The organism is Shewanella marinintestina, assembly GCF_023283845.1.
Taxonomy (GTDB): Bacteria; Pseudomonadota; Gammaproteobacteria; order Enterobacterales; family Shewanellaceae; genus Shewanella; species Shewanella marinintestina.
Window position 1 is genome coordinate 1 of the sequence record NZ_JAKILC010000005.1, and the last position, 57,671, is coordinate 57,671.

The 57,671-nt window shown below is 41.7% G+C and carries 47 protein-coding genes and 2 tRNA genes (1 of these 49 running past the window's edge); 26 read left to right on the forward strand and 23 right to left on the reverse strand.

Annotation, left to right across the window (positions count from 1 at the left end):
• Positions 1 to 25 precede the first annotated feature (25 nt).
• A tRNA-Asp gene (locus L2747_RS06740) sits at positions 26 to 102 on the forward strand.
• Between the two features lie 314 nt (positions 103 to 416).
• Here the strand turns inward: L2747_RS06740 and L2747_RS06745 are convergent.
• From L2747_RS06745 to xapA, 3 genes are all read right to left on the reverse strand, one after another.
• Complete coding sequence (locus L2747_RS06745; RefSeq protein WP_248998317.1) at positions 417 to 1,388, reverse strand: patatin-like phospholipase family protein; 972 nt, start codon at positions 1,386 to 1,388, stop codon at positions 417 to 419.
• 216 nt (positions 1,389 to 1,604) lie between these two features.
• Positions 1,605 to 2,867, reverse strand: coding sequence for a NupC/NupG family nucleoside CNT transporter (locus L2747_RS06750; protein ID WP_248998318.1), 1,263 nt, complete (start codon positions 2,865 to 2,867; stop codon positions 1,605 to 1,607).
• Positions 2,868 to 2,879: 12 nt separating this feature from the next.
• The gene (xapA, locus tag L2747_RS06755) at positions 2,880 to 3,710 is read right to left on the reverse strand and encodes a xanthosine phosphorylase (RefSeq protein WP_248998319.1); all 831 of its coding nucleotides are present in this window, start codon (positions 3,708 to 3,710) and stop codon (positions 2,880 to 2,882) included.
• Positions 3,711 to 3,997: 287 nt separating this feature from the next.
• On the opposite strand from xapA, the gene L2747_RS06760 reads away from it, so the two are divergent.
• Positions 3,998 to 4,894, forward strand: a complete 897-nt coding sequence (locus L2747_RS06760; RefSeq protein WP_248998320.1) for a LysR family transcriptional regulator — start codon at positions 3,998 to 4,000, stop codon at positions 4,892 to 4,894.
• Between the two features lie 88 nt (positions 4,895 to 4,982).
• On the opposite strand, the gene L2747_RS06765 is transcribed toward L2747_RS06760, so the two are convergent.
• Positions 4,983 to 5,651 carry a YccT family protein gene (locus L2747_RS06765; protein WP_248998321.1) on the reverse strand — a complete coding sequence of 223 codons (669 nt, stop codon included), beginning with the start codon at positions 5,649 to 5,651 and terminating at the stop codon, positions 4,983 to 4,985.
• Between the two features lie 166 nt (positions 5,652 to 5,817).
• Between L2747_RS06765 and L2747_RS06770 the strand changes: the two genes are divergently transcribed.
• Positions 5,818 to 6,183 (forward strand): hypothetical protein, encoded by a 366-nt coding sequence (locus L2747_RS06770; RefSeq protein ID WP_248998322.1) that lies wholly within the window; start codon positions 5,818 to 5,820, stop codon positions 6,181 to 6,183.
• A 109-nt stretch (positions 6,184 to 6,292) separates the two neighbouring features.
• Positions 6,293 to 7,240, forward strand: coding sequence for a magnesium/cobalt transporter CorA (gene corA / locus L2747_RS06775; RefSeq protein WP_248998323.1), 948 nt, complete (start codon positions 6,293 to 6,295; stop codon positions 7,238 to 7,240).
• Between the two features lie 116 nt (positions 7,241 to 7,356).
• On the opposite strand, the gene L2747_RS06780 is transcribed toward corA, so the two are convergent.
• Both L2747_RS06780 and L2747_RS06785 read right to left on the reverse strand, forming a co-directional pair.
• On the reverse strand, positions 7,357 to 7,677 hold the full coding sequence (locus L2747_RS06780) for a DUF3135 domain-containing protein (protein WP_248998324.1): 321 nt from the start codon (positions 7,675 to 7,677) through the stop codon (positions 7,357 to 7,359).
• 137 nt (positions 7,678 to 7,814) lie between these two features.
• A complete protein-coding gene (locus L2747_RS06785; protein WP_248998325.1) occupies positions 7,815 to 9,071 on the reverse strand; it encodes a cyclic di-GMP phosphodiesterase in 1,257 nt (418 codons plus the stop codon).
• 107 nt (positions 9,072 to 9,178) lie between these two features.
• Between L2747_RS06785 and L2747_RS06790 the strand changes: the two genes are divergently transcribed.
• A complete protein-coding gene (locus L2747_RS06790; protein ID WP_248998326.1) occupies positions 9,179 to 9,874 on the forward strand; it encodes a 2OG-Fe(II) oxygenase in 696 nt (231 codons plus the stop codon).
• A 77-nt stretch (positions 9,875 to 9,951) separates the two neighbouring features.
• On the opposite strand, the gene L2747_RS06795 is transcribed toward L2747_RS06790, so the two are convergent.
• Both L2747_RS06795 and L2747_RS06800 read right to left on the reverse strand, forming a co-directional pair.
• Positions 9,952 to 11,304: an ATP-binding protein gene (locus L2747_RS06795; RefSeq protein WP_248998327.1), complete on the reverse strand. Its 1,353-nt coding sequence runs from the start codon at positions 11,302 to 11,304 to the stop codon at positions 9,952 to 9,954.
• Positions 11,295 to 11,969: a response regulator gene (locus L2747_RS06800; protein WP_248998328.1), complete on the reverse strand. Its 675-nt coding sequence runs from the start codon at positions 11,967 to 11,969 to the stop codon at positions 11,295 to 11,297. Before L2747_RS06800 ends, L2747_RS06795 begins: the two co-directional genes overlap by 10 nt.
• 283 nt (positions 11,970 to 12,252) lie before the next feature.
• Here L2747_RS06800 and L2747_RS06805 point away from each other — a divergent pair, with 283 nt between their 5' ends.
• The 3 genes from L2747_RS06805 to L2747_RS06815 are packed head-to-tail and all read left to right on the forward strand — an operon-like array spanning position 12,253 to position 15,380.
• Positions 12,253 to 13,107: a putative selenate ABC transporter substrate-binding protein gene (locus tag L2747_RS06805; protein WP_248998329.1), complete on the forward strand. Its 855-nt coding sequence runs from the start codon at positions 12,253 to 12,255 to the stop codon at positions 13,105 to 13,107.
• A 3-nt stretch (positions 13,108 to 13,110) separates the two neighbouring features.
• Positions 13,111 to 13,827, forward strand: a complete 717-nt coding sequence (locus tag L2747_RS06810) for an ATP-binding cassette domain-containing protein (protein ID WP_248998330.1) — start codon at positions 13,111 to 13,113, stop codon at positions 13,825 to 13,827.
• Positions 13,828 to 13,829: 2 nt separating this feature from the next.
• A complete protein-coding gene (locus L2747_RS06815; protein ID WP_248998331.1) occupies positions 13,830 to 15,380 on the forward strand; it encodes a PhnE/PtxC family ABC transporter permease in 1,551 nt (516 codons plus the stop codon).
• A gap of 53 nt (positions 15,381 to 15,433) precedes the next feature.
• On the opposite strand, the gene L2747_RS06820 is transcribed toward L2747_RS06815, so the two are convergent.
• The 3 genes from L2747_RS06820 to L2747_RS06830 all read right to left on the reverse strand — a co-directional run bounded on the left by L2747_RS06820 (position 15,434) and on the right by L2747_RS06830 (position 17,481).
• A complete protein-coding gene (locus L2747_RS06820; protein ID WP_248998332.1) occupies positions 15,434 to 15,778 on the reverse strand; it encodes a hypothetical protein in 345 nt (114 codons plus the stop codon).
• Between the two features lie 98 nt (positions 15,779 to 15,876).
• The gene (locus tag L2747_RS06825; RefSeq protein ID WP_248998333.1) at positions 15,877 to 16,683 is read right to left on the reverse strand and encodes a regulatory protein RecX; all 807 of its coding nucleotides are present in this window, start codon (positions 16,681 to 16,683) and stop codon (positions 15,877 to 15,879) included.
• A 153-nt stretch (positions 16,684 to 16,836) separates the two neighbouring features.
• A complete protein-coding gene (locus L2747_RS06830; RefSeq protein ID WP_248998334.1) occupies positions 16,837 to 17,481 on the reverse strand; it encodes a LysE family translocator in 645 nt (214 codons plus the stop codon).
• Between the two features lie 334 nt (positions 17,482 to 17,815).
• Between L2747_RS06830 and nadE the strand changes: the two genes are divergently transcribed.
• Positions 17,816 to 18,646 (forward strand): NAD(+) synthase, encoded by an 831-nt coding sequence (nadE, locus tag L2747_RS06835; protein WP_248998335.1) that lies wholly within the window; start codon positions 17,816 to 17,818, stop codon positions 18,644 to 18,646.
• Positions 18,647 to 18,705: 59 nt separating this feature from the next.
• On the opposite strand, the gene L2747_RS06840 is transcribed toward nadE, so the two are convergent.
• Complete coding sequence (locus L2747_RS06840) at positions 18,706 to 19,185, reverse strand: DUF6942 family protein (protein ID WP_248998336.1); 480 nt, start codon at positions 19,183 to 19,185, stop codon at positions 18,706 to 18,708.
• 86 nt (positions 19,186 to 19,271) lie between these two features.
• Between L2747_RS06840 and L2747_RS06845 the strand changes: the two genes are divergently transcribed.
• The gene (locus L2747_RS06845) at positions 19,272 to 20,714 is read left to right on the forward strand and encodes an alpha/beta hydrolase (protein ID WP_248998337.1); all 1,443 of its coding nucleotides are present in this window, start codon (positions 19,272 to 19,274) and stop codon (positions 20,712 to 20,714) included.
• On the opposite strand, the gene L2747_RS06850 is transcribed toward L2747_RS06845, so the two are convergent.
• On the reverse strand, positions 20,698 to 22,887 hold the full coding sequence (locus L2747_RS06850) for a diguanylate cyclase (RefSeq protein ID WP_248998338.1): 2,190 nt from the start codon (positions 22,885 to 22,887) through the stop codon (positions 20,698 to 20,700). The genes L2747_RS06845 and L2747_RS06850 overlap by 17 nt on opposite strands.
• 464 nt (positions 22,888 to 23,351) lie before the next feature.
• On the opposite strand from L2747_RS06850, the gene L2747_RS06855 reads away from it, so the two are divergent.
• Complete coding sequence (locus tag L2747_RS06855; protein ID WP_248998339.1) at positions 23,352 to 23,576, forward strand: cytochrome c3 family protein; 225 nt, start codon at positions 23,352 to 23,354, stop codon at positions 23,574 to 23,576.
• Between the two features lie 127 nt (positions 23,577 to 23,703).
• On the opposite strand, the gene L2747_RS06860 is transcribed toward L2747_RS06855, so the two are convergent.
• The 3 genes from L2747_RS06860 to L2747_RS06870 all read right to left on the reverse strand — a co-directional run bounded on the left by L2747_RS06860 (position 23,704) and on the right by L2747_RS06870 (position 25,988).
• Positions 23,704 to 23,780: transfer RNA gene (locus L2747_RS06860), tRNA-Pro, on the reverse strand.
• A 123-nt stretch (positions 23,781 to 23,903) separates the two neighbouring features.
• On the reverse strand, positions 23,904 to 25,688 hold the full coding sequence (locus L2747_RS06865) for a DUF3413 domain-containing protein (protein WP_248998340.1): 1,785 nt from the start codon (positions 25,686 to 25,688) through the stop codon (positions 23,904 to 23,906).
• Positions 25,689 to 25,769: 81 nt separating this feature from the next.
• Positions 25,770 to 25,988, reverse strand: a complete 219-nt coding sequence (locus L2747_RS06870) for a YejL family protein (RefSeq protein WP_248998341.1) — start codon at positions 25,986 to 25,988, stop codon at positions 25,770 to 25,772.
• A gap of 568 nt (positions 25,989 to 26,556) precedes the next feature.
• Between L2747_RS06870 and yejK the strand changes: the two genes are divergently transcribed.
• The 3 genes from yejK to L2747_RS06885 all read left to right on the forward strand — a co-directional run bounded on the left by yejK (position 26,557) and on the right by L2747_RS06885 (position 29,747).
• Complete coding sequence (gene yejK / locus L2747_RS06875; protein ID WP_248998342.1) at positions 26,557 to 27,585, forward strand: nucleoid-associated protein YejK; 1,029 nt, start codon at positions 26,557 to 26,559, stop codon at positions 27,583 to 27,585.
• Positions 27,586 to 27,999: 414 nt separating this feature from the next.
• Positions 28,000 to 28,878: a 6-carboxytetrahydropterin synthase gene (locus tag L2747_RS06880; RefSeq protein WP_248998343.1), complete on the forward strand. Its 879-nt coding sequence runs from the start codon at positions 28,000 to 28,002 to the stop codon at positions 28,876 to 28,878.
• A 26-nt stretch (positions 28,879 to 28,904) separates the two neighbouring features.
• Positions 28,905 to 29,747: a M23 family metallopeptidase gene (locus tag L2747_RS06885; RefSeq protein ID WP_371985814.1), complete on the forward strand. Its 843-nt coding sequence runs from the start codon at positions 28,905 to 28,907 to the stop codon at positions 29,745 to 29,747.
• 117 nt (positions 29,748 to 29,864) lie between these two features.
• On the opposite strand, the gene L2747_RS06890 is transcribed toward L2747_RS06885, so the two are convergent.
• A complete protein-coding gene (locus L2747_RS06890; RefSeq protein WP_248998344.1) occupies positions 29,865 to 30,371 on the reverse strand; it encodes a DUF2062 domain-containing protein in 507 nt (168 codons plus the stop codon).
• Positions 30,372 to 30,448: 77 nt separating this feature from the next.
• Here L2747_RS06890 and L2747_RS06895 point away from each other — a divergent pair, with 77 nt between their 5' ends.
• The 4 genes from L2747_RS06895 to L2747_RS06910 are packed head-to-tail and all read left to right on the forward strand — an operon-like array spanning position 30,449 to position 35,828.
• Positions 30,449 to 32,800, forward strand: a complete 2,352-nt coding sequence (locus tag L2747_RS06895) for a DNA internalization-related competence protein ComEC/Rec2 (protein WP_248998345.1) — start codon at positions 30,449 to 30,451, stop codon at positions 32,798 to 32,800.
• Positions 32,801 to 32,832: 32 nt separating this feature from the next.
• On the forward strand, positions 32,833 to 34,650 hold the full coding sequence (gene msbA / locus L2747_RS06900; RefSeq protein WP_248998346.1) for a lipid A export permease/ATP-binding protein MsbA: 1,818 nt from the start codon (positions 32,833 to 32,835) through the stop codon (positions 34,648 to 34,650).
• Positions 34,651 to 35,643 (forward strand): tetraacyldisaccharide 4'-kinase, encoded by a 993-nt coding sequence (gene lpxK, locus L2747_RS06905; RefSeq protein ID WP_248998347.1) that lies wholly within the window; start codon positions 34,651 to 34,653, stop codon positions 35,641 to 35,643.
• A gap of 11 nt (positions 35,644 to 35,654) precedes the next feature.
• On the forward strand, positions 35,655 to 35,828 hold the full coding sequence (locus L2747_RS06910; protein WP_084221416.1) for a Trm112 family protein: 174 nt from the start codon (positions 35,655 to 35,657) through the stop codon (positions 35,826 to 35,828).
• Positions 35,829 to 35,887: 59 nt separating this feature from the next.
• Here the strand turns inward: L2747_RS06910 and L2747_RS06915 are convergent, their stop codons facing one another.
• The 6 genes from L2747_RS06915 to L2747_RS06940 all read right to left on the reverse strand — a co-directional run bounded on the left by L2747_RS06915 (position 35,888) and on the right by L2747_RS06940 (position 47,784).
• Positions 35,888 to 37,285, reverse strand: coding sequence for a hypothetical protein (locus L2747_RS06915; protein WP_248998348.1), 1,398 nt, complete (start codon positions 37,283 to 37,285; stop codon positions 35,888 to 35,890).
• Between the two features lie 201 nt (positions 37,286 to 37,486).
• On the reverse strand, positions 37,487 to 38,068 hold the full coding sequence (locus tag L2747_RS06920; RefSeq protein ID WP_248998349.1) for a hypothetical protein: 582 nt from the start codon (positions 38,066 to 38,068) through the stop codon (positions 37,487 to 37,489).
• 251 nt (positions 38,069 to 38,319) lie between these two features.
• Positions 38,320 to 41,412 (reverse strand): efflux RND transporter permease subunit, encoded by a 3,093-nt coding sequence (locus L2747_RS06925; RefSeq protein WP_248998350.1) that lies wholly within the window; start codon positions 41,410 to 41,412, stop codon positions 38,320 to 38,322.
• Positions 41,409 to 44,714 carry an efflux RND transporter permease subunit gene (locus tag L2747_RS06930; protein ID WP_248998351.1) on the reverse strand — a complete coding sequence of 1,102 codons (3,306 nt, stop codon included), beginning with the start codon at positions 44,712 to 44,714 and terminating at the stop codon, positions 41,409 to 41,411. The genes L2747_RS06925 and L2747_RS06930 overlap by 4 nt, the downstream gene beginning before the upstream one ends.
• 22 nt (positions 44,715 to 44,736) lie before the next feature.
• Positions 44,737 to 45,804, reverse strand: coding sequence for an efflux RND transporter periplasmic adaptor subunit (locus L2747_RS06935; RefSeq protein ID WP_248998352.1), 1,068 nt, complete (start codon positions 45,802 to 45,804; stop codon positions 44,737 to 44,739).
• A gap of 690 nt (positions 45,805 to 46,494) precedes the next feature.
• Positions 46,495 to 47,784 carry a citrate synthase gene (locus tag L2747_RS06940; RefSeq protein WP_248998353.1) on the reverse strand — a complete coding sequence of 430 codons (1,290 nt, stop codon included), beginning with the start codon at positions 47,782 to 47,784 and terminating at the stop codon, positions 46,495 to 46,497.
• Between the two features lie 411 nt (positions 47,785 to 48,195).
• On the opposite strand from L2747_RS06940, the gene sdhC reads away from it, so the two are divergent.
• The 8 genes from sdhC to sucD all read left to right on the forward strand — a co-directional run.
• On the forward strand, positions 48,196 to 48,591 hold the full coding sequence (gene sdhC, locus L2747_RS06945; RefSeq protein WP_220781988.1) for a succinate dehydrogenase cytochrome b556 subunit: 396 nt from the start codon (positions 48,196 to 48,198) through the stop codon (positions 48,589 to 48,591).
• Entirely contained in the window at positions 48,585 to 48,932 is a 348-nt protein-coding gene (sdhD, locus tag L2747_RS06950; RefSeq protein ID WP_248998354.1) for a succinate dehydrogenase, hydrophobic membrane anchor protein, read from the forward strand. The genes sdhC and sdhD overlap by 7 nt, the downstream gene beginning before the upstream one ends.
• Entirely contained in the window at positions 48,933 to 50,699 is a 1,767-nt protein-coding gene (gene sdhA, locus L2747_RS06955; protein ID WP_248998355.1) for a succinate dehydrogenase flavoprotein subunit, read from the forward strand. It abuts the gene before it with no gap.
• Positions 50,700 to 50,711: 12 nt separating this feature from the next.
• Complete coding sequence (locus tag L2747_RS06960; RefSeq protein ID WP_220781975.1) at positions 50,712 to 51,419, forward strand: succinate dehydrogenase iron-sulfur subunit; 708 nt, start codon at positions 50,712 to 50,714, stop codon at positions 51,417 to 51,419.
• 208 nt (positions 51,420 to 51,627) lie between these two features.
• A complete protein-coding gene (gene sucA / locus L2747_RS06965; protein WP_248998356.1) occupies positions 51,628 to 54,447 on the forward strand; it encodes a 2-oxoglutarate dehydrogenase E1 component in 2,820 nt (939 codons plus the stop codon).
• A gap of 32 nt (positions 54,448 to 54,479) precedes the next feature.
• A complete protein-coding gene (odhB, locus tag L2747_RS06970; protein ID WP_248998357.1) occupies positions 54,480 to 55,673 on the forward strand; it encodes a 2-oxoglutarate dehydrogenase complex dihydrolipoyllysine-residue succinyltransferase in 1,194 nt (397 codons plus the stop codon).
• A gap of 78 nt (positions 55,674 to 55,751) precedes the next feature.
• Complete coding sequence (gene sucC / locus L2747_RS06975; protein ID WP_248998358.1) at positions 55,752 to 56,918, forward strand: ADP-forming succinate--CoA ligase subunit beta; 1,167 nt, start codon at positions 55,752 to 55,754, stop codon at positions 56,916 to 56,918.
• Positions 56,918 to 57,671 carry the 5' portion of a succinate--CoA ligase subunit alpha gene (sucD, locus tag L2747_RS06980; protein ID WP_220781978.1) on the forward strand. The gene runs 119 nt beyond the window's last position, so 754 of the gene's 873 nt are visible here — the first part of the coding sequence; it begins with the start codon at positions 56,918 to 56,920; its stop codon lies beyond the right edge, outside the window. The genes sucC and sucD overlap by 1 nt, the downstream gene beginning before the upstream one ends.

Genomic DNA, 57,671 nt, shown 5'->3' on the forward strand with positions numbered 1-57,671 from the left:
CATAATGCGTAAGCACTTTGCTAAAGGAGCGGTAGTTCAGTTGGTTAGAATACCGGCCTGTCACGCCGGGGGTCGCGGGTTCGAGTCCCGTCCGCTCCGCCAACATAAAGATAAAAGCCTCTGCAGCAATGCAGAGGCTTTTTTCGTTTTGTAATATTTATTAATCTAGTCGTGACGTCGAGGACTTTTACAAAAAATAGTCCGCCCCAGCTACGCTTCGCGTTCGTAAGCTCACAGCTATCGCTGTAATCACCTACAAACATTGGATAATCCCTGCTAGCAACAGTAGGTCTGATTTGTATCTGTTGTTTAAAGAGTTTAATACTAAGCCTCTGTATTCCTTAGTTGTATGGATACAAAGTCTTGCTTTGTGTATTCTTCTAGACAAAATAGTTCGAAGTTTATGAGCTAATCGTTTAACAATATCGTAAAACCTGCCTTGGCTGCTGTGGCGGTATAGTACTGGGTTTGAGTAACGTTGCAGAATGCTGTGTTATAAAGTCATTACCGGCTTGCTTTCCTTGCAGGTAATCGAATTGTAAAGCGAGCTTTTTGCTGCCTATCAATTTACTTTTTAAGTTCTGCTGTGGGAATATTTGAATAATTTCAACGTCATCTGGCGGTGAGTCAATAAATCGTAATGCGTCTCTATAGGCGTACTCGTGATGAATAAAAAAATCGAGCGCTTTAGGGCATTGCTTAGTGGAGCACACCCATGACTTTAACCGGTTAACCCATGGAGTATGTGCTGCATATTGTTTTGGTAGAGTACGTAGAACAACAATTTTTCGTGCACCTCGCTTATAGGCCTCTTCAACTGGAAGTGGTGCTGATAACCCTCCATCAACTTGAAAGTCGTCATTAATTTTTACACCCTCCCGATAAAGGAGCGGTAAGGCGCTAGAGGCCTTTAATAAGGTTAGCCAGTTTTCCTTGTTTGGGTTAAAAAAACTTGCTTGATAGTTAGAGCTATTAGTGGTCGAAATGAGTAATTGCCGATGTTCTAGTTGTGCTAGCCCTTGTTGTAGATCCAGTTGATGCGTTGCTGAATTGTCCGCAGACTCGATACCCACTTGGTCGAAGTACCAGTCTAAATCGACAGTACTTTGCCCCTTCAGCGGGCGGCTTAAACTAAAGAATTTAGCTGAGCGAGTAAACTCTGTGATAGAGCGATGCGCAAACCCCTTTTGTTGAGTGATGTAACTCGATAGGTTTTGTGCACCAGCCGAGGTGCCTATCAGGAGATTAAATGGATTAAATTGCTGTTCTAACCAGGCATCCAAAATTCCTGCAGTAAAAATCCCACGTTGACCTCCGCCCTCTGCAACTAAGGCTGTTTGTGCAATTGGCGTATTGGGTATTAACTCTTTTGTGAGATTTGACGGCATAACAAACTTGCTGAAATGGAAAGTAGATGACTTTAATCTATGCCTTATATTGCAATTTGTATAATTGATAAAATCAATTGTAGAGATTGATAATATCTATGAGTGAAAGCTAAATCATCAAACGGTAGTCAATAAGTCGATATTAAAAAGGGAGCCTAGGGCTCCCTTTTACGTCTTGATATTTCCTGTTACGGAATTAACATCACATTTAACGATTTATGCCGCTAACGAGAAGAATATGCCCGCAATAGCTGCGCTCATTAGGTTTGAGCAGGTTGCAGCTACTACCGTGCGTAGGCCATATTTTGCAATGAAATCAGTTCTTGATGGGCAAAGCGTACCAAGACCGCCGATTAAAATACCCATTGAGGCTAGGTTCGCAAAACCACATAGTGCAAAGCTGATAATCACTTTACTCTTCTCTTGTAGTACTTGCAGACCCGCAGCAGTAACTTGGGCATTTTCTTTTAGGTATGGGGCTAAATCGCTATAAGCAACAAACTCGTTAACGATTAGTTTTTTACCAATCATAGAACCAGCAATCGCCATATCCGCAGCCGGAACACCCAGTAAGAATGCAAGAGGTGCAAAGATCCAACCTAGGATCCCTTCTAGTGATAACTGCATGCCGACAACATCACCAAGGCTACCGAGTAAATTGTTGGCAAGTGTAACGAGACCAATCATAGCAATCAGCATGGCACCAATAGCCGCAGCAAGTTTAAGACCACTTGCGGCGCCTTCACCTGCAGCTGCAAGTACGTTTACTGGAGGCTTTTCATCAAATTGGATTTTGCTATCCATGCTGTATGTAGGTGTTGTGGTTTCAGGCAAGATAAGTTTTGCAAACAGAACGCCACCCGGAGCTGCCATAAATGATGCGGCTAGCAAGTACTCCATATCAACGCCCATCATCGCGTAACCAGCTAGTACAGTACCTGAAACAGATGCCATACCACCACACATAACCGCGAAGAATTCAGAGTCACTCATTTTTGCCATATAAGGCTTAATAACGAGTGGCGCTTCACTTTGACCAACAAAGATGTTTGATACTGCTGACATTGATTCTGGCTGCGAAGTACCAAGTACTTTGGCCATACCGCCACCGATGATGCGAATGATAAACTGCATAATGCCTAGATAATATAAAACAGCAATAAGTGCAGAGAAGAACACAACAAGTGGTAATACGTTTAATGCAAAGACAAAACCTATGCCTTCTACGGAGAAGTTCACAAGGTTACCAAACAGAAAGCGAATACCAGCTTTACCACTATCTAATACGACGTGTACACCGTGTGACATTGACTCAAGTGCTTGTCGGCCTAATGGCACATACAAGACAAATGCGCCGATTAATACTTGTAAACCTAGTGCCGCACCAACAGTGCGTAATTTAATCGAGCGGCGGCTTACAGAACACGCAACACCAATGCCTAAAAGCACTAGCATGCCAACGAATCCCATGAACATCATAACTGTCGTCCTTTATTTTTTAACGCTGCTAACAAACGCATTAATCAGTTTTAGGAAATCACTTTCAGCGAGTTTGGCGCATTTTAATGTTTGCTCGTGTGACAGTTTCACATCACCTAAGCCCTCAGCCATATTGGTGATTGCACAGATAGCTAGTACTGGTAGACCGCAATGTGCTGCAGAGATCACTTCAGGTACAACAGACATACCCACTACATCGCCGCCGATGATTTGCATCATGCGGATCTCTGCCGCCGTTTCGAAACATGGGCCAGGGTAAGAAACAAAAACACCTTGGTTAACGTTGATCTTTTCAGCTTTGGCGATAGTGACAGCTTGTTCACGCAAATCTTTATCATAAGCGTTAGCCAGACTAAAGAAGCGAGGCCCGTACTTGTCGTCATTTGGGCCTGTCATTGGCGTACTAGGCATTGTATTGATGTGGTCAGAGAATATGACTAAAGAGCCAACGTCGATGCGTTCAGGGCGAAGTGAACCAGCAGCGTTTGTGACAAGTAGCATTTCACAACCAAGCGTTTTGAAAGTACGAACTGGTGTCGTCATTACTTTCATTGTTTCATGTTCGTAGAAGTGACCACGGCCTTTCATACAGGCAACTGGTACACCATTTAGGTAACCCAATACAAGTTCACCGCTGTGACCTTCAACAGTGCTGACAGGGAAGCCATCTAGTTCTTCATAACTAATGCTAACTTTATCTTCTAATTTGTCAGCAAGTACTCCTAGGCCAGAGCCTAAGATCATGGCGATTTGTGGTTTGAAGCCTGGCTTGCATTTTTCGATGGTAGCTACAGCGTTTGGGACTGGATCGTACAGAGACATTTTTATATTCCTAAATGGATTTGTTATTAGCCTCACGATATTCGCTAGCGATTTTGATTAAAATCGCTAAAAATGGCTCTAATGTGCTGTTTTTCGGCACATAGATGTTTAATGTATAAAGCTGTCGTAAATCCGATAATTAAAGCATCGAAAAAATATATTTTTGATTAAAGACGGCACAATACCTGAATAAAACTTATAAATAACCGGATTTAAAATTTGTGAACAATAACTCAAGTACTGCTCCTCTAAACATAAAAAGCCTTTATTGGGCTGAAAGGATCAGTATGAAAATGCTGAGGTATTTTTATGTGGCTAGCCACAGCCAAAATCTCACTCAGGCAGCAGAGCGCTTGCATATTTCAAAGTCACCACTCAGTGCACAGATGCGGGATTTAGAGGCTGTATTAGGAGTAAAGCTATTTAACCGCGAGCAAAGGAGTATTCAGTTAACTGCAACAGGAAAATTATTGCGTGATGAATGCCAAGCAATTTTTGATGTGATGGAACGCTCAATCAATCAAGTGACCCAATATGCACGTGAGACTCAAGGACACCTGCGTTTAGGAATTGTAAGTTCAGCATTTTGGGCTGGTTTTGGTTATGCTTGCCAACAGCTAAAAGCTGATTATCCAAGTATTCGCTTTGAGTTTATTGAGCTATCGCCTCAAAAACAAAAGGTTGCGTTATTTAATAATGAGATTGATATTGGTTTTGTTCGCTATGCAGATACCCTAGACATTAACCCATTAGAGTCGTGTAACTTGTATTGTGAGTCGATGTGGGTAGCGCTATCAGATAAACATGATTTGAGTAAAAAAAAGCAATTGAGTTTACCTGAGCTCAGTCATGAAAAATTTGTCATGATGAGCCAAAAAAACTCCGCATCATCGCAGTTAGTGGTTAATCACTGCGTAAAAGCGGGATTTATTCCACATATAGTGCAAGAAGTGGTAGAGCCAATGACCTTGATGAATGTCATTGAAAGTCAGGCTGGCGTAGCGATTGTGCCACAAAGTTTTGGTCGCCAGAATTGGCAACATATTCGGTTGGTTGAACTTAAGGAGCCAATTCACGCCCACATCTGTGCCATCTATAATCCGCAAAAAATGACAGCTGAAAAGCAGTCTCTTATTCAGTCGTTACATGTCTATATGAATAGTGAGCTATCGAAACAAACATGAAGTTAATTTCTTTTAATGGCAAAGCGTAAACCGCGACAGTATTAACACTGCGGTTTACGCTTTTCTGACTAGCTCAGCGTTTAAAGTACTACTTGCTTTCGATACGCTTTTTAAATGCCTCCCGGGTTTCTTCATCGGCTTGTTGATACCAAAAATCGAGCATTTGACCAACATTGATTTGTTCCGATTTTTCTACTGGCGGCATGTTTGGCTTAGGAGGAGCTTGAGTTATAGACGCTACAATAGGTGCAGTTACGATTTGAGTTGCTGCGAACCCCTCAGGTTGTAACTGCAACGACGCACTTTGTTCTGTTAGGTTGTAAGCTGTTATTTCCTCAGCGTAATCACGACCCAACTGTAGTCCTTCTTTTATTAACTTACCTTGTTCAAAGTGGATGCTTTGATCATTGGCATCAACTAACATCACTTTTGGTGATTGGTTAAACTTGTCTGCTGCACTGCTAGAACGAATACGTGGCAATGTTAGTGCCAGTTCGGCATTTTTTTCATTAAACTTAATAATAATCACATCGGACTGAAATTGTGTTTGCGAGCCTTGATTCTGATAGCGTCCAGTATAACGAAATGCAATTTGATTAACGCCATTTTGTAATTTCAGCGTATCTTGAGTACTCACTTCATTGCCGTTGACGACAAGAAGTTCTGAGTTCGATGGCATAGATAGCTCGACATCGGCGAATGCCGGCATAGTTAATAACAACGCTGAACTGCACAGTGCAAGACAATAACGATTCATTTTGGATCCTAATATGTACTAATGTCTTCTTTATAGCAGAATGATGTGAAATTTGCATAGCAAGATGATTTTATTGCGAACTCGTATGACAATGCTTGGATATGGGTAGCAGTTTATCTGTTTATATGTAGGTATAATTGATGTAAACATCGCAGAGGGAAAGCAAGTGCTCACGAAAATTTTAATTACCTTACTGATAATCGCCGGTGCGATGGTTTATATCCGGAAACCTAGAGAAAAAGGTGTGCGGGCAAGTACGAAAGAATTAGGTAAGAACATTAAACTGCGTATTGGTGCCTATATACTGGTCAGTTTGTCGCTTACTGCGACTGCTGGCTATTGGTATTGGGATTGGAGTGATGGCAATAAAGTTGTCAGTGTAACGATTGTGTCACCTATGAGTGACGAGTCAGTGGTTTATCAAGTCAAAAAGAAAGATATCACTAGCAATGAACTAACAACTGTTAACGGAATTCGTATCAGATTAAGCAATCAAGAGCGAATAATCGTCGCTAAAAGTGTAACAGAGTAATAATTGTACGTTTTCTTAGGGTTAGATCTATGCACCATGGCTTTATAGGTTAGAATAGCGCACGTTTTATATCTAGAATAATTGCTACATGCGTTTTTAAGGAGGAGCTATGATTACAGCCTATGCCTATGAGGATCGTAAACTTACGATTTTTGAATTAAGCATCAAGGACAATATCCCTCCCGGCATTATTTGGTTAGACCTTTATAAGCCTGATGAACAAGAAAGAGAGTGGTTAAGTCACTTTTCTGTTGAAGACGTGCCGGATGAAGAAGATATCAATGAGATTGAAGCTTCGGCTCGCTTTTATCAAAACCATGATGGCTTGCATATTAACTCCTTATTTCCGCAGCGAGCTGGTCAAGATGTAAAAGGAGTTAACGTTTCTTTTAATTTGCGGAAAAACTTTCTGTTGACGATTCGTGATGAGGACGTAGGCCTTATTCGTTTACTACGTAACTACCTTCGACTCGGTAAGATAGAAGCTGTTACGCCGGTGGCTTTGCTGTTAGAACTATTTAATCTTAAAGTCGATTATCTGTCAGATCTGATTGAGGACGTTTACACTGTTCTTGAGAATATCAGTGAAGAAGTCTTTAAAAACGAAGAGTTAGATAATGTATTTAAACTTATCACTCGTCAGGAAGACTCAAATGGAAAAATTCGCTTAAGTCTGCTCGATACTCAGCGCTCACTTAGATTTATGCAGAAATATTATCGTAGTCAGCTATCTGATGAAGAATTTAAAGATCTACGAGAAATGTTGTCTGACATTGAATCGTTAATGCCTCATAGTCAGTTTATTTTTGATAAGTTGAATTTTTTGCTCGACGCTGCAATGGGTTTTAGTGGTTTACAGCAAAACAAGATCATCAAAATTTTCTCCGTTGCGGCAGTCGTCTTCTTGCCACCAACGGTAATTGCAAGCTCTTACGGAATGAACTTTGCAAATATGCCTGAACTTGACTGGCGTTTTGGTTACCCAATGGCAATTGCTATGATGTTTGGAAGTGCAGCCGGTACCTACTTGTTCTTCAAACGCAAAGGTTGGTTATAAGTGGGTAGCTAGCTTTGGATCATAAAAGCTAGCCTTGACCTAATAATATAAAAGCTCGCTTTAGCGGGCTTTTATATTTTAACCCCTTTAAATATGTGCTTGCTTGTCGTTTAAGGCTATATTTTATTTTGTTGTTTTGAAAAAGCCACAATATCGGCTTTTTGCTCCAAAAAATGCTGTGGTTGGCTATAGATTTTATTTAACACACCTAGTTTTTGAAACATCATACAACTGACAAGTTGGCAGCGTTGGTACGGGCTTTTACAAAGGGCTAGGCGTTTATCTAAATCATTCAATAGCGAATTGAGGTTAGCTTGATTTGACTTATTACTTGTCGCAATGGCTTCTTGACTTAATTTTTTCTGTAAAGCATCTAACTTCTTTGGCGCATTTTGTGCCAACCACAGTAATTTATCAAAACTTGGTAGTTCAGTCATAAGCATTCCCTCCGACGTCAAAACCTACTATTAAAGTTAGTCAGTCGGGGGGATTTCAGCAAGAAACCAGTTTTATAGCTTAATGTCAGGCTTTAGTGTCTACAGTGATTGTAAAGCTTGCTGTCAGGTGTAAAAGTTTACTTTTCGGCGCCAAAAAAGTAACTAACTTTATCTCTAGGATCTAGATATTTAAGGACTTTCAATGGCAGTGCAGCTATAGGCAAGCACCTTACAATGGTTAAGCCTTCATTCGCTAAGTCGACTATAGGTGCTTGCTCTTTTGGGACTGTAGGATCGTATACCAGTACTCTAGGCAGCAACAGTTTGCTTAAGTTAACAGACATGACCATGGCAAATTGGCCTGAGCTAAGTTCAACAATACTGCCTGGTGGATATATGCCAAGCATTTTCACTAAGCGATTTATCACTTGTTGGTTAAGTTGGTTTTGATAGTTTTTATACAAGAAGCCGAGCGCTGCATAAGGGGTTTTAGCTTTTTTACTGCGATCAGAATGGCACAAATTATCGTAGGTATTAATAGCGCAGATTAGCTGACTTAATTTGTCTATTTGAGGCTCTTTTAATCCATTAGGCACACCGCTACCATCTAAAAACTCATGGTGATTTAATATAATTGGTAGTGCTTGTTCTGGAAAGTTTTCTGCTGCGCCAATGAGCTCGGCTCCCATTGCTGGATGTTGATTAAAATAGTTTTGCTCTGCTTGAGTTAACGGCGCTGTTTTACGAAGTAACTGGGTAGGTACTTTCAATTTTCCTATGTCGTGAAACAAGGCTCCAATTCCGACTATCTCTATCTCTTTCCTGCTCCACTCTAGCTCTTTTGCAATTAACATTGATAAAACTGCAACGTTTAGCGAGTGATAGTAAATACTCTCATCGCTTTTTGCATCTGCCATTAAGTGCAGCACTAATTTATCATCTGTAAGCAACTGATTACACATATCATGGATAAGCTCTTGGGCTTCATTGACTGCTGCAAGAGGCCGACTGCGTAACTTGTTCATTAGGTTACGCATCATTGCAACATTACGAATGAAGTGTTTTTCAGTTTTTTGTAAGTGACGCCTTAATGATTGCTGCGCATCAATACTTTTCGCTTTCTGACGGCTTAATTCAGATGATAATTGCTCAAGGTTGTTATCAATAATGTCTGATTGGCACTGAGATTCCGAGGAGGTTAGTGGCAGAGTGTCACTGCGCTCTGGACACACAAATACAAAGTCGAGACCGAGATTTTTTATTAGCTCTATCTGCGCTTGTTGCTTAATTTTGAAACTATTGAAAATGAAAGGATGGTCTTTCCATGCAATAGGTAATCTAACAAAATTACCAATTTGCAGTTGGGCTACAGCGACTTTACAACTTTTTGTCATGGGAATTATATTAAAACTTTCTCTATTTGCTATTTTACTCCAAGTTATATAATTTACAATTACTTAACGATAATATTTACACATGTTGCGAAACTGAGAACCGTCAAATGGACTTCATAGAAATATACCCAAATGCTCTTCCTGATGCTTTTTGTGATGAATTAATTTCCCGCTTTGAAAATCACAATGGCGTGAGTGCTGGTCGAACTGGTGGTGGGGTAGATGAGACTAAGAAGGTCAGTTTAGACTTAATGCTAGATTCTCATGAAGATTTAGGTGCGCTTAAAAATCAATTACTCGGTTATACACTTAAGCAAGCGACAGCGTACTTTGACAAGTATGCCATGGCATTAATGGGGGCCGTTGCTGTTAATGTTGCGGGTGAACAAGGCGAATCCTTGACTTTGACTCCCGACAATTACCAGCAATTTGGCAAGGGACGCGCCGAAGCGATAGTTAAATATCTATATCGTAGTGGCAATATCAATATCCAAAAGTATTTGCAAGGTAAAGGAGGCTATCCTCATTGGCATTCAGAGCAGTTTCCACAACAAGGCCATAACGAAGCATTACACCGAGTTGTGCTGTATATGTATTATCTTAATGACGTGGAAGAGGGGGGCGAAACAGAGTTTTATTACCAGAATAAAAAGATAAAACCGAAAAAAGGTACTATGGTGATAGCCCCTGCAAGTTTTACCCACTCTCATCGAGGTAACATTCCAAGGAGTCATGATAAATATATCGCGACATCTTGGATTATGTTCAATCGTGCTGAACAGCTATATCAGCCTGCGAAATAGCCAATGAACGGGGATACTTGTTAAGGGCTAAGTGGTGTATTTTGAGATGCACATTAGCCCTATTTGTATTGACATAGCTAGATAGGAATAGAGATCCTAAAACAGGCTCCTTCAAGATCTGAAGTTTCAATACTGAGTCGTCCACCATAGCTTATAACTATCTCATTACAGACCGCAAGACCTATTCCTTGCCCCGCCTTTTGTGTATCTGCTCGTACGCCACGTTGAATAATATTTTGACGAATGCTTTCTTCAACACCCGGTCCGTCATCTTCAACAAGCAATTCGAACTCACCAGCATCATTATAATAAGACGAAACTCTTACTGTGGTTATACATAGTTTAAATGCATTTTCCATTAAGTTACCGCAGAGTTCCATTAAGTCTCCCTTGTCTCCAGGGAAAACATGCTCGGTAGGGATCACTGCTTCGAATTTCACTTGTTTGTCGCGGTAAACCTTAAATAGCATTTGTGCAAGTTGATCAACTAAAGGCGCAATCTGTGTTTGCTCTTGCTTTAGGCCTTTTCGACCAAGCATGGCACGTTTAAGTTGGTACTTTACTAATTGATCCATTTGGCTCACCTGCTCCATAATCTTTTCGCTGCAGGCTTCTTTATCTAAGGTACGATCATCGGTAATTGCGTGCACTGCCGCTAAGCGAGTCTTTAGACTGTGGGCAAGGTCGTTCATGGCATTTTGATAACGTTGTTGCTGAGCACTCGATTGTACTAGTAGTTGGTTGAGTGCTTGAGTTACGCCTTCCAACTCTACCGGATAGCCGTCAGACAAGGATTTTGACTTGCCACTATTAACTGATTGTAATTCGTTTCTAAGGCGAACTAATGGTCTCATTCCCCAATAAGCTGCACTGATCAGCAACACCAAAGCTAGCGCTAATACAAAGGCCAGACGAATATAGGTGAGTCGGCTAAATTTGCTATATTCTTGCTCGAGTTTTTCAGCGTCTTTGAGAACGAGTAGGTTGTATTTGTTATTCGCAATATCAAGCGATAATAGGTAAACAAAGTAGCCCTTACTGTCGGCTAAGGATAGATAATAGGGCGGTGAGCTATTGCGAATTTCATTAAAACGCTCACAGGTATCGAATAGACCACGATCAACGGCTAAAGATGAAGTCCATACTTGGTTAAATGTACTGTCACAACTCGCAATAATGTAACGTTGTGTTGCATTGTTATCTTCTAACCATTCATCGCTATTGTCGGGAATGAGGTCGTGTTCGCGTAATTCAGCTGCGACCTTCGGAATTTCTGCAATCAGCTGAGCTGTTTCTTCATTGTAACTATTTTGTGCATGAAGAATATTGACCATCCAAGCAAGGCCAAAACCAACCAATGCAATGATTGATAACGAAGTGAGAAACATCCGCGTGAGCAGACGTTTCTTGGGTTTAAAACTTAACTGCATGGTAGGTTGAATTTGTATCCTTGGCCGCGGATAGTGGCAATTGGGTTTTCAAGGCCGTCTTTAGTGAGTTTTTTGCGTAAACGGCTGACCATCACCTCAATGGTATTAGGATCGCCTTCCTTATCACCGTATATCACATCAAGAAGGCGCTGCTTAGCTACGACTTCATGGCAATGACGCATGAGGTACTCTAATATCAAGTATTCAAACGCGGTGACTTCCATAGGTTGATTATTCAGAGTAACTTGCTTAGCAGCTAGATCTATCTCAAGTGGACCGCTGGTGATTTGCGGTTTTACAAAACCAGCACTTCGGCGCACTAAGGCGTCAAGACGAGCGACTAGCTCTTCTTTTTGGAAAGGTTTAACTAGATAGTCATCGGCACCGGCATTTAGTCCTTCTACCTTATCTTGCCAATTTACCCGGGCTGTAAGGATCAGTACCGGCGCTTTAAGACCGTGATCTCGGAGACTTTGGATTAAGCTAATTCCGTCTTGATCAGGTAAGCCTAGATCAACAATCGCAACATCAATCGGGTAATTGGTTGCTTGGTAAAATCCTTCTTTAGCTGTTAATGCCACTTGAACCTGATTGCCTAATTCACTCAATTGCACTTTGAGGTGATGAGATAGAATGGGATCATCTTCAACAACTAATATTCGCATAATCAAAATATCCTTGAATTTAATACAGATTAGTTTACGCAGAATTACTGTAACTGCCAACTATGTGTTTTAACAATAAAGAGTTTACGCCTTATAAACTTAACAATGGCTGAACTTTGCCGAGTAAGCTGTTTTACTGTTGTTTTTATGAACTAGAGCGTGATATTGACCTATAAACTCAAACTAATTACCGCTTAGGCGTTATTTTATGTGGTTATCACTGGGTTTATTGCTGCTTTTTCGTTAAGGTTACGTAAAATTTTGCGAGTTAAAGGATTAGAATATGTCGCTTATTAAGCGATTGACGGTATTGGCTATGTTATTTGTCATCCCAAGTGCTATGGCCGAGACGTTTACATTTACTGCTATTCCCGATGAAGATGAACGCCAACTGAGAACTCGATTCGACAAAGTCGCGGTTTATTTGCAACAGCAATTGGGCGTAGATGTTAAATACGTTCCGGTAAAATCTTATTCTGCTGCCGTTACTGCTTTTCGTAACAATCAAGTGCAATTAGCTTGGTTTGGTGGGTTATCAGGGGTTCAAGCTAGACGCCTTGTAAGTGACTCTCGTGCCATCGCCCAAGGTTATGAAGATCAATTCTTTAAAAGCTATTTTATCGCACACGCTTCGGCTGAAATTGTTGCTAGTGACAGTTTTCCTAATCTGAATGGTTACACCTTCACGTTTGGGTCAAAAAACTCTACTTCAGGACGTTTAATGCCGCAGTTCTTTATTGAGCGTAATCTAGGCAAAAATAGTAAGAATGTGTTTAAGCGTATAGGCTACTCTGGTGACCACAGCCGCACTATTGCGCAAGTTCAGGCGGGTGTCTATCAAGTTGGTGCAGTAAATTATAAAGTGTGGGAAAGTGCTGTCGCTAACGGTAAAGTGGATCTTAATAAAGTGAATGTCATTTGGGAAAGTCCTGCTTACCCTGATTACCAGTGGACGATTCGAGGCGATGTAGATACTCGCTTTGGTGCTGACTTTGCCGAAAAGGTTGAATCTGCATTGATAGGTATGACCGATCCTAGTTTATTAAAAAGCTTCCCGAGACAGTCATTTGTTCCTGCAGATAATCAAGATTATGAGCCCATTGAAGATGTCGCCAAAGCGATTGGTTTGATTGATTAACCCATGTTAATGCTAAACAACCTTGTTGTTAGCTTTGATGATAATGTGGTTTTAAACATCGATAGCTTAAGTATTAGTGCAGGGGAGAAGGTGGCTATTATTGGCCCATCTGGTAGTGGTAAATCAACGTTAGTACATCATATCTATGAGTTACTGCGACCAACCGCAGCGCTTTGTTCACAGAGGCAGGGTTTAGTCGAAAATTTAAGTGTGTTCCATAATATTTTTATGGGCGCACTTGACCGACATTCTTGGCTGTATAACCTCATCAATTTGGCTTTACCATTCAACAAGCCGCAACTGCAAATTCGTACAATTATGGATACGCTCGAATTAGATTGTCCGATAACACAAAATGTAGTCAATTTATCTGGTGGGCAAAGGCAGCGTGTTGCACTCGGCCGTGCGCTATTTCAGCAGCAGTCACTATTTATTGGTGATGAGCCATTTTCTGCCGTCGACCCCATTATGGGACAACGATTACTTAGGCACGTATTCGCTGCACATGAAAGCGTTATTATGGTTTTGCATGATACCAGTATGGCGCTGGCGAATTTTGATCGCGTTATTGGTTTGCAAGGGGGTAAGAAATTACTCGACTGCAGTAGCAAAAATCTCAACGCAACGATGTTAAAAGACTTTTACCAGCTACAAGAACAGCATCCAATGGTAACGAAAGTTGAAGCATATTCGAAGTTTAACTTGGTTAAACAGCCGTAGTTTTGCAAACTTTAGCAACGCTAATAACAACAAAAATCAACTTTATTGGCTACTGGAAAAAAGTCACTTTGATCCTATGGTTGTTGGCTGGGATCTGTTTTTACTTTGCAGATACCGAAATTATCGCTTTGGATCCATGGCACGAGTTATTACTTATCATTACAGGGTTTGTAACGCCAGACTTCTTCGCGACAGAATACCTATTTGAGGCACTATGGCAAACCATCAGCTTTGCTTTGCTCGGTATTTGTCTTGCTTTATTTATTGGAGCGCCGTTATCCATTCTCTACCACAAGCCGTTAGTTGCGACCGTATGTTCATTTCTACGCTCAATCCATGAGATTTTTTGGGCGCTGCTTTTTCTGCAGATCTTTGGACTTTCGCCTATTACCGGTATTTTGGCTATAGCCTTGCCTTATGGGGCAACTTTTGCACGGGTGTTTAGTGATATTTTACGCCAAGCACCGACAACCACTTTGCAAACTTTTCCTAGCAATACTGACCGAATAAGTCGATATTTATATGGTCGAGTTGCTCACGTATTGGTACCGGTTAAGGCTTATGTACGTTATCGATTCGAGTGTGCATTAAGAAGTAGTGCCGTTCTTGGTTTTGTGGGAATGCCGACGCTAGGTTTCTATTTAGAATCCGCTTTTCGTCAGGGGTATTACCAACAAGGCGCCGCGTTGTTGATATTGTTTATTGGGTTAATTGGCACGATCCCGTTTTGGGGGCGATTAAAGCTTCTACCGTTATATGTAGTTGGCGCTATTTGGGCCCTACCTAGCATCCCTGTGGTCGACAGTCGTTTAATTTGGCGGTTTTTGACTCAAGATATTTTGCCGCCAATGTTTCAAAGTAATCAATTGCAAGATGCATTGCTAACAGATAACTACGGCGCTGTGGCGGAACTATTCAGAGATTTCTTAAATTGGCTGGTGGAACTACTGTGTGAGCAAGCCCTGCCTGGCGTTGTTGGCATGTTATTGTTAGCGGTTACAGCATTGGGAATGAGCCATATTTTGGCAATTATTGGTAGTAGCTTCAGTGATAAACGTTTTAGCGGTAAGTGGATTGCTAAATTTAATCGTTTGGCTTTATTAATTTTTCGCTCTGTACCAGAGTATATTTTTGCTTTTGTTTTTATGCTGCTATTAGGGCCATCTATGTTGCCTGCCATGCTAGCACTTGCAATACATAATGGTGCACTTATTGCGTTTTTAACCCTACGCCATGCCGATGATGTGCCCGTGTCTAGCCATTTCAATGGCAGGCTGGATGGATATGCCTATGAGATTTTACCAGTGATCTATCCCAATACAATGGCGTTACTGTTTTATCGTTTTGAAGTCATACTTCGTGAAACGGCCATTTTAGGAATGCTTGGTATTGCAACTTTAGGGTTTTATATCGACAGTAACTTCTCAGAGATCCGTTTTAATGGGGCGTTGGTATTAATGTTAGTTACTGCGTTGGTGAATATTGCTGTAGATATTGTTAGTCGACGCGTTCTGTATGCCGACAATAACGCGCAATCTGCCTGTAGTCATTAATGCTATTAAGGTAATGATAAACAGAATTATTACGCTAGTTATTGTTAGAAATATTAACTAAAAATTTTACGTTGGCTACGTAGAGCAATGATGCCATTACCGCACCATGCAGCAAGCAGAGTGAATGCAATTACACCAGCCATGATTGCGCTTAAACGATACCAAGGCGCTTCAGCTAAGATCCGCATTTGTATGTATTCAAAGCTGCTTATTCCCCATACTAATAACGCAGAAGCAATTAGACCCAATTGCAGTAGTCTCGTGGCCCAATTGGTTTTAATGAATAACAACAATGGACTTAAGGCAAAGGCTATGCAGGCTTCTGTTTGACCAAAACGTAAAAAGTGTGCACCGATAAGAAGATACGCTAAACAAATGAGAATGATACGCCACCACATTAGACTTCACCTTTGAAATGATGTTTGAAAAGACAAGTGGTTAAAGCTTACGTGAAATCATAAGCGGTATTCTATAGGTGGCTTCACACTAATGACATTTAGTCATCAGACTGGATGGCTTCTTTTATCTCATCGCTATTAAAGCCTTTACGGGATAAGTAAGCATAGGCTTTTGACTTTTGCTTATAGTCTGATAAATCAAAACGTTTTTTGGCTAATTCTGCTTTACAGCTTTGGTAAAAATCAACTTCACCATTTAAGCTGAGTTGATATAAAGTTTGTTCAAAGTTAGATATATCTATCAGTCGTAGCCTTAACTCTTGCAATATAAGAGACTCACCTTTGCCTTTGTTATACAGTTTAATTATTTCTTTGGCTAAATCGGCTTTATCGGCTTTGATGGCGAGCTTGCTGCGCAAGGTATCTCGAGCTGGGTGCTGTTGCAATGCACGCTCAGTTTCTTCTCGAGTAAAGCCCTTATTTGTCATCTGTGAATAGATTTTCTCTTTATTGGTTGTGTGAAAGCTTTCATATTTAGTTAGCAGTCGCTGCTTTGCCATTGCAAAACTATCGATTTGCAGCTCGTCGATAACTTGCTCCAAAGCATTATCTATTTCTACAATTGCTACGCCACGTAATTGTAACTTTCGCTTGATAGCATTGGCACCGACCTCATGACTAAATGCGAGTTCACAATATCGCACGGCGAAATCAAAATCATTTTTTAAAAAGCCATTTTCAATAAGACGCTCAACTACCGTATTAATCCAAGCTTGGTTATCTGTTTTTCGCTCCAACTTGCTACGAATTTCGTTAATCGTGAAGTCTTGTTGGCCAAGGTGCCAATAGGCGCTATTAAACACATTATCTATAGTTTTGGCTTGGCGAAGAGGAGGGCGTTGCATAGTGATAAGATCTTTAATCAACAATTGTCTGTAGCAGTTTAGCAGAAGGCACGCTCGTTGAGTATGCCGCTGGCAATACTCAACGAGGTGTTGTTTGCACTGTCGCTATGTCTTAAGGCGACAAATCTGTGTAACTTGTTTAATGGAGAGTATTTAATGAGAATTAACTAATCCAATAATGATCATTAATGCCACTGAGACAAACACAACACCAGTAAGTAGATTGATTATCGGGCTGGCCTTTTTCATTTTAAGTTGGATTTTAGGTTTAGAAAGTACGATTGCGATAAAACTAAACCAGAAGAATGACAGGCTAAATAAAAGCAAAGCGGCCATTGTTTTGGTTATTAAGGTTACCTGAGGGGTAATTAAAGTGGAGAAAAGTGTAATGAAAAAGACTAAGGCTTTAGGATTTAATATATTGGTATATAACCCCTGCATAAAACCTTTGTTTACGGTTACACCTACTTTCTTATAATTTGTTTCAATCGTTACAGTGTCACGCCAATGCAAAGTCGCAGCCTTTATCGCACCGATCCCCATCCAGCCAAGGTAGCTAGCGCCAATTAATTGGACTACTGTAAACAATAGATCTGAGCTCTTAATAATTAAGCTCACTCCAGTTAAACTCAAAAGAGTATGCCCAAGAATAGCAACCGCGATCCCCAAGGCTGATGCAACCGCAGCTGCTCGAGATTCTTGGGTAGAGAGCCTCACGACTAAAGCAAAGTCAGGGGCAGGGCTTGCAAGTGCAATTAAGTGAATGACTGCAAGTGAGGAAAGTAATTGATAATCCATTAAAAACCTAAAAGTTATAATACCATCACAATCAAAAATTAATCTATTCAGATCGCTTCTGATGTTGTGTTAATGAGCTTAATCTAGAACAACGATGCTTTTCATTTATTGCCTCAAAACGGCTCAACTCTCGCTGAGGAAGCAAATCTCTATACTGATTGGTATTCTGCGGTCCCACAAGTAATAGAAACGGCGCTAGTGTTTATTTTTGAAGCTGCATTGTCATTAATAATTATAAATTAACACGATTGTTATCAATCAGCTCGTGAATAATCGTTAGAATTCACCCATAATAGAATCCGATTTTATGCCTTTGGCCATTGGAGAGTGAAACGTGAAAGGACAGATCTTAAGAGAAATGAAAGTACTTAAGGCGATTGACCCGACTTTTGAAATACAAAGACGAGTTGCATTTATTAAGTCAAAACTTAAGCAATCTAGCACAAGCTCTTTAGTGCTTGGAATAAGTGGCGGAGTGGATTCCTCATTGGCTGGTCGTTTATGTCAGTTAGCGGTAGATGAGCTCAATGCTGATTCCGAGTCAACTCAATACCAATTTATTGCTGTTCGCCTGCCTTACGATGTCCAAAAAGATGAAGATGAAGCGCAGATGGCATGTCAGTTTATCCAACCGTCAAAACTTGTTACCGTAAATGTTAAACAAGGAGTAAATGGCGTTCATAGCGAAACGCTTGCGGCAGTTGAATCGGCGGGGATTGAATTACCTGATGTGAATAAAGTCGATTTTGTTAAAGGTAATGTCAAAGCACGAATGCGTATGATTGCTCAATATGAGATTGCTGGCTTAGTCAACGGTTTAGTCGTCGGTACAGATCATAGTGCTGAAAATATTACTGGCTTTTATACTAAGTGGGGCGATGGTGCCTGTGATCTAGCTCCTTTGTTTGGTCTAAATAAGCGTCAAGTTCGCCTGTTAGCAGGCTTTTTAGGCGCGCCTGAACGTTTAGTGATTAAAGCGCCGACCGCCGATTTAGAGGAAGGCAAGCCGCAGCTTGAAGATGAAGTGGCACTGGGTTTAACCTATGATCAGATTGATGACTTTCTTGAAGGCAAAGAGGTCAGTAACTTTGTGAATGATAAACTAGTTGGGATCTACCGTGTGACACAACATAAACGTTCACCAATTCCAACGATTTATGACTAGTATTCTTACCTTATTAAAAAAGGCGCTTTAGCGCCTTTTTTAATGTCGTATTGCATTGCTCAAGCCAGACTTGGTAAACCTAGTACTTGCCTTAAGTTATCAATGTGCAGATTTGGAAACTGGCGATAGTCTAAGTAAGGGCATAAAAAAATGGAGCTTTTGCTATGTTGGCTAAGGTAACCCTCAGCCCCCTTTAAAGGTGCGAAGTTAGCATTGTTGATTTGTAATAATTCGCTACTTTGTTGGCCGCAAATGAAATGCTGTTTTGCACCAGTAACGAGCTGTGTGGCGCCTATAATAATGCATTCGTTCCGTTTGAGTAATTGATGCTCGCGGTAATGTTTCCATTGAGTATCGCTAACAGATATTTTTGCCATAATGGTGAGGATTTTACGCCAGTGATTACCATTCATTTCAATTAGGTGATTGATAGCCTTATCGGTATGAATACTCCAACTATCATTTAAGAGTGGTGGCGATGGCAAGTAAAAACACCTGCTCGCGGTTGATTGGCCGATAATGTTATTATTTTTATTCAATGTAAGCCCTTATGTTTACTACGCTGATGAAAGGCGTGTAAATTAACCTTTAATAGATTGCGTATTTAGGATGAATAGCGACTTTTATGAAAGCCATTATAATCGGTTCAACTAAACACCTTGCCTTCGCTGTTTTTTATTCTTCTGTAGGAACTAGTATTGCATTGATTGCTATGGCGGTTTGGTTTCTTAATTCACGCCCCGATCTATCTCTTTGGCATACGACGGATCTTCAGTCGGAATATACGGTAAAAACTGAGGTAAACAACTTTTCTGATTACCTTGCTCTTGAGGAGCAATTGTTTGTAGAGCTTGATAAAAAAGTATATCAAAATCAATCAGAACCTCAATATTTCGATATTCTGAATCGGTATGTAAGAGGGAGTTACTCTGATCCTGGATTATGGTCTCAAGATTGGAATCGAAGCTTTGAGTGGTCAAAAGTTGATGCTGAATATGGCGTATTGTTATTGCATGGAATGTCAGACTCTCCTTATGCCATGTCTCACTTTGCTAAACATTATAAAGGCAAGGCACATGTGTTGGGCTTAAGGTTGCCGGGACATGGAACCTTACCGTCGGCATTAACCAAGGTAACTTGGCAAGATATGGCGGCTGCGGTAGCGCTTGCTACAGAGCAAATGAAGCAAACATTAGGCGATAAGCCGCTATATGTTGTGGGTTTTTCAACAGGGGCTGCGCTCGCCTTGAATCATGAATTAGAGCGAATCGCGAGTAATAAGCAAGCACATTACGCTGCAATGGTACTTTTTTCGCCCGCTATTGGTTTACCTCCAGTTGCTGCTGGAGCAAGGTGGCAAGCAAGACTGGGCAATATTTTAGGTTTAGATAAACTTGGTTGGAATAGTATTCAGTCTGAATACGACCCGTTTAAATATGGCTCATTTGCGGTTAATGCGGGGGATGTGGTTTACCGTTTGTCAGAGCATAACCTTGAGTTAATAAATCAACTCGGTAAAGAGCGTCTGGCTGGCCTCGCGCCAATCCTGACATTTCAATCATTAACAGATGATACAGTTGATACAAGCGCGGTGGTTAACAGTTTATACCAAAAGTTACCTAATGTTGGTCATGAGCTGGTGATGTTTGATATTAATCGTACTAAGGTGAATCTAAGCTTAATTCTAAACGATCCTTTATTACCATACGAAGCAGTGCTTGCTCAGGATGCTTATGATTTCACATTTACTTTGGTTGAAAATGAAAGTGCAGATACTCGTAAGATCCATGCCCGCAGATTAAATGACGATAGCAAACAGGAATTAGGACTAATTTGGCCAAAACAAGTATATTCTTTATCTCATGTAGCGCTACCTTTTCCTAAAAGCGATCCGTTATATGGCCCCGTAGGCGATCAAAAGAAACAGCATATTCAGATTGGTATAGCAGCATCTAGAGGTGAAAGAGGGGTGTTAACAGTGCCCGCGAGTGAAATGATGAGGCAGAAGTGGAATCCGTTCCACAGTTATATGCTCAAGAAAATGGACCAAATTATTGTGGCTCAGTAGCTTGGACATTAGTATCTTTCAATGTCGTAAATATCAACTTATTACGGCCAGAGTGTTTTGCTTGGTATAGATTGATATCAGCCTGTTTTACCCAATCTTCTAGTGAAGCACTATAAGTACCATTGCCTAATACCGCTCCAATGCTGGTGGTCACATTAAATTGATGATTATCCTCTTGATCATCAATTACCAGCTGCGACAACCTTTCTCTAAAGTGCTCTAAATGTTCCTCAATTTTTAATGCGTTACAAAGCGGCATTATTAATAAAAACTCTTCACCGCCATATCTAACGATAATATCAGAGTTGCGTTTAAAGTCTTGTTGGAGCTGTTTGGCGACGAGCTTGAGGGTTAAATCTCCACTATGATGGCCGTAAGTGTCATTAATAAATTTAAACTTATCTAGATCAAGCAGCGCAATGGCGATAACTTCATCACTGCGCTGGCAAAGCTCCTGTACAGCGGTAAACTTGTCCTCAGCGTATCGACGATTATAAAGGCCGGTTAATGGATCTTTTTCTGCTAAGGCTTTTAACTGGCTATTGGCGTGTTCGAGTTCAATCGTTCTGATAGCCACTTTTTCTTCAAGCTCAAGCTGATAACCAATTAGCTGACTTTTACTTTGCTTTAACCGATGAAATAATGAATAAATTTCCTTAGGAGACTCCTCATCGACAGCATACTCGATATAGGCATCATCTGAATTTGTACTAAATTTACTAGCAATGTTTTCAAGTGGCCGAGTAAGCCGTGCACTAACGATTCTAGAGAGATACAAAGCGATGAGTAATGACACAATAAGCATCGCGAATGTGGTTAAATACATGTTTTCAACCAATTCAACTAATGGCCTAAACGGATTGAGGATCAGCAATTGCCAGCCATTATCAAGTGATACGCTTGCATATACATATTCCGGCGCCATATTGTTATTCTGGCTGATATTGATTAGCGGAAACGGACTAATGTAATTAGGGTTATGTGGCGAAAAGGTAAAATCAGATAACGGCGCTAAATTTAGTTGTTCAGATGCATAAAGTACTCGTTGATTTTGATCGAGTAGCAGCATGAACTGGTTTTGATTATTGTTGTCAATTTCATCAATGATCTTAAATTGATTCAAATCTAAAGACCCTTCAATAATACCAATAGGTTGGTGCGGGCTTTCTGGACGATAAAGTGGTGCGCTGATAGCTACAATAGGGTCATTACCAAAACCTTTACCAAGAAATAATGGTGAGGTATAGGTTCGCTGATTAATAAACGCTTCGATAAAGTAATCGCGTTCGGCAATATTGAGTGGCTTTTGCGATGTTTGAGCTTTTCGCAGTAACGAAGCTGGGCTTGCAGCTACGATGTTTGCCTCGCTATCAGCCATAAGCATAGTGATGAAACCTGGATAATTACTGTGTAATTGCGATAGTAAGATCTGTTCATCTTTATCTGAATGCACGTTTAAACTCAGCCACTGGGCTGCATTGTTTATTGCGCTTGAATGTACAGCTAAATACGCCTTTGTAGAAGAAGCGAGGTTATTAGCAGTGTTTTTAATGGCGTCGTACATTAAGCTTTGCTGGCGTTCAATAAACTGGTTGTTGAACATTAATGCTGCCATCAATAAAGCTGTCGTTATGACTAAGGTAAATGTATACGTCAACTGAGTGTTAAATGTTCGGCGTTGCTTGTCTTTGACTTTACTTTGAAAGTGCCAAAATGACGGTGTCAGTATGATCAGCAAAGAGCCAATGCTGGCATAAATTAAACCATTAATCCCCTGTTTTAGAGCAATAAAGGTTGCATGGGTCGTTGGAAGTTCGGTAAATAGCGATATATACAAATAAAATCCAGGCATACCCAGTATTAGCCAAAAAGCAAAATTGGCGTATAAAGCGTAAATGTCACGTCGTCTAGCAAATCCAAGAAAGATAGCTTCAATGCCAAATAGAAAATAAACATGCAAGCTATCCCACGCAACCATTAGCCCACTAACAGCGATTATTGCTGTATAAAGCGCATACCATGGTCCAAGTATGATGGCTGAAATAACGTATGCGACGTTACCTAAAATCAACTGAACGTTGGCAAATAGGTGAATAGGGTAGAGGTTAATGAAAAAACCGACTACACCTAAAACGGTGGCAAACAATAATCTATTTTGTTCAATTTTTAGCAAAATAATTCGCCTTCACGCGGAACTGTAAAAGTCAGTGCCATTATTAATTAAATAGGAAAAATACAACTAAAAAGTCATTACAATTTATTAACTTTAGTTGACGATAGCAACTGTTAACTCTTCTTAAGTTAATTTGTAGACTAAAAAGGCATCAAATTTATATTTCAAGAATTAGTAAATTTGACTGCGGTTCAATTTGAGATTTTTTTGAAAAATAAAATGCCAAATTTGGCCATATGTCAGACCTCGCTCACATCCTTTAAAAGTCATCGTAAAGCCATTCAGCTTTTGTTCAACAACAGACCCAGATTTAAGTTTCAATTAAGATTAAGTCATATCATGGGAGGCATGGGCTACAGAATGATTAAGTGATTAATTTTCAGTGAGCTTTCACAATAAAAGCCTTAATAGCTCTGTGATATAACAACTATTAAGTGCAATAACTCCGATATTAAGGAATGCGTATGAAATATTTAACTTTAGTTGCTGCACTAGCGTTTTCTGCATCTGCAATGGCTGTAAACTGTACCGATTGTCACGAGACAATTAATGTTGAAGAGCACACCGAAATGGAAGCGACCATCGCGACATGTAATGATTGTCACGATATGGGCAGCGCTCACGAGTTAGACAAAGAGATCCATACTCCTGACTTAACAATTAAAGAGTGTGCTGACTGTCACGAGTAATTAAGTTTGCAGGGATGAAGCGTCAATATAATGATGTCTTCATCCCAAAGCGCTTAGGCTAAATTGATAGTCACAATCGTATAGTTACAAAAAAGCCAGCTGAGTCAGCTGGCTTTTTTATTATATTTGGTCGGGATAACAGGATTTGAACCTGTGATCTCTTGTCCCCCAGACAAGCGCCTTACCGGACTAGGCCATATCCCGAGATACTCATCAGAAACAGTTGTTAACAAGGGGAATTCTGAAGAGCAAGCACTGTACCAAGTCATTATAACTAGCGCAAGCTCTTCGTGGGGTCATAGTATTCAATTGCTTAGTTTGTAATCTTTAGTGCACATAGAGTCTACGACCTTCACGCATAACCTCTATGAGTTCAGGGGCGCTTAACTTTTTCTTCAAGCGCTTGCGGTAGTCAATATCATAGATCCGATACTTTCCATGACGATCAATAACAGTGATTTCTGACTCTTGGTATATCGCAAAAATACGATGGTCACCCACATACACCCAACTTTTATCATCCGGCTGCATTAAGCTTTCATCTGAGCTGTAATCTGATGCTGGGTTCGAGCATCCTAAAGCTTGAGTCAATATAGCGGGTACTAGGCCATTATGCGTTGTTCGATAGTTTATTTGTTTAGCCGATGTTTCGTTTGGCCAATGAATGATCATTGGTACGTGTATGCTATCGGGTGACAAGTTTACGCTAGCTTCATTGGAGTTACTGGTAAACACTTTGCCATTAATACCGGTAATAATAACCAGAGTCTCAGTGGGTAGGTCGCTGACTACTTGTTCTATCTGTTTATCAATAAAGTTTAGTGATTGGCGGTACTGGTTAAACAGAACCTTTTGTGCAGGCTTTAGTTGAGTTGCTGCCTTAACGGTTTTTATACCTAAAAAACCAATAGGAGTGTCGTAGCTTTCTGGAGACTTTAAATTGATTAGACTAAACCAAGGTTTAGTTAATGTTTGTTGCCATTGTTTCCAGTTTTTGATGGTTTGTAGATCTGAATTGGCAAAACTATCCGTATGTTGGGCATCTATGCGTTCAAAGTCGTTAAAGATAGCTTGAGGTACTGCTAAGGTATCTTGGGTGCTAAATAAGCCCAATTGGTAGCCTTGGTTTGCTAGCTCTTGGGTTAATACAGGGCTTTGAAAGTGTAAGTCTACGGCATCTGAATAGCTGCCCTGTAGTCCATAAAGTAGGCTAAACATGCCACTGTTAAATTGATTACCGCCGCTAAGGTGTTGGGTAAAGTTCATATTGCTTTTAGCATAAGACGCTAAAAATGGCATTGTAGATGGATCAATTAAATCTGCACGTAGGCTATCCACCGCAATAACCAAAATGTTTGGATTGCTGTCTGCCATACATTGCATTGGTGTTAATGGGTACTTTAAGCTTGCTTTTGGCGGCGTTTGGTCTTTATGGCTTTGTGCGCCTTCTATGCCGTAACTTTCCATTAAGCTTTTAGCTGTAGCTGGATAAGATAGCGGGTAGGCATCGTCAAAATGGGTGATCTCTGTGACTTCTGCTGCATCGCCCCAAATATGGATTAAATGGCTTGCGACAAAACAGATCCCAACAATGGCAACGACTTTATTGCCAATATTGCGCTTACGGATCTTCTCAACCCGTTTCCATAAAAAGTTAGCAAGGGTTAGCTCTATCGCTAAAATCGCCATAGGTGTGATGATATAGGATGTACCTCGAAGCAGAGCGTTCAAATCAGCCCAAGCAAGGTCGAATACGAATGGACTTAAATGCAGACCATAATCATCATAAATGACAGTATCATATAGCAATAAGCATAAGCTTAGCGTCGCAACAACAGCGGCATAACCCCGAAGGATACGAGAATAGGGGAGTAATAAGGTTACTGGGAAAATCAGCACCAAATAAACCATAAAAGCTAAAAAGCTAAAATGGCCTATGGTACTAATGACTAAGTAACCCCAGCCAATAAAGGATTCGGGAAGCCCGATGGTGTCGAGGTAGCGATAACCCACAATAATGGCCAATAAGCCATTAATGAAAGCAAACCAATGTCCCCAGCTTACTAAGCGTGAAACGCGATCACGTCCAATCTGTTTTTGTCGCTCGACCATGTTGATCCATTTATTGTTTAGGTGTTGTCAAGGGTAAGCAAGCTTTAGCCTTGACGAACATCTACTTACTATTGGTGTATCTTAGTTAGATTTTACTGATTGCGACAATGCTTTAGCAAATTGCTCTGCTACAACTTGACGTGCTTCAGCAGGCACTTTATTTTGCAATAGGTGAGTCACACAGTTGCCTAGTGCCATTAAGCTCAAGTCTGTTGGTGACTGGTGCTTCTCTAATACTGCAAGTAATTCAGCAATAATTGACTCTACTTGAGTGTTAGAATATTTAGATTGAATAGCCATAATTAAAAATGTTCACTTTAAATCTTGATTAACGGCATATAATAACGGATTTTTTAAAGAAGCTCCGCACTTTTATTGCACTTTTTCCCCTATCTGTTTTTCACTGCTTAATATCTTCATTTTGCATGCTTTTGCTATGTCATAAAACCAGAAGTTAAATCCTAAACTATTAGCTTTAGGAGTAAGCATTGCATCAACCGTTGCTGTTATTGAACTTGTCTTTAATTTAAGTGTTAAGGCACAAAATATTAACGGCTTGAAACCTCATAAACTTGGCTGCCGCGTATTCAATAAGGCTTGTATATTGGTTGTGGTTATTTGCTTATGGCTAAAAGCGCTCACGCTATATCGCAACCGATATCTGGTCACAAATTGCGTCGATAGCAGTCTCTACAGATATAGATTTATTGGTACTCTCTGGTATGATAGCCGGCACTATAAATCGGTTGTTATGGCTCGTTATTTAGTTATAACTTAACTGACTGGAAAAAACATCAATCGTTTACAATTAGAATGCGAGCAGTTGATATACTTGCATGCATTCCTTGCCAAATTTTATCGAGGCTCAATGAGTATTAACGTCGAACAAGCAATTATCCACTCCATTTCTCAAGATGGTGAAGGTCAACTTAGTTGTCGATTACGTCCACAACCTTTGCTTAATAGCCAAGCTGTTGAGGCGATGCTCGAAGAGTTGCATCAAACCTACACGACTAAAGCGGGTAAAGGTTTTGGTCACTTCGGTATTAATGGTGAAGACGGTGAAGCGAATACTAAGTTTAAAGAAGCGCTAACGACATATCGCGCCGGTGAGCTTGGCTTTGTCGAGTTTTCAGGCATAGCAGGTAAACTGCTGCAAGAAGAACTGTCAAAATATGATTTTAGCACTGGTGGTTTCCTGCTGCTGTCTTGCTACACTTACATGACTAGTGACTATTTATTTGTCTCTTTGCTTAACGCTAAATCGTCAATGACAGTACTTGATGATATGGAGCTTTCGCAAAATACCCATCTCGATTTAAATAATGTTCAGTTAGCAGCTCGTATTGATTTAACTGAGTGGCAAGCCGATCCAGACTCGAAGAAGTATATCTCTTTCGTACGTGGCCGTGCGGGCCGTAAAGTTGCTGATTTCTTCCTCGACTTTATGGGATGTGTTGAAGGGGTAAACACTAAAGCACAAAACAAATCGTTAATGAATGCGGTCGAAGATTTCGTTGGCAACAGTGAATTAACTAAAGATGAGCGTCAACAAGCTCGTGAACGTGTATTTGACTATTGTACTGAACGCTGTGATGAAGGTTCATCAATTCAAATCAAAGATTTGGCAGATGAATTAGCCGATCAAGGTATGGACTCGTTTTATGATTTCGCCCAAGGCGGTACATACGACTTAGAAGAAGAGTTTCCAGGGGATAAGCCAACCCTCAGGCAGCTAAAGAAGTTTTCAGGTACTGGCGGTGGCGTGACATTAAGCTTTGATGGTCAACACCTTGGCGAGCGCGTTATTTATGATCCTGTTTCAGACACTATTATTATTAAAGGCGTACCTGCTAACTTAAAAGATCAGTTAGACCGTCGCCTTAAGGGCGAGTAACTTAAACTGGTGTTGGCAAGCGCCTAAAACATGAGTTTAGAGCGAATCAAATGAAGCCGAGCTAATAATGCTCGGCTTTTTTTTCAATATTTGACAAGAATGATTATCTTTCAGTGCTTCATGAGAGAAAGCATTAAAAGGAATTAGCGTAGTTGTATCACACGTATTTAAGCTAACTTTTGGCTTAGATTTAACCTGTTTTTACGTTGGATTTGGCGTATTCAGGGTATTTAACTGACTTCGCTTTAAAACAATGCAGTCAGTGTTAAAAAAGTCGAATGTTAATGCGGTTCGTTGTAAGCTACTGCAATATTCAACGTAACCAGAACTCTGGTTGGCGTATATCTTATTCATCCTGCGGCCATTGCTGTATGGACTATGACAGGTAGACTGTTTTTCTACCTAGGAGCGCAAATGCAACTATTCGTTAAAGATTTAACCGTAATCGACTTTTCTTATCTTTGTCCGATTAGAGGGATGGTTGGGGAAAGTTGGATTGTTGACGTGTTACTTGATGGTGGTTTAGATGAGCAAAATATGGTGCTCGACTTTGCTAAAGTGAAGCGTACCATTAAAAGCACTATTGACGATGTCGCAGATCATCGTTTGTTGATCCCAACCGCTTGTAGCGAAGCACGCTGGCAGCAAAAGGGCGATCGTGTCTGGATGGATTTTTCAAGCCAAAAAGGCGACATCCATCTTGCGTGTCCATCGCAGGCATTTGCACTTATTCCAAGTGAAATTATTGATTTTGAAAGTGTGAACAAGTTTTTGCAGCAAGCATTGAAAGAAGTATTACCGGAAAATGTTGAAGGGATTTCGCTTACACTCAGAAATGAGCTGCATGATGCACCTTTTTATCATTATAGTCATGGTTTGAAAAAGCACGATGGTAACTGTCAACGTATTGCTCATGGGCACCGCAGCCCGGTAACCGTATTTGAAAACGGCGTTGCTGCACCTAAATGGGATGAATATTGGGCCAAGCGTTGGCATGACATTTATCTTGGCACAGTTGAAGATCAAGTATCAGTTAAAACGTTGGTGTTATCGCCACAAACAGAAGTAAATGATAACACCCATTTCGGTTTTCATTATCAGGCGCCACAAGGTGACTTTCAGTTAGCTATGCCTAAAGATCTTTGTGATATTTTGCCACATGATACAACCGTTGAATTGCTTGCAGATTACATGGCGCAAACGCTTTCAGACAAAGTACCAAGCAGTGATTTTAAAGTGATTGCTTATGAAGGTGTGGGTAAAGGTGCTATTGCGAGTCGCAGTGTTAAATAAACAAGCAAAGCATAAAAGGAGTCGCTTTGAGAGTATTTATCAAGATCATATCTAGCTGTGTGTTTGGTGGTTTAGCATTGCAAGCCAATGCGGCTGTAGAGCTAAATGGAGAGTTGATTCAAGGCGCGTTAATGCGTGCTCAGGTTCAACCAGGTACACAGGTTTTTTTAAATGATGAGCCACTAAAGGTAAATGCTCAAGGCGAATTTGCATTTGGTTTTGCTCGCCAAGCAGAGTTAGAGCAGATGCTAAAACTTGTTTATCCGGATGGATTGACAGAGCTGAAGCCACTCAAACTGAAAACTCAGCAATATAAGATCCAAAATATTACTGGGATCAGTAAAAAAATTATGAAACCAGATCCAAAAGCGCAAGCAAGGGCGGCTAAGGATTCTAAACAGGTTAAAGCTGCAAGAGCTCAATTCACGGCAAGTGACGCTTTCAATCAGGATTTTATCTGGCCATTAACCGGCAGAATAAGCGGTGTGTATGGTAGTCAGCGTATCTATAACGGTAAGCCAGGCACGCCGCACTACGGTGTCGATGTTGCAGCTAAAACAGGTACCGTAGTCGTCGCACCTGCAGATGGAGTGATATCACTTTCTGTTTCTGATATGTTTTATTCCGGTGGTACTATGATTATTGATCATGGTTATGGGGTTAGTTCGAGTTTTTTGCATTTAAGTAAGCTCTACGTGAAACAGGGCGATGTTGTGAAGCAAGGCGATAAAGTTGCTGAGGTGGGATCAACTGGTCGCTCAACGGGACCACATTTGGATTGGCGGATTAATTGGTATCAAATGCGCCTTGATCCTACAACTATCGTACCTTCGATGAAGAGTGTAATGGCAAAAAGTAAGGTAAAGTAAGCGCTTTATTTTAGAGTAGAATCAGCAACAAAAAAGCAGTCTTAATGACTGCTTTTTTGTTGCTGATTCTTAGCCGGTAACTTTTAATGCAGAGTAGTGAGTTACTTGGTGTAGAGATTATTTGTAGCGGTTTTTCCATTTAAAGAGTATTGAATATTTCCACAATGTACGTATGAGTAGATATCCTACTATTGAAAAAACACCTGCTAAAACCACACAGCCTAATAAAAATGGCGGGCCGATAGTTTCAATTGAGGCTTGGAACCATTGCCAATTCGCTTCAAAGTTAAACGCTTGTGGCTCATGCCCTAGCAAGGTTGCTCCTAAAAGGTAAGCCACATAAAACATGAGTGGCATAGTGATGGGATTGGTAATCCAAACTAGCGCCACAGCTAAAGGCAAATTGACATTAAATAAAATGGCTAGAGCAGCTGCAAGTACCATCTGAAAAGGCATCGGCAGCCAAGCGACAAATAGACCAACGGCAAATGCTCCAGGTGCGGAGTGTCTGTTTAACGTCCATAAATTAGGCTTTAAGAGTAGATCACCAAACATGCGTAAATTTTTATGTTCGCGCAATGTCTCGGGGTTGGGCATGAATCTTTCAATAAATTTTTTTGGCATAACTTCTATTTGCTGTCTTAACTTAATTCACTATGAATCGATTTATGTGCGGCTACTGCATTACCATTGTCTCTACAATGTTTTGGCCTTCCTTGGTTAATCTATACATCCTACCTTTTTTAATCGTAGTGGTTATTACTGCCTGTCGGCGCTTTCCGTTTGTCGCCGGAGGCTTACTCGCAATATGCTGGATAAGCGTTTTCTATTCTTTATTAATGGGCTGGAATACCGGGGAACGTGTCGCTACGCTCGATATTGAGGGCGAAATCATATCATTAGTTCAGTCAAACAGCGACCGCATTAGTGTGGATATTACCCTGATTGATTCAATTTCACCCCATATAGTGCACCGTAAGCTGCGGTTATACTGGCAGCAACCACCACCCGAAGTTAGTCCTGGTCAACGTTGGTTGTTTTCCATAAAACCTAAGCCAATAACCAGTATTTTAAACCAAGGTGGTTTTAACCAACAAAAGCATTTGCTTGCTAAACACATTATAGGCAAAGGTAGCGTCAAAGATGCCAAGTTACTGACAAAGAACTTGTCTTATCGAGAGAATTTGATTGCTAGATTAAAGCCAGAGCTTGCCGTTTATCCAAGCCATGCTTTGTTGCTTGCACTATTAACTGGCGATAAGTCACTAATAACTAATAAAGAGTGGCAGCAGCTCCGCAGTACAGGAGCTGGACACCTTTTTGCTATTTCAGGTCTACATCTGTCAGTTGTATCCTTATGGTTATTACTTATTTCCCAGCGTGTTTTATATCGATTATTTCCTATAAGTAGTCGCCGTAATTGGCTTTTATGCTTAGCTTTTTCGGCTAGTGGAGCCTTATTTTACGGCTATTTAGCGGGGTTCTCCGTTTCAACTCAGCGAGCTCTAATCATGCTTTTAGCCTATATATGCTTCAGCGCGTTTAGTCGACATTCATCGAGTTGGGAACGACTGTTATATGCACTCTTCATCATTCTACTGTTTGATCCTGTAAGTATATTAAGTGCCAGTTTTTGGCTTTCCTTCGGTGCATTGAGCATAATTTTACTCACTGTAAGCCGCTATGATTCACGAAAACCAATTACAAAAATATCAAAGATAGGATCGACAGGAATGATCAAACGTTCTGTTATTAGGTTAAAAACAGCAATCTTGGTTTTTTGGTCGTTGCAATGGCGTTTGACAATTGCACTTGGTGTGATTCAGGCGATATTTTTTCAAGGCATGTCGTTAATTAGTTTGTTTATTAATATTATTCTTGTTCCTTGGTTTAGCTTGGTACTAATTCCAATATGTTTATTGTCGCTGTTGATTTTTATGTTGCTAAGCCAACTTGGGATGTCAGTTAGCGGTGTTTTCGTTTTGGCTGCTTGGGCAATGGAGCCTGTAGTGGCATTACTGAATTTTAGTGAAAACTTAGGATTTGCTTGGTTAATACTGTCAGATGAACTTATAGCAGGCCTTATCTTGGCAAGTCTAGGCTGCTATTTGATGTTCAATTTTAAGCATAAGTATTGGCGACTATTGTTGTCTGTTATGTTACTGCCTTTAATATTAAGTGTTGTAGCTAACTATGCGAGGTCATTGGATAAAGCTTCTTTTGCTAGAAGCGCTTTAGATAATAAACGTTGGCAGGTGCATTTGCTCGATGTTGGTCAAGGGTTGTCTGTTGTGATTGAGCATAACAGGCGGGGGGTTATTTACGATACGGGAGCGAGATATGGCGAGCACTTTAGTTATGCGCAAAGAGCCTTGGAACCCTTTCTGTTAAGTCAGGGGATTATAGATATTGATTATATTATTATAAGCCATAGTGATAATGACCATGCTGGCGGAGTAGGGCTTATCAGCAAGGCTTATCCTAAAGCCCTGTTAGTTTCAGATCTTTGGTCGTTCTCACAAATTGATTGTAGACCTAAGCAGTTTTCATGGGGAAAGCTAAAGATTGAATTATTGGCGCCAAAGGTTGCACTCGCTGGAAATAATGGCTCTTGTGTGGTGAAAGTCAGCGATGATTTCAGCAGTGTTCTGTTAACCGGAGACATTGAAAAGCAGGCTGAGCGAGCTTTAGTTAATATGAATGCTCAACAACAAGCAGAAGGTTATTCTCAGAGTCGTAATCTAGCTAGTCGACTGTTAGTCGCTCCCCATCATGGTAGTGATACTTCATCTACAACCGCTTTTATTGAGGCTGTTTCTCCTGAGCTCGTTGTGTTCCCAGCAGGCTTTCGAAATCGTTATGGGTTTCCTAAAAAAGAGGTAGTTGAGCGCTATCAATTACAGCGAATCCCAAGCATTACGGTAGGCCAACAAGGACAGGTTAGTGTGTTATTTCACCAGCAAACTATGAAAGTTCGTACATATCGTTCGGATTTTGCACCATTTTGGTATAACCAAGTGTTTAGGTTTGGTCAGATTCAAAATCCGGAGTAGAATGCTTCTTTTACCAATATGTTAATTTCTCAATGACAACATCTCCTAAAAATGAAGTCTGGACTGTATTTAAGCGTTTACTTGGTTATTTAAAACCCCTTAAAGCAGTGCTCGCTTTAGCCATTTTTGGCCTAGCTATGTATGCCCTTGTGGATGCGACCTTTATCGCAGTGATTAAACCATTTATTGATGAAGGCTTTGGTGGCCAAGCTGCTAGCGGAGTTGCTGGTGGGGTTGGCAGTGTAGACTTTGGAACTGGGGCTGGCTTTAATTCGAGTAGCGAAGTTTTATTATTAGCCCCATTTGTGGTGATTGGATTATTTTCTTTACGCGGCCTTGCTAACTTCCTCTCAACTTATTGTATTTCATACATGAGTGCTCGCGTGATCATGGATATGCGTCAAGAAGTGTTTGAGCATTATTTAACACTCCCTGTTAGCTATATCGATAAAGAAAACACCGGCAATTTGATTTCTCGGGTAACTTACGACACCGAACAAATTGCACGAGCGTCAGGTAGCGCATTAATTACGATCGTACGTGACAGTATTACTGTTATTGGCATGATTGCGATTATGTTTTATTTCTCTTGGAAGTTATCGTTAGTTATTTTGGTTATCGGGCCGATTATTGGTCTAGTGATCACTGTGGTGAGCCGTCGTTTCAGAAAGGTCTCTAAGCAGATCCAAACTGCCATGGGCGGAGTCACTGCAGCAACTGAGCAGATGATTAAAGGCCATAAAAACGTATTGTCTTTTGGTGGCCAAGAAACTGAAGCTGAGCGTTTTGCGAAAGTTAACGGTCAAAACCGTTATCAAACTATGAAGCTTGCGACTGCACAGGCAATTAGCCAACCTTTAGTAATGATCATTGGCTCATTTGCATTAGCATTCGTGTTATATGCGGCAAGCCTAGACAGTATGAAAAGTGAGTTAACAGCGGGCACCTTCGCAACAATTCTAGCGGCCATGCTTGCTATGTTGCAGCCAATTAAAAATTTAACTCGCGTAAACGCGGAATTTCAGCGTGGTATCGCCGCATGTACAACCGTATTTGAATTGCTTGATACTGAGCCTGAAAGCGATAAAGGCACGCTAGATGTGGAGCGTGTCAAAGGTGAACTTGCATTTAATCATGTTGACTTTAGTTACCCTGGACATGAAAAATTAGCCTTAAACGGCATTGACTTTAAAGTTGAACAAGGTCAAACGCTTGCATTGGTTGGTCGTTCTGGTTCGGGTAAGTCAACAATAGCAAGTTTGGTCACACGCTTTTACACTGGCCTCAAAGCCGGTGATATTACACTTGATGGCCATAGTATTAATGACTACAAACTTAAATCCTTGCGTAGCCAAGTTGCCTTAGTTTCTCAGCAAGTGACGCTGTTTAACGACTCTATCGCCAATAATATTGCTTATGCTTATCCTGGAGTTGCTACTCGTGAGCAAATCATTGAAGCGGCAACACTTGCCCATGCAATGGAGTTTATTGAGCCGATGCCTGAGGGCTTAGACACACAAATCGGTGAAAATGGGGTGATGTTGTCGGGCGGTCAAAGACAACGAATTGCGATAGCAAGAGCAATTTTACGTAACTCACCAGTACTTATTCTTGATGAAGCAACGTCGGCACTTGATACTGAGTCTGAAAAAGCGATACAGCAAGGATTAGATAACTTGCGCCAAAACCGCACGTCGATTGTTATTGCACACCGCTTATCAACGATTGAAAGTGCTGACCAGATTTTAGTGGTTGATCAGGGACAAATTGTTGAAAGAGGTACTCATGAAGAGTTATTGGCAAAGCAGGGCGTTTATTTCAACCTATATCAAATGCAGTTTGGAAGCTAAATGCAGTCTTGGGTTAATAAACTTTGGTATAAAGGTCACTGGATAAGGTATGTGCTGTGGCCTTTGTCTTTACTCTTTAGGCTTATAACTGGTGTAAGACGACAACTGTTTAAGCTCAGAGTAAAGCAAGCGATTAAACTTCCTGTACCTGTGATTGTTGTCGGTAATATTACTGTTGGTGGCAGCGGTAAAACGCCAATGGTTATCTACTTAATCGAGTTGCTACGTAAACAAGGGTTTAAGCCTGGTGTTATTAGCCGTGGCTATGGCGTTGAAATCGACGGCGTTAGAGCGGTATTGCCAGTAGATTCGGCCGATAGTGTTGGTGATGAACCCGCAATGATAGTCGCGCGAACGCAAGTGCCGATGGTTGTTGGCGCTAAACGCGTAGATGCAGCACAAAAATTATTAGCGGACTTTGATGTTGATATCATAATCAGTGACGATGGTCTGCAACACTATCAGTTAGCGCGAGATATTGAACTGGTGATCCTTGATGGTGAACGCCGCTTAGGTAATGGTATGTTACTGCCAGCAGGCCCTCTACGTGAAGGCGCTTGGCGTTTAAACTGTGTTGACCATGTAATTGTAAATGGTGGTGATGCACTTGCTAATGAACAAGCGATGACATTAGAGCCAAGCAAGTGGTTGCCTGTGTCTGCACTGCATCATGGTAGCTCAGTTCCTACAAAGAGTGACTCTATTGTGGCTATGGCTGGGATTGGTAATCCACAGCGATTTTTTGATTCATTATTCGCACGAGGCTATCGAGTAGAGCAGGTTCAAGCTTTTGATGATCATAGCGATTACCAAGAGGTGGCTTTAGCTGAACTAGCTGATGGTCGAATCTTAGTCATGACAGAAAAAGATGCGGTGAAATGTCGCGATTTTGCAAAAGATAACTGGTGGTATCTCGCAGTTGATGCGAAGCTATCTTCCTCATTTGATAAACAACTACTGACTAAAATTGATCAGTTAGTAGCAGATAAGTAAAGGCATTCAAAATGGCATTTGATAAAAAATTACTCGAAATCGTTGCGTGTCCAGTATGCAAAGGCAAACTTGAATACAATAAAGAAGCTCAGCAACTGATCTGTAAAGCTGACAAATTAGCTTACCCTATCAATGATGGTATTCCTGTTTTACTGGAAAATAAAGCTGAGCCTTTAGCTGAGTAAATAGAGCTTCAGTAATAAAAAAGCGCCTTAATGGCGCTTTTTTATTACTAAATAATATACTAAAAGTAGGAAAACTCTAGCTCGTAGAGCACAGCATCATCTTCATAAGAGTCGTATTTTGCTTGCATTGTATACTCGGGTCTTTCTATATCTACAAACTCAAAATTATCGATTGCATCACTAAACTGAAGCATCATCTCTTCTTTTAGTAATGGTAACTTCAGTGAGTTAATACTTCCAAGGAAAGCGAGTTCATCTTCATCAGAAAATAAGGATTCACTGATTTTAATTTGTCTAGGAGCCTGTTGGTCAAATTTAACTAGAATATGGTTTCCGAGCAGCCACCATGTGTCACCATCGTTGGCTATATTTACTTTATGAGCAAAGGGAATGTTTTGCCTGAGCTGGTTCAAGGTGAAACTCTCAGGCTTTGTCGGTGATATTTTATTAAATAACCATTGTTTTTGCTGTTGTGTTAATTGTTGAGGTTTACGGGCTGTGTGTGGACTTGTATCTGTAAGCGTAAAATGAGTTAGTAGCAATTGCTTTTGATATGAATCTGTTGAATTGAACTTTTCGAAACTAAGTGTAAGCTCTTGATTATTTGAATTTATTACTAATTCATCCGCACTCTTCTGTAAAACGTTAGATGTGATGTTTTCTTTCACTGTTGCAATATCACTCTTACGCTGCGCGACCCCATCCACTTTCCATAATGTATCATCAAAACCGGGCCTAAATCCTAATATGTTAAGCCCTGCAATATTTAAGATGTTTTGTTTTGATGTTACGTGAGTCAATGTATCATTATTAAATGTAAACCATAATTCTCTTCCATAACCATATAAAACCTGGTTGTCATCCAGGCTGATTTCGATACTGGGCGGGCCTAATTTCTTTATGGTATCAGAGATATGGCTGCCGATTTTCATCCCGTATACGCCAGTTGCTATAGAGATGTTTTCTTTGGGTAACTTTATTGCTTGGGCAAGTTTATACGCTGACTTTGTTTGAAAGTCATCAGGGTTATATGTAACCTCATAAGAGTATCTAAGTACTTGGTAACCTTGAGCATTAAATGGTGCAGCAATACTTGAAAGAGACTTATCATCTGGGCACATTTTAAAGGCTTGCGCTTCAAGCTTGGTTCGTTGTTTATTTTTTTTGCCGTAATTTGTTCTATGGTGACTAACTGTATTGATAATAACGGCGTCAGCTCCTCTATTTAGAGCGTCTTGTTCTAATTTCAGTAGTGCGGATTTCAATGATGGGTTTATCTTTTTATCTTGTGAATTGCTGATCTCAATTTCATCTGAGCTTAAATTGATGAGTCCAAAATCTTTTTCCACACAGTTTGGTTTGTAATCTAATATCACAGTATTCTGCGCTGCATTGGTTGCTACTGGGGCTGTAGTCATTAATAAAAAGCAAAATATTTTATGAGTAGAATTTGGCATGCAATGCATTTCCTTATGCTTAATTATGTTGCTACTTTGTTATTTTGGAAGTCTAAAGTCAAATCGAAAACTATTATCTAGTTATTACCTATACCTATACCTATTTATCTGATTTTCGAGGATAACTAGACCCTAGTTACAAAAGAATTTTTTTAATTCAGTGGTAGCTAGTGGATAGGTGTCTCGTTAATTGGGTTGTAATTACAATAGTAGTTCTATTGCTTGGACCTGTAAGGTCGCTTCTCCTCCATATTTGTCTGTCATACTCGGCGTTAAATAAAGCGCATTGATCTCATTTAGCACTATGCCATGGTCTAGCGAGCTTTTAGGTGTCCAGTCAGGGCGAGAGAAAGTAATCAAATCGACTTCCACTGTATTCCACTCATTGCTTGCTGGAAGGCTCGTTTGATAGTGAGCATAAGTCTTATCACCGTCTTTACCATAGTGAGATTGCGATAATTTAATCAGTAAAGGAATATCACATTTATATGTGAGGCTAATTCTTTTCGTGCCGGCTAAAGTGGGGACGTCTGGCGTATAGATTACTTCTACCCAAGAATTTCGTTTGGCATCAACGCGAGGTATGCGTTTAAAGTTAACCCATATGCCCGCAGGTGTAAGGATTTGATTGCGAAATGTGGCAGTACTTCCGTATGGATCGGTAGCATAGCTCCAGTTAGATGGTTTTAGTTTAGAGCTTTGCTCTGTTGCCACACTGACATTTATATTAATGACTGAAGCTGTAGCCAAGCAGAGTAATGCATATTTCAAAATTGAGACCATGATTATCCTTATCATATTGTATATATTTATCGCTACTTCCTAAATGAAGTGCGAGTCGTGTGTACTAAATTAGGATAACAAATATAAGATCCGCTATTGTCTTATTATATAAACATTTTATTTTGTGCTTTAGCGTTACTGACTTGAGTTTTGGCAGAGTACAAGATCGATAATTTTTAAAGAAAAAGGCTAAAACGCACCTGCCGCTTTTAGCCTTTTACTTAAGTTTTTTTGCTAGATTTATATTATAGCTAGCTCATCCAAGGCAAAACCTTTTTTGAAAACCTATCGGCTTGTCCTAGGCGAATAGCACTGTTATGCCTCATTCTGTACAGGGCTTGATAACAGAGCGGCACCAAATACAAGCTGGTTACCGTTGAGAAGGTGAGGCCGCCAATAATGGCAATGGCCATTGGTGAATAAGATGGACCGCCGCCACCAAGTTGGGTATCGCCCATCGCCAGTGGCACTAAGCCAAGTACTGTCGTGCCGACAGTCATCAATACAGGGCGAAGCCTTGTATTGCAGACCTTAGTAATCGTGTTGGATAGTTCATCTAACTCTGGTGAAAGCTGATTAATTTGATCCACCAAGACGATGCCGTTGTTAACGACAATGCCCATTAAGATTAAAATCCCAATCATTGCCATAATAGACATAGGCGTACCGGTAAATAGCAGCGCCCAAAACACCCCTGTAATTGAAAATAAAATCGAGGTGATAATTGCTGTCGGTAACAATAACGATTCAAATAGCGCTGCCATAACGATATAAATCATTGCAATCGCTAGGATCATATTGGTTGCCATAACTGCTTCATCTTCATCTTGCTTTTGAAAGCCGCCTCTAAGTGAGTAGCCATAACCTGCTGGAAAGTTAACGCTATCCATAACTTGGGTGATCTTTTCCTGTGCTTCCTCGGTGGTTAACTCATCTAAATTGGCACCAATTGATAGTGCAGTTTGTCTATCGTAATGTCTGATTGTGTCAAATCTCGGCAAGATCTCGATCTTGGCTAGACTGGCTAAGGTATACACTCGATTATCGATGCGGATCACGGGTAACTGCTTTAGCTTTTCGAGTGATAAACGCCATTGCTGCTCATAGGCCATTTCAATGCGGAGCTCACCGCTTGGATCGTGGCGGAATGAACGCAGCGGTGTGCCACGTAATGCCATTGAAATACTCGAAGCAATCTCATTGAGTTTTAAATCTAATCTTGCAGCCATTTGGCGGTCAATACGGATCACGACTTCTTGTTGTGCGCCATTTAGTTCTGAGCGTACATCAGTGAGCCCCTCTATATTGCTTAAAAGCGGTATAACCTGCTGACTTAAGCTGATAAGTTCGGTTGTCGACCGACCAGTAAGGGAGACCCTAACGCCGTTGTTTTCACCGCCCCAGCCAAATTGTGGTTTGGCAATGGCAAATTTGGGAAAGCCTTCACGTATGGTTTTTTTTAAGGCTTTCATATCAACTTCGGTATCTTCTTTTAAGATCAGTGTTGATTGACCTCTATCGGCTGAAAAGTAACTGTATACCGAGTCAATTTGAAACTTTTCTTGATTGGCATAAAGGTAAGTTTCCATTTTGGTGATCATGGCTTCAGTAACATCAAGGCTATGTCTGCCTTCGACTTGATAATTGATATATAAACGATTATTGCCTTCACCGTCAGACTGATCTTGACTGACCATGCTCAGTGGTAATGCCGTAGATGCCAGTATTATTATCGCCAGCACTCCAGATATACGTGGATGAGCCAAAATCCAACTGAGGCTACTTTTATAAGAGCGTTGCAGTCTGCTAGGATCTGTCTGAGGTTTTGGGGCAAAATACAATTTACTTAACATTAAAGGTAGTAAGGTTTTTGCGACTAATAAAGAGGCCGCAAGTGAGATACAAATTGCAATTGCAACGTGCTCTAAGAAAATTGTTAGCTCGACTTTTACGCCAAAAATATTCGGTAAAAAAACGATGGCAGTGGTGAGTGTTCCGGCAAGTACTGCAAGGGATACCTTATCGACACCACGCAAAATTGCACTACTTGTTATGGCTAGGTGGGGTGAGCTCACTGTCGTGTCAGTTGTGGTAGCACGATTGGCACTATCAGCTTGTTTTTCCTGTAGTACGCTTTCAGTCACCACAACGGCGTTGTCAATCAGCATACCTACAGCCAACAATAGCCCCATCATAGATAAGATGTTGAGGCTGTAGCCTAAAAAGTACATAGCAGCCAGCGTCATACAAATAGAAATAGGTACTGATGACACGATAACTAAAGTCATTTTGAGGTCGCGTAAAAACAAGTACAACACCACAAAAGACAGTAGGGCACCAATTAAACCCGCAGCTAACAAGTCGCGCAGCGATGAGGTTACGCCGTAAGCTTGATCTTCCATCACAAACAGTTTGATGCCGTCAAATTGAGAGTTTTGTTTAGCCTCATCAATCACCTTCATGACGCGCTGTGATACGTCAACTAGATTCGCGCCAGACTCTTTAAATACATCCAGACCCACAGCATAATTTTGATCTAAATGACGTCCATCGAGGCGTTCTGGCAATGAAAAGCTCACAGTTGCAATATCTGCAAGGGTAATGCCTGGAGCTAAAACAATCCTATTTATATCATCTAAGTTTCTAAACTCACCTTTAGGTGATACTTGATATACTCGTGATTGAGTCTTTAGTACGCCAGCATTAATGACAAAGTTTTCCTGCTGTAGTCGTCTGTTAAGTGCTTGCACTGAAATATTACTGGCAGAAAGTTTGTCAGCATTAATACGGATCTCTATTTGCTTTTGCTCCACTCCATAAAGGGTGACTTGCGATACGCCTTCGACTCGTTCAAGTGGTTTTTTAAGCTGTTTATCGAGCAAATCAAATGCACTTGAAAGCTCGCGGTCACTGGATATACGTAAATTAAGCACTGGCATATCGGCGGTGCTGAACTGCCTGATAAACACTCGCTCTACATCCTTTGGCAGTAAATGACGCACGGCATCGACTTTCTCTCGTGCTTCTAAGCTTTTGGTGGCAACATTTTCGCCCCATTTCATTCTTAGGTCGATTTCGGCACCATTTTGAGAAGAACTTGAGCGAAGCTCTTCAATACCGCCCATCGTGGCTAATGACTCCTCCAGTATATTGGTAATATCACGCTCAACTTCAGCAGGTGTAGAACCTTTATAGGGCACCTCGACAATCACTTGTGGAATGTCTATTCCAGGGAACATTTCCAGCGGCAATAATCTGCTTGAAGCTAACCCAAATAACAGTATTGCCATAAAAAACATGGTTGTGGTTACGGGTCGTGCTAAGGCAAAGCGGGTGATATTCATGCTTTACCTCCTTCAAGAGTTTGATTATTCATTGCACCAGTGTCGTTGCTTTTCCCTGATTCAATTTGGTCAAACTGTTTTCGATCAAAGAGGGCATAAAGTACTGGAATAACAACCAGGGTAAGTAAGGTCGATAATGACAAGCCAAAGATAACGGTTATCGCCATTGGAGCCCTTACTTCACTGCCATCACCCAGACCAAATGCCATTGGTGATAACCCGAGTGCAGTTGTCATTGTGGTCATAATAATCGGTCGTAGACGCGATTTTGCTGCGTTTGATATGGCGCTAAGTTTGTCTTCACCGCTTTGACGCAGCTGATTAATTCTATCAACTAATACAATGGCGTTATTCACGACGATACCGGCCAGCATAATAAGGCCAATGAATACCACCACACTTAAGTGAGTTTGAGTGATAAATAAACCAAAAATACTGCCGCCTACCGCCATAGGTACAGCAATTAAGATAAGTAGTGGATGCAGCAAGGATTCAAACTGACTTGCCATAACCAAATAAACTAAAAATACCGCTAATACGAGTGCTATTTGCAGTGACTTAAATGAGTGCTCCATCTCCTCATTTTGGCCACCAAAACGTGCTTGTACTGAGGTGGGCAATGTTTGAGCCGATAAGATCTCGCGAGCGGTTAATACGGCATCGTTTAAATCACCATAAGCGAGGTTGGCAGAGACGATTGCTACACGTTGCTGACTGATACGATTAATTGCAGATGGGCCAAGCTTGAGGCTGACATCGGCAATAGCGCTAAGTGAAATCGGGTGGCTGCTATTGGGGTTAATAATCATCGAGTCGATATCGCTGATCTGGTTACGTTCGTCTAGCTCACTACGCACTAATATATCGATTTTACGGTCACGTACTGTGTACTGGCTGGCTACAGTACCGCCAATACGCTGGGCAATACGGTTGGCAACCATAGGCGCATCCATGCCCAGAGCCGCTAGACGTTCGTGGTCAAAGCGGATACTTAGCTCAGGTTGACCATCGCGTAGGCTAGTATTGATATCGGCGAAACGGTCTGAATCACCCAGTGCGTCTACCAAGGTGTCGGCAGTTTGTTTAAGCTGAGCTAAATCATAACCGATAAGTTCAATTTCAAGCGGCGTCTTAAAGCTAAAGAGTTCAGGATGTTGCACTTTGGCTTCGAGTTCAGGAATTCGCATCGCGGTTGTACGTAATTTATCGGCTACCGCATCAAATGCATTATGGTCGCTAAGTACCACTTGTAAGCGTCCCCAGTTTTCTCCACCTCGAGAGGTGTCAGAGGTCATCAGTCCGCCACTACCTGCTTGACTGTAAGCATGTTTTACATCTGCTCGATCTTTAATCGATAGCGCGAGTTTACGCAGAACGCGATCGGTTTGAGCCACTTCTGTGCCAGGCGGAAGTAAAACCTCAACATAAAACTCGCCTTGATTCATAGGTGGGATGAGCTCCATACCTAAACGAGGGATCAGCAATCCTGCACTCGCTGTAACCATGAGCGCTATAGCTAAAGTGATAACGCGAAACTTAAGCGCTGCGGCTAGCAGCTTATGGTACAAGACCTCAAGTTTGCTGTAGCCCCAGTTAAAGCCACTACTGATAGGACGCATAACCAGTCCTGTTAGCCAAGATAGGCTGCGACCAACAATAAGCACGAGTGTTAACAGCGCGCTTGGCAAGTAGTTAAACAATAATACAAATGGAAAAGAGAATACCGTGGCACTGTAATGCTTTAATTTGGCCATCTTGGTAACGGGTTTTGGTTTGGCTGCTTTTTCTAATAATGGTGGCAGTGCTTTGAATCCTTCACGAGATGCAAGCATTGGAATGGTGGTTAATGCCACAAGTAATGAAGCGAGTAGAGCAAAAGTTACGGTTAATGCTTGATCTGAAAATAGTGCGCCAGCCACGCCATCAACAAACACCAGAGGTACAAATACCGCAAGCGTAGTTAAAGTGGAAGCAAAGATAGCGCCGGCCACCTCTTTGGTGCCTGTTACGGCAGCTTCTAGTCTGTTCATGCCAAGAGATTTGCAACGGTCGATATTTTCTAATACCACAATGGCATTATCGACCAAGAGGCCAACCGCTAATGCAATACCGCCAAGCGACATGATGTTTAGACTGATACCGGCAAAGTACATCATGTTAAAGGTGGCAATAACCGAAAAGGGGATCGAGATTGAAATAATCAGCGTCGGGATAATGTCTCTGAGGAAGAGGTAGATGACAAGCATCGATAGCAAACTACCAATCAGAGCTGCACTGGTGACCTCATTAACTGCACTTTCAATAAACTCGGACTGATCGTAAATAACCTTGAGCTCTCCCTTCACATTATGCCGATTAAGTTTATTGAGCTCATCAGTTACTTTACGCGCCACGGCAACCGTATTGGCATCACCTTCTTTATAAATGGCGAGTTCAATGGATTCTTTATCGCCAATTCGCGTGATGTCATTGCGCTCTTTAAAGGCATCAACAATGGTTGCGACCTCAAATAGGCGCACTAGCGTTTGCTCATCACGGTAAATCACGATTTGCCCCAGCTCATCGAGCGAGTTGAACTGATTTAAGGTACGAACTAAGTATTCCTTGTCACCTTGAATCACTTTACCTGCAGAGAGGTTAATGTTTTCTTCGGCGATACGGTTGCGAATAATATCGGCACTTAAATTGAGTTGGGTGAGCTTTTGTTGATTAAGTTGAATATGGACTTCTTGCTGTAAACCACCAGAAAGTCTTACTGCTGCAACACCTGATAGTGATTCAAGTTGACGTTTGAGCTCCTCTTCAGCGTAAGTTCGCATCTGCTTTAGTTCTGTTTCACTCATCCCACCAGTCACAGTATCACTTGCTTCTGGAACTGAGAGCGCTAAACGAACAATAGGGTCAAGGTTTGGATTAAAGCGCAGTAAGAGGGGCTTTTTAACATCAAGCGGCAATTCTATGGTGTCGAGCTTTTCTCGCACATCAAGGCTTGCCATGTCCATATCTGTACCCCATTCAAACTCAAGCACCACATCAGACATACCTGATCGTGAAATTGAGCTGATTTTTCTAAGGCCTTTGACGATACCCGCAGCTTCTTCGATCGGTTTAGATACCAGTTGTTCAACTTCAACGGGGGCTGCACCCACATATTGGGTACGAATAGTAATGGTTGGGTAACTTAAATCTGGCAATAGTTTTACTGCAAGGCGAGAGAAACCCACCATGCCGAAAAGGATCACTGCAAACATGAACATCCAAACCGTGACAGGTCGATTAACCGCTGTTTTTATAATAGACATAACGTGCTCCGTAGATTTTAAGCTATTTAGCTGACGCTAGATCTGTTGAATTAATGACTTCAACTAGTGACTGGTCTTTAAGGTTTTGCTGTCCACGAACAACAATTTGCTCACCTGGTTGAATACCGTTTACCACTTCCACGGTGTCGGCTTCGCGGTAACCAAGAGAAACACTGCGGCGATTAACGTTTTCACCATCGATAACATAAAGGGCGTACTCGTTATCTTGGTTCACTAAAGCGTTATAAGGCACAGTGATTACATTGTTGTGGGTATCGTATTTAAGTTCCACGCGGGTAAACATGCCGGCTTTTAGTGTGGCATTTGTATTGGGTACTGAAAGAGTGACCTTAAAGGTACCACTTTGCGCATCAACAATAGGACTAATACGCAGCACAGTGGCATGGGTGGTTTCTTGAGTATGTTTGTTGGCAAAAATTTGTGCGTCTTGGCCTAAACGTAGATGCTGTAATTGCTGCTCAGGTAAGTGCACTATGCCGTAAAGTTCGTCTTGATTGACCACATAAAATAGTTCATCGAACTCTTTAGCCATATTGCCAGCCTTAACAAAGCGTGTAGCGATAACACCATCAATAGGCGAGCGGATCATACTTTCTTGGACATAAAGCGCAGCTAAGTCGCGTTTTGCCATGGCTGCTTGTAGGTTATATTCAAGTTTTGCCATCGAGTCGGCACTGAAAAATTCTTTATTACTGATTTTTTTAAGACGATTTAACTCTTGCTCGATGATTTCAACTTCGGCTTGCGACCGATCTAAATCGAACTTCTGCCTTTTAGAGTCGATAATTGCTAGCAACTGACCTTTTTTAACTCTGTCACCTTCTTCTACTTTAAGTTCTTGGATAAGACCTGCCACCCGGGTAACGACATTCGCTTCTTGAGGCGCTTCAAGTGTGGCGGTTGTGCTGTAAAAAGAGGATACATCACCTTGGATCACTGTGGCAGTTTCAACGGGAACAGCATATTTCTCTTCTTCTTTTGCTTGTTCTTCTGCACCGCCACAAGCTGTGAGTAATGCTGCACTTAAGATTAGGGGGAGGATTATTTTGTTTTTGTTTAACGCTTCCATGTCGGCAGACCTTAATGTAATTGTTCCAATAGATCTGTTAAAGCACAATGTATGCCAAATATTAATATCATTTAATAACAGTCACTTATCTTGTTATTTTATTTTTGGTTTAATTAATTAACTTATAATGTAGCGAAAAAGTATAAATGTTAGTTTTTTTTACAGAAGTGACAATTTGTTTTTGGTCTCCTTGGTAATATCAGCTGATTTGCCTATATTCGATTAAGGGAGTGCTATCTAGATACTAGTGGTGATGGCTAAATTAACATTCTAACAATGAATTGTGTCTTAGAGCTTTAGCTGTTTACGCTATTGAGTTTTATCATGATAGAAGACCAAGTAATAAAAAAGGCTGTAGTTTAATTGAAGAGCTTAAATTGCCCGGGCAATATTGTTGAAGATAGGTGAGTTAATTGCGTTTATTTAAGTCAAAGAAATCACGCTTACTATCACCAGTGTAAAGCTGGCGAGGGCAGTCGAGCCTTTGCCTGGCTGATATAGCATCTCTTTCCTACGGGCAATTCAACCTGCTGTGCGTGCTAGAGCGAACGATATTGGTGGGAATAGCCGGACATAGGTAATAACAAAAGGTAATAAAAAAGGCACTCAAAGAGTGCCTTTTAGATAATTTGTGCCGAAGTTTAAGTGACGAGCTTAAACTGCCAGACAACATTGTTACAGATAGCGGCGTTAATCGCGCTTATCTAAATCAACGAAATCGCGTTTAGCATCACCAGTGTATAGCTGGCGAGGACGGCTGATCTTGTGACCTGGCTGATCAAGCATCTCTTTCCAGTGGGCAATCCAACCAACTGTTCGCGCTAGCGCAAACAATACTGTGAACATACTTGTTGGAATACCAATCGCTTTCATGATGATCCCTGAGTAGAAATCAACATTTGGATAAAGCTTCTTAGAGACGAAATAGTCATCTTCCAGTGCAATGCGTTCAAGCTCCATTGCCACGTCTAGAAGTGGATCGTTAACCTTAAGCTCTGCAAGCACTTCATGACATGTTTCACGCATCACTTTAGCGCGAGGGTCGAAGTTCTTATAAACGCGGTGGCCAAAGCCCATTAGACGGAAAGGATCTTCTTTATCCTTAGCACGTGCAATAAACTCAGGAATACGATCAACAGTGCCAATCTCTTCAAGCATGTTTAGACATGCTTCGTTAGCGCCGCCGTGAGCAGGTCCCCAAAGTGACGCAATACCCGCAGCAATACAAGCAAATGGGTTAGCGCCTGAAGAGCCAGCTAGACGTACGGTAGACGTTGAAGCATTTTGCTCATGATCCGCGTGCAGGATAAAGATACGATCCATAGCGCGTTCAACAATTGGGTTAACCTTGTATTCTTCACATGGGACAGCAAACATCATGCTTAAGAAGTTACCCGCGTAGCTTAAGTCGTTACGTGGGTATACAAACGGTTGACCGATTGAATACTTGTAGCACATAGCGGCGATAGTCGGCATTTTTGACACTAGGCGGTATGCTGCAATTTCACGGTGACGCTCGTCATTAACATCCAAAGAGTCTTGGTAAAATGCAGATAAAGCACCCGTAACACCACATAGCATTGCCATTGGATGAGCATCAGGCCTAAAACCTGCAAAGAAAGCAGACAACTGCTCATTGACCATGGTGTGCGTTTTTACTGTGTGTACGAATTCATCGTATTGAGTTTTATTTGGTAACTCTCCGTAGAGTAGCAAATAACATAAATCTAAATAATCAGAGTCTACTGCCAACTGATCGATTGGGTAACCACGGTGAAGCAGTATGCCTTTCTCGCCGTCGATGTAGGTGATCGCTGATTCACAGGAAGCGGTCGCAAGAAATCCTGGATCAAAAGTAAAGTGACCTTTGCTACCTAGCTTACTGATGTCGATAACATCAAAACCTGCCGTACCTTCTTTAATAGGCAGTTCGATTGAATCGTTCCCTGGTAGTTCTAATTTGGCTATATTGTCAGCCATACCCCATTCTCCTTACTTCATTCTTATTGAGTGCGGCTTATCAAACGACATTACTTTACAGTGAATCTAGATCACATTTCAATTTAAATAAGCGTTTAAATTTGTTAGACCATGGTCTTAATTAGGCCTAAGTGCTTGTGCCAGCTGGTGCTTGGCAGATTTTTTTACCAAAAAAACAAAATTTGCATAATGTGATGTTTGTATTTGACATTTCACCCACGTATACTTGCCGCAGCTCAGAAGAGCTGCATACATTGGCGATAAGTTATCACTTTTTTGCATGCTTAATTAGTGGTTGCTAAATCTGTTAAATGTTTGTTTCAAGTTTTCTTTTGTAAAAGTTCTAAACCGTGATTGAGATCACCGTTTAGAATTTAAGCAAAAGCGGTTCATATAACAAAAAATAGCTCAATTGAGCAGAGTGAGCAGAACGTGAAAAAGCAAAGACCTGTCCATTTAGATCTGCAGACCATACGCTTCCCTGCAACAGCGATCGCGTCCATTCTTCATCGTGTATCGGGTGTCATCATGCTGTTTGCCGTCGGTATTCTTATCTGGTTGCTTAATGAATCATTAGCATCAGCCGAGAGTTTCGCAGGCGTCCAATCTCTTTTTGATAACTTCGTTGTTAAGTTCATCATCTGGGGAATTCTTACCGCGCTGGGTTATCACTTGATAGTGGGCATTCGCCACTTAGTGATGGATGCTGGCTATTGGGAAGAGCTCTCTTCTGGTGTTTCTTCAGCTAAAGTCGCTATTGCATTATCAGTAGTGTTTTCAATTATTGCGGGGATTTGGGTATGGTAACTAACGCAGCAAGTCTTGGCCGCAGCGGTGTCCATGACTTTATTCTTATACGTGCAAGTGCTGTAGTCCTAGCCTGTTACACCATTTTTTTGGTTGGGTTTATCGCATGTAGCTCTCCACTAACTTATGACGCATGGCATGGCTTATTCAGCGCATTGCCAATGAAAGTGTTCACAATACTCGCTTTAGTTGCGGTGTTAGTACATGCCTGGATTGGTATTTGGCAGGTACTTACCGATTATGTAAAGTGCGTTTCTCTACGTGGTGTACTTCAGTTTGTTTTTGTCGTAGCAGCCTTCTGTTATTTGGCCGCAGGCATTTTGATTGTGTGGGGTGTTTAAGTGAGTATTCCTGTTCGCGAATTTGACGCGGTTGTAATCGGTGCTGGTGGCGCCGGTATGCGTGCCGCTTTACAAATATCTAAAGAAGGTAAGAGCTGTGCGCTGTTATCTAAAGTTTTTCCAACTCGTTCTCATACCGTATCTGCACAGGGGGGTATTACCGTAGCTCTTGGTAATGCACACGAAGATCACTGGGAACAACACATGTACGATACAGTGAAAGGTTCCGATTTTATCGGTGACCAAGAAGCGATTGAGTTTATGTGTAAAACCGGTCCTGAAGCGGTTATTGAACTAGAGCACATGGGTCTGCCATTCTCTCGTTTTGAAAACGGCAAAATCTACCAGCGTCCGTTTGGAGGTCAATCTAAAAACTTTGGTGGTGAACAGGCTGCGCGCACAGCGGCAGCTGCTGACCGTACAGGTCACGCACTACTGCATTGCCTATACCAACAAAACGTTAAGCATAAAACTGAAGTCTTTTCTGAGTGGTATGCACTCGACTTAGTCAAAAATGAAGACGGTGTGATTGTTGGTTGTACTGCAATCGAGATTGAAACCGGTGAAATCGTTTATTTTAAAGCCAAAGCTACCATTCTAGCAACGGGTGGAGCAGGGCGTATCTACGCATCAACCACAAACGCACATATTAACACTGGCGACGGTGTGGGTATGGCGATGCGCGCTGGCGTGCAGATGCAAGACATGGAAATGTGGCAGTTCCACCCAACGGGTATTGCTGGCGCAGGTGTTTTGGTAACTGAAGGTTGTCGTGGTGAAGGCGGATACCTACTAAACAAAGACGGTGAACGTTTCATGGAACGTTACGCACCTAACGCGAAAGATTTGGCATCACGTGACGTGGTAGCACGTTCTATGATGACTGAAATCCGTGAAGGTCGTGGTCTTGATGGTCCATTAGGCCCGCACTGTTTGCTTAAGCTTGATCACTTAGGTAAAGAGACCTTAGAAGCACGCCTACCAGGTGTTTGTGAATTGTCGCGCACATTCGCACATATCGATCCAGCAGACGGTCCAATCCCAGTATTGCCGACTTGTCACTATATGATGGGCGGTTTGCCAGCTAAAGTGAGTGGTCAAGTTGTTCGTCAAAATAATGATGGCAGCGAAGAAGAAGTCACTGGCTTATTTGCTGTTGGTGAAATTGCGTGCGTATCGGTACATGGAGCTAACCGATTGGGTGGTAACTCATTGTTAGATCTTGTAGTATTTGGTCGAGCAGCAGGGCAACATTTAGGTAAAGCGTTAGATGAAACGCCGACGCCAAAAGAGGCTAGCCAAGAAGAAGTTGATGCTTCTCTAGCACGTTTAAATCGCTGGGAAAGCAACAAAGACGGTGAAGATCCTGCGGTTATCCGCAAAGACTTACAGCTTTGTATGCAACTTAACTTCTCGGTATTTAGAAGTGGCGATGCGATGGCTGAAGGTCTTAAAGAGCTGAAAGCCATTCGTGAGCGTCTAGCCAATGCCAAGCTATCTGATAACTCAACAGAGTTTAATACTCAGCGTATTGAATGTTTAGAGCTAGATAACTTGATGGCCACTGCGATTGCAACGGCAACAGCGGCAAATTTCCGTACTGAAAGCCGTGGTGCTCATTCACGTGAAGATTACCTAGAGCGTGATGATGATAACTGGTTATGTCACAGTATTTATGACCCAGTTACCGAGCTTATGACTAAGCGTGATGTGAACATGGAGCCTAAGCTTCGCGCCGCATTCCCGCCTATCAAACGTACCTACTAAGGAGAAAACCCGATGAAATTGGAATTTGCAGTTTATCGCTACAATCCTGATGTAGATACTAAGCCATACATGAAGGATTACAGCTTAGAAGTGGATGAAGGTACCGATATGATGGTCCTTGATGCATTGCTAAAGCTAAAAGAGCTTGATCCAACTCTGGCGTTTAGACGCTCATGCCGTGAAGGTGTTTGTGGCAGTGATGGTATCAACATGAATGGTAAAAATGGTTTAGCGTGTATCACGCCCGTTTCTACCTTCAAAGGTAAAAAAATTGAAATCCGTCCGTTACCTGGTATGCCAGTTGTACGTGACTTGATTGTTGATTTAACTCAGTTCTACACCCAGTACGAGAAGATTAAGCCTTTCTTGATTAACGATGAAAAAACGCCGGCGCGTGAACATCTGCAATCACCAGAAGAACGTGAGCACTTAGATGGACTCTATGAGTGTATTATGTGTGCATGTTGTTCTACTGCTTGTCCTTCGTTCTGGTGGAACCCTGATAAGTTCATCGGTCCAAGTGGTTTGCTGCATGCTTACCGCTTCTTGATTGACAGCCGTGATACGGCGACAGAAGAACGTTTATCGGGTCTTGATGACGCATACAGCGTATTCCGCTGCCACGGCATCATGAACTGTGTTGACGTTTGTCCTAAAGGGCTTAATCCTACAAAAGCAATTGGACACATTAAGTCTATGCTGCTGCAGAGAGCCGTTTAGTATGCAGAACCAAGAGCCAATAATGATATAGCTCTATATGAGTCACTTTCCCTGTGGAGGGTGACTCTTTTTTGTGTCATGGAAGACAATTATAAAGAAAATCTGGAACTCTCGGGGCTACAGAGATTACAGAGAATTTGGGTCCGCTCAAACCCTCTGTATTTATGACTTTGGCTAAGCACGTGTATACAGTTTGAAAGGAATAGAAATGCACCAAGGCATCATGAAAGCCTGGCTCGAATCGTCACATCTTAATGGCGCGAATTCGACCTATGTAGAAGAGATGTATGAAGCCTATCAAGTCGATCCACAGTCGGTAACTGAAGACTGGCGTGTCGTGTTTGATAACCTCCCTCTAGTTAATGGTTCATCAGCGGATGTTCCAGAAGCTGCCCACTCTAAAGTACGTGACTATTTTCGTAGTCTTGCATTAGATGGACGTCAGAAAGGCTCACCTAAGGTGACCGATCATGAAGTCGATGCAAAACAAGTTAAAGTCCTACAGTTAATTAACGCTCACCGTTTCCGTGGTCATCAGAATGCCAATTTAGATCCGCTTCATATTTGGAAGCGCGATAAGGTTTCTGAGTTAGACCCAGCATTTCATGGCCTAGATGCCGATGACATGCAGCGTCAATTTAACACAGGTTCATTTGCACATGGTGGCGAAACCATGAAGCTTGTGGACTTAGTTAAAGCACTAAAAGCGACTTACTGTGGCTCTATTGGTGCTGAGTATATGCACATTACCGACACTGATGAGAAACGTTGGTTACAGCAACGTCTTGAGCCTTCTCTCGGTGCTGCAAATTACTCTAAAGCGGATAAAACTCGAATTCTTGAAGGACTTAACGCCGCAGAAGGTATGGAAAAATACCTAGGCGCTAAATTCCCTGGTGCAAAACGCTTTTCATTAGAAGGCGGCGACGCGCTGGTTCCTATGATGCGTGAGATCATCTACCGAGCAGGTGATGCGGGTACTAAAGAAGTAGTTATTGGTATGGCCCACCGCGGTCGTTTAAATGTACTGGTAAACATTCTTGGTAAGAAGCCGTCGGAACTGTTTGATGAATTTGCTGGTAAACACAGCGAATTAAACGGTAGTGGTGATGTTAAGTATCACCAAGGCTTTTCTTCAGATTTTGAAACACCAGGCGGCAACGTTCACTTAGCGCTAGCCTTTAACCCATCTCATCTAGAGATTGTTAACCCAGTGGTTATCGGCTCTGTTCGTGCTCGACTTGATCGTCGTGGCTGCGATACAGGCAAGCAAGTCATGCCAATCACCATTCATGGTGACTCGGCAATTACTGGCCAAGGTATCGTGCAAGAAACCTTTAACATGTCACAGACTCGTGGCTTTAAGGTTGGCGGCAGTATCCGCATCGTGGTTAACAACCAAGTGGGTTTCACCACTAACTTAACAGAAGATGTGCGCTCTACTGAGTACTGTACCGATATCGCTAAGATGGTTCAGGCTCCGATTTTCCACGTCAATGCAGATGATCCAGAAGCTGTAGCCTTTGTGTCACAGCTTGCCGTTGATTATCGCAACGAGTTTAAACGCGATGTGGTAATTGATTTAGTTTGTTATCGCCGTCATGGTCATAACGAAGCTGATGAGCCTAGTGCAACTCAGCCATTGATGTACGCTAAAATCAAAAAACATCCAACGCCAAGAAAAATTTATGCAGACCGCTTAATTGCTGAAAACACGCTTGGTAGCGACGATGTCACCTCTATGGTTAACGATTACCGTGATGCATTAGATGGTGGTGATTGTGTGGTTAAAGAGTGGCGTCCAATGACACTTCACTCGGTTGACTGGAGCCCATACATCGGCGCAGAGTGGAATGACTCTTACGATGCTCACATGTCACTTGACCGCATTAAAAATCTTGCTGACAAAATCAGTTATGTGCCAGAAAGCCATAAATTGCAGTCTCGCGTAGCTAAAATCTACAAAGATCGTTTAGCAATGGCATCCGGCGAGAAGCTGCTTGACTGGGGCTTTGCTGAAACCTTAGCTTACGCATCGATTCTTGAAGACAAGCAACGTATTCGTATTACTGGTCAAGATTCGGGCCGTGGTACTTTCTTCCACCGTCATGCGGTATTGCACAATCAAAATGACGCAACGGCTTATATGCCACTACGTAACATTGCTGATGAGCAAGGACCGATAGATATTACTGACTCAGTGCTTTCTGAAGCATCAGTATTAGCATTCGAATATGGTTATGCGACAGCAGAACCGGGTGGCTTAACCCTTTGGGAAGCTCAGTTTGGTGACTTTGCTAACTGTGCTCAAGTGGTAATTGACCAGTTCCTATCATCAGGTGAGCAAAAGTGGGGCCGTCTATGTGGTCTAACGATGTTATTGCCTCATGGTTATGAAGGCCAAGGTCCAGAGCACTCTAGTGCACGTTTAGAGCGCTTCTTACAGCTTTGTGCTAACCACAACATGCAAGTTTGCGTGCCATCAACGCCTGCACAGGTGTATCACATGCTGCGTCGTCAGGTTGTGCGACCTATGCGTCGTCCGCTTGTGGTTATGTCTCCTAAGTCTTTGCTACGTCACCCGCTAGCGGTTTCAAGTTTGGAAGAGCTTGCTGAAGGGACCTTCCAGAACGTTATTGGTGAAATCGATGAGCTAGACGCAACTAAAGTCGATAGAGTCGTATTCTGTAGCGGTAAAGTTTACTTTGAGCTACTTGAGCGTCGTCGTAAAGAAGGTCTAGATAACGTGGCACTTATTCGTGTTGAACAGCTTTATCCGTTCCCACACGATGAAGCGGCAGCAGCCCTTGCTGAATATAGCCACGTAAAAGATTTTGTATGGTGCCAAGAAGAGCCGCAAAACCAAGGTGCTTGGTATTGCAGTCAACACCATTTCTGGAGCGTCATCCCTGCAGGAGCTCAATTGAGCTACGCCGGTCGTGAAGCCTCAGCTGCGCCTGCATGCGGTTATCCATCATTGCATGCTCAGCAACAAGAATCATTAATCAACAGTGCATTAAAGCTGTAGTAATAGAACATTTATAAGAAGGATCGTAATCCATGAGTATCGAAATTAAGGTACCCGTACTGCCAGAATCAGTTGCTGATGCGACTATTGCTACTTGGCATGTTCAAGCTGGCGAGCAAGTTTCTCGTGATCAAATCCTTGTTGATATTGAAACTGATAAAGTTGTACTTGAAGTTGTTGCTCCAGAAGATGGCCAGATCTCAGCATTTTTAGCTGAAGAAGGTGATACGGTACTGGGTGAGGCAGTGATTGCAAGCTTTGTTGCTGGCGCAGTTGCCGGTCAAGAAGTAACTAAAGCACAAGCGGAAGCTGCAGCCCCTGCCAGCGAAACTGCTGATGAATCAAATGATGCATTAAGCCCATCTGTACGTCGTTTAATTGCTGAGCATAACGTAGATGCAAATGCGGTTAAAGGTACGGGCGTTGGTGGACGCATCACTAAAGAAGACGTTGAAGCATTTGTGAAAAACAAACCTGCTGCAGCGCCGACACCTTCAGCACCCGTTGCTGTTGCACCTTTAGCAGAACGTAGCGAAAAACGTGTACCTATGACACGTCTTCGTAAAACGATTGCTAATCGTTTATTAGAAGCGAAAAACTCTACTGCTATGTTAACCACGTTTAACGAAGTTAACATGAAGCCAATCATGGATATCCGTAAGCAGTATCAAGAGATTTTTGAAAAGCGCCACGGTATTCGTCTAGGTTTCATGTCTTTCTACGTGAAAGCGGTTACTGAAGCACTTAAGCGTTTCCCTGAAGTGAACGCATCAATTGATGGTGACGATATTGTTTACCACAACTACTTTGATGTGAGCATTGCTGTATCGACTCCTCGTGGTCTTGTCACGCCAGTACTGCGTGATACTGACAAGATGAGTCTGGCTGATATCGAACGTAATGTTCGTGAATTAGCAATTAAAGGTCGTGACGGTAAGCTAACCGTTGATGACATGACTGGTGGTAACTTCACCGTGACTAACGGTGGTGTATTTGGCTCATTGATGTCAACACCAATCTTGAATCTGCCACAGAGCGCGATTTTAGGCATGCATGCTATTAAAGATCGCCCAATGGCAGTTAATGGTCAGGTTGAAATCCTGCCTATGATGTACCTCGCACTTTCTTACGATCACCGTATTGTAGATGGTCGTGAATCAGTTGGTTATTTGGTTGCTATTAAAGACTTCCTAGAAGATCCAACTCGTTTGTTACTTGACCTATAGGCCAAGAACAAACAATACCCTCGTGCAGGCCCATTTGGGCCTGTTGAAATACACAAGAAGTATAATGGATAGATCATCATGAATTTGCATGAGTATCAGGCGAAATCTCTATTTGCCGAATATGGTTTACCAGTGTCAGAAGGTTTTGCATGTGATACTGCCCAAGAAGCAGTTGAAGCAGCAGGACACATTGGCGGTGATATGTGGGTTGTTAAGTGTCAAGTACACGCTGGCGGCCGTGGTAAAGCAGGTGGCGTTAAAGTCACTGGCGACAAAGAAGAGATCCGAGCGTTTGCTGAACATTGGTTAGGTAAGAACCTTGTTACTTACCAAACTGATGAGAAAGGCCAGCCAGTTGCTAAAATTTTAGTAGAAAGCTGCACTGACATCGCAAATGAATTGTACCTAGGTGCAGTGGTAGACCGTGCAACACGTCGCGTTGTATTTATGGCGTCTACTGAAGGTGGTGTGGAAATTGAAACTGTGGCTGAAGAAACGCCAGAGTTGATCCACAAAGCAATCATCGATCCGCTTACTGGTCCACAGCCGTACCAAGCACGCGATCTTGGCTTCAAGTTAGGTCTAAACCCTACTCAAATGAAGCAATTCACTAAAGTCTTTATGGGCTTAGCGAAAATGTTTGAAGACCATGATTTCGCACTACTAGAAATCAACCCACTTGTTATCACTGACGAAGGCAACATTCACTGTCTTGATGGCAAGATTGGTATCGATGGTAACGCACTATTCCGTCAACCAAAAATCCGTGAAATGCACGATCCATCACAAGATGATGCTCGCGAAGCACACGCGGCTAAGTTTGAGCTTAACTATGTCGCACTAGACGGAAACGTTGGTTGTATGGTTAACGGCGCAGGCCTTGCAATGGGTACCATGGACATTGTAAATCTACACGGTGGCAAGCCAGCTAACTTCCTAGACGTAGGCGGCGGAGCAACTAAAGAGCGTGTTGCTGAAGCGTTCAAGATTATCTTGTCTGACTCAAACGTTAAAGCTGTTCTTGTGAACATCTTTGGTGGCATCGTTCGTTGTGACATGATTGCTGAAGGCATCATTGGCGCAGTTAAAGAAGTCGGTGTACAAGTACCTGTTGTTGTTCGTTTAGAAGGTACTAACGCTGATCTAGGTCGTGAAGTTCTAGCTAACTCTGATCTAGATATTATCGCTGCTACAAGTCTAACTGACGCGGCTGAGCAAGTAGTTAAAGCTGCGGAGGGCAAATAATGTCTGTACTAATTAACAAAGATACCAAAGTTATCTGTCAGGGTTTCACTGGCGGTCAAGGTACGTTCCACTCTGAGCAAGCTATCGCTTACGGTACAAAGATGGTTGGTGGTGTATCTCCAGGAAAAGGTGGTCAAACTCACCTAGGTCTGCCAGTATTTAATACTGTTAAAGATGCGGTAGAAGTGACTGGCGCAACAGCTTCAGTTATCTACGTACCAGCACCTTTCTGTAAAGATGCAATCCTAGAAGCAATCGACGGTGGCATTGAGCTAATCGTTTGTATTACTGAAGGGATCCCAACGTTAGATATGCTTCAAGTTAAAGTTAAGCTTGAAGAAACTGGCGTTCGCATGATCGGTCCAAACTGCCCAGGTGTTATCACTCCGGGTGAATGTAAGATTGGTATCATGCCTGGTCATATCCACAAGCCTGGTAAAGTCGGTATTGTTTCACGCTCTGGTACGTTAACGTACGAAGCGGTTAAGCAAACGACAGATGAAGGTTTCGGTCAGTCTACTTGTGTTGGTATTGGCGGTGACCCAATTCCAGGTACTAACTTTATCGACGTATTGGAAATGTTCCAAAACGATCCGCTAACTGAAGCAATCGTAATGATTGGTGAAATTGGCGGTACTGCTGAAGAAGAAGCGGCTGAATACATCAAGGCTAACGTAACTAAGCCTGTTGTTTCGTACATTGCTGGTGTTACAGCACCTGAAGGCAAGCGTATGGGCCATGCAGGCGCAATTA

Coding starts and splice junctions, on each gene's coding strand:
- sucC (WP_248998358.1), top strand. CDS start 55,752: ATGAATTTGCATGAGTATCAGGCGAAATCTCTATTTGCCGAATATGGT.
- L2747_RS06785 (WP_248998325.1), bottom strand. CDS start 9,071: ATGACAAAAAGTTGTAAAGTCGCTGTAGCCCAACTGCAAATTGGTAAT.
- L2747_RS06930 (WP_248998351.1), bottom strand. CDS start 44,714: ATGTCTATTATAAAAACAGCGGTTAATCGACCTGTCACGGTTTGGATG.
- lpxK (WP_248998347.1), top strand. CDS start 34,651: ATGCAGTCTTGGGTTAATAAACTTTGGTATAAAGGTCACTGGATAAGG.
- L2747_RS06845 (WP_248998337.1), top strand. CDS start 19,272: ATGAAAGCCATTATAATCGGTTCAACTAAACACCTTGCCTTCGCTGTT.
- L2747_RS06915 (WP_248998348.1), bottom strand. CDS start 37,285: ATGCCAAATTCTACTCATAAAATATTTTGCTTTTTATTAATGACTACA.
- L2747_RS06870 (WP_248998341.1), bottom strand. CDS start 25,988: ATGGCTATTCAATCTAAATATTCTAACACTCAAGTAGAGTCAATTATT.
- L2747_RS06805 (WP_248998329.1), top strand. CDS start 12,253: ATGTCGCTTATTAAGCGATTGACGGTATTGGCTATGTTATTTGTCATC.
- yejK (WP_248998342.1), top strand. CDS start 26,557: ATGAGTATTAACGTCGAACAAGCAATTATCCACTCCATTTCTCAAGAT.
- L2747_RS06895 (WP_248998345.1), top strand. CDS start 30,449: ATGTTTTGGCCTTCCTTGGTTAATCTATACATCCTACCTTTTTTAATC.
- L2747_RS06750 (WP_248998318.1), bottom strand. CDS start 2,867: ATGATGTTCATGGGATTCGTTGGCATGCTAGTGCTTTTAGGCATTGGT.
- L2747_RS06795 (WP_248998327.1), bottom strand. CDS start 11,304: ATGCAGTTAAGTTTTAAACCCAAGAAACGTCTGCTCACGCGGATGTTT.
- L2747_RS06810 (WP_248998330.1), top strand. CDS start 13,111: ATGTTAATGCTAAACAACCTTGTTGTTAGCTTTGATGATAATGTGGTT.
- xapA (WP_248998319.1), bottom strand. CDS start 3,710: ATGTCTCTGTACGATCCAGTCCCAAACGCTGTAGCTACCATCGAAAAA.
- L2747_RS06890 (WP_248998344.1), bottom strand. CDS start 30,371: ATGCCAAAAAAATTTATTGAAAGATTCATGCCCAACCCCGAGACATTG.
- L2747_RS06800 (WP_248998328.1), bottom strand. CDS start 11,969: ATGCGAATATTAGTTGTTGAAGATGATCCCATTCTATCTCATCACCTC.
- L2747_RS06745 (WP_248998317.1), bottom strand. CDS start 1,388: ATGCCGTCAAATCTCACAAAAGAGTTAATACCCAATACGCCAATTGCA.
- msbA (WP_248998346.1), top strand. CDS start 32,833: ATGACAACATCTCCTAAAAATGAAGTCTGGACTGTATTTAAGCGTTTA.
- L2747_RS06830 (WP_248998334.1), bottom strand. CDS start 17,481: ATGGATTATCAATTACTTTCCTCACTTGCAGTCATTCACTTAATTGCA.
- sdhD (WP_248998354.1), top strand. CDS start 48,585: ATGGTAACTAACGCAGCAAGTCTTGGCCGCAGCGGTGTCCATGACTTT.
- L2747_RS06910 (WP_084221416.1), top strand. CDS start 35,655: ATGGCATTTGATAAAAAATTACTCGAAATCGTTGCGTGTCCAGTATGC.
- corA (WP_248998323.1), top strand. CDS start 6,293: ATGATTACAGCCTATGCCTATGAGGATCGTAAACTTACGATTTTTGAA.
- L2747_RS06780 (WP_248998324.1), bottom strand. CDS start 7,677: ATGACTGAACTACCAAGTTTTGATAAATTACTGTGGTTGGCACAAAAT.
- L2747_RS06925 (WP_248998350.1), bottom strand. CDS start 41,412: ATGAATATCACCCGCTTTGCCTTAGCACGACCCGTAACCACAACCATG.
- L2747_RS06960 (WP_220781975.1), top strand. CDS start 50,712: ATGAAATTGGAATTTGCAGTTTATCGCTACAATCCTGATGTAGATACT.
- L2747_RS06940 (WP_248998353.1), bottom strand. CDS start 47,784: ATGGCTGACAATATAGCCAAATTAGAACTACCAGGGAACGATTCAATC.
- L2747_RS06935 (WP_248998352.1), bottom strand. CDS start 45,804: ATGGAAGCGTTAAACAAAAACAAAATAATCCTCCCCCTAATCTTAAGT.
- L2747_RS06760 (WP_248998320.1), top strand. CDS start 3,998: ATGAAAATGCTGAGGTATTTTTATGTGGCTAGCCACAGCCAAAATCTC.
- L2747_RS06865 (WP_248998340.1), bottom strand. CDS start 25,688: ATGGTCGAGCGACAAAAACAGATTGGACGTGATCGCGTTTCACGCTTA.
- L2747_RS06825 (WP_248998333.1), bottom strand. CDS start 16,683: ATGCAACGCCCTCCTCTTCGCCAAGCCAAAACTATAGATAATGTGTTT.
- L2747_RS06765 (WP_248998321.1), bottom strand. CDS start 5,651: ATGAATCGTTATTGTCTTGCACTGTGCAGTTCAGCGTTGTTATTAACT.
- odhB (WP_248998357.1), top strand. CDS start 54,480: ATGAGTATCGAAATTAAGGTACCCGTACTGCCAGAATCAGTTGCTGAT.
- L2747_RS06820 (WP_248998332.1), bottom strand. CDS start 15,778: ATGTGGTGGCGTATCATTCTCATTTGTTTAGCGTATCTTCTTATCGGT.
- L2747_RS06920 (WP_248998349.1), bottom strand. CDS start 38,068: ATGGTCTCAATTTTGAAATATGCATTACTCTGCTTGGCTACAGCTTCA.
- L2747_RS06790 (WP_248998326.1), top strand. CDS start 9,179: ATGGACTTCATAGAAATATACCCAAATGCTCTTCCTGATGCTTTTTGT.
- L2747_RS06880 (WP_248998343.1), top strand. CDS start 28,000: ATGCAACTATTCGTTAAAGATTTAACCGTAATCGACTTTTCTTATCTT.
- sucA (WP_248998356.1), top strand. CDS start 51,628: ATGCACCAAGGCATCATGAAAGCCTGGCTCGAATCGTCACATCTTAAT.
- L2747_RS06855 (WP_248998339.1), top strand. CDS start 23,352: ATGAAATATTTAACTTTAGTTGCTGCACTAGCGTTTTCTGCATCTGCA.